Source organism: Microcoleus sp. S13_C5 (assembly GCF_036700845.1).
Lineage (GTDB): Bacteria > Cyanobacteriota > Cyanobacteriia > Cyanobacteriales > Microcoleaceae > Microcoleus.
In genome coordinates this window covers 57,672-115,342 of the sequence record NZ_JAUBPR010000003.1, presented here as the reverse complement: position 1 = coordinate 115,342, position 57,671 = coordinate 57,672, and the positions used below count along the sequence as shown (strand labels likewise).

Genomic DNA, 57,671 nt, shown 5'->3' with positions numbered 1-57,671 from the left:
GAGAGAGCGAAGTATTCTCCCTACTGGCAGCCTTCGATCGCGTAAGTGCAGGAAGCGCGGAAATGATGCTGGTGGCTGGCTTCTCAGGCATTGGCAAAACCGCCGTCGTCAACGAAGTTCACAAACCCATTGTCGCAGCTAGAGGCTACTTCATCAAAGGCAAATTCGACCAATTTGGGCGCAGTCAACCCTTCTCAGCTTTTGTACAAGCTTTTCGCGATTTAATGGAGCAATTGCTGAGCGAAACAGATGCTAAAGTTGAGCAGTGGAAGACTCAAATCCTGGCAGCATTGGGCGATAATGCTCAGGTAATCGTTGAGGTAATTCCCGAACTAGAGCGGATTATCGGAGAGCAACCCCCCGCACCCGAACTCGTTGCCAGTGCTGCCCAAAATCGCTTCAATCGGTTATTTGAGAAGTTCATTCAAGTCTTCACAACCAAAGAACATCCCCTCGTTATCTTCTTAGACGACTTGCAATGGGCCGACTCAGCCTCATTGAAGTTGATTCAACTTCTGACGAGCGAGCGCGATCGCCACTATCTCTTATTAATTGGAGCATATCGAGATAACGAAGTCAGTCCCCTACACCCTTTGGTGCTGACATTATCCGACATTCAACAAAGCGGAGCTACGGTAAACACCATTACCCTCGCGCCGCTCGATCGCTCGGAGTTGAATTGTCTGATTGCGGATACCTTAGCTTGTTCTACAGCATGGGCTCTGCCTTTGACAGAACTCGTTTATCAGAAAACCCAAGGCAATCCCTTTTTCAGCACACAATTCCTCAAATCTTTGCATGAAGATGGGATAATTGAATTTAATTTTGAATCTCGGTATTGGCAGTGCGATATCGTCATAGTGCGAACCTTGGCACTAACGAATGATGTAGTAGAATTCATGGCACTTCAGTTACGAAAGTTGCCAATCAGGACACAAGAAGTTTTAAAGTTAGCTGCTTGTATTGGCAATCAGTTCGATTTGGCGACGTTAGCAATTGTTGATGAAAATTCGCCAACAGAAACAGCAACAGCTTTGTGGAGAGCATTGCAAGAAGGGTTTATTTTGCCAGTTAGTGATGTTTATAAATTTTATCAACAATCTAGTAAAGACTTATCTGAACCAGCGGCCCGGGAAGACACCGCTGCCTTATTAACTAGCCATGAACAATTAGCCAAATACAAGTTTTTGCATGACCGTGTACAACAGGCTGCCTATTCTCTCATTCCCGAAGACCAAAAACGCTCGACCCACTTAAAGATAGGGCAACTGCTGTTGAGGGATACATCGGAAGTCGAGCGGGAAGAAAGAATTTTTGAAATGGTCAACCATTTGAATATGGCGATTAAGCTGGTTAGCGATCGCGTGCAACGGGAAGAATTTGCCCAGCTAAATCTAGTAGCTGGACGAAAAGCAAAAGCCGCAACAGCGTATGCGGCAGCCCTTGAGTGCTTGAGTAACGGAATTGAATTATTAGCAACGGATTGTTGGGACAGCCAGTACCAACTCACCTTAAACCTATATAAGGAAGCAGTTGAAGCGGCATTCCTGAGCGGTGAATTTGAACAGATGGATCAATGGGTGCAAATCGTGTTGCAGCAAGCCCGAACCTCTCTGGATACTGTGAAAGTTTATACAGTGCGAATTCAAAGTTACATCGCTCACAATAATTTACCCTTAGCAGAAAAGACTGCGCTGATTGTTCTCAAACAACTGGGCGTGGAATTTCCCGAGAATCCCAGCCCGGAAAAGGTTCAGCAAACCCAGGAAGAAACAAAACGCAAGTTCGCCAGCTACACGTTGGAAGAATTGATTAATCTTCCAGAGATGACCGACTCCTATTATCTGGCAGCGCTGCGAATTTTAGGCACGGTTGTATCGGCTTCTTATCAGTCTGCATCTAAATTATTCCCGCTGATTGTGTGCAAGCCAATAGAACTATCTCTCACCTATGGAAATGCCCCTACATCTGCTTTTAGTTATGCTTGGTACGGTTTAATTCATGCAGGAACAGGAGGTGATATTGATATCGGCTATCAATCAGGTGAGGTAGCTTTAGGTCTGCTAAATAATCTGAAAAGCAAAGAGCTAAAAACTAAAACCTACAATCTTGTTTATGGCTATGTCCGGCATTGGAAACGCTACCCCGAAGATTCTTTGCCATTTTTATTAGAAGCCCATCAAATTGCCCTAGAAGCAGGAGAATTAGAATATGCTGCCTATGGACTTTACAATTATACGGCGCTTTCTTTCTCTATGGGCAGAGACTTGGCGGAAATGGAGCGCGAGACAGAAACCTTTGATCGCGCTATTCATCAGATTCGTCAGGGAAATGCACTCAGTTTCGTGAAAATTTTTCGGCAGGCTGTTTTGAACTTGCGAGGTAAAACCGATAACCCCTGCCGTTTGGTTGGGGAAGCTTATGATGAAGACATCATGATACCGCAGCATCAAGCTAATAACGTGCAGTATGCGATTTGCAGCGTTTATCTCAACAAGTTGATTCTCGGTTATTTGTTTGAAAACTATCAACAAGCACTGGAAAATGCCGTGCTAGCAGAGAAATATTCGGATGCTCTAACCGCAGGGCTTCAGTATTCACTGATTTATTTCTATGGGTCTCTAACGTACTTAGCGGTGTATGCCGAGGCTGATGCGGAAAAACAAGCTGCACTCCTAGAAAAAGTAGCAGTAAATCAGGCAAAAAGCAAGCGATGGGCGGAGTATGCCCCTATGAATCACTTGCATAAGTTCTATTTGGTCGAGGCAGAGCGCTATCGCGTTTTAGGACAGCAAGTTGAGGCGATGGATTTTTACGATCGCGCGATCGCTTTAGCTAAAGAAAACAAATACCTCAATGAAGAAGCTTTAGCCAACGAGCTGGCTGCCCAATTTTATTTACAGTGGGGGAAAGAAAAACTGGCTCAACTTTATCTAATTGATGCCTACTATTCCTACTCTCGTTGGGGGGCTAAAGCGAAGATTGATGCCTTAGAACAATGCTATCCTCAATTGCTTTCTCCTATTCTGCAACAGAATAAAGGTCGTTTGTTCGAGGCAATGAACACTTTTAATGACACCTCATTTTCTACCAACAACCAAACAATTACTGGGAGTACGAGTATCACAGTAATAGATTTACCAACAGTTATCAAAGCTTATCAAGCCTTGTCGAGCGAAATTAAGCTTGAACAATTGCTCACTACCCTTATGGAAGTGGCGCTTCAGAATGCAGGCGCTCAAACAGGAGTATTGATGATTTTGAAAGAAGAGGACGACTGGACAATCGCCGTCCACTGTAGCGATCGCCAAGGCTGTCTCCTGCAAGAAACTATTGGGATCGAGGAGAGCGAATCAATTCCCCAGACTATCATTAATTACGTTAAACGTAGCAATAAAACCCTAGTTTTCGATGATGTCAAGACGGAATTAATATTTACTTCTGACCCCTATATCAAGCAGCACCAACCTAAGAGCATCCTATGTACTCCGATTATCCATCAAGGCAAAATGATGGCAATTCTGTATTTGGAAAATAATCTGACGACAGGGGCATTCACTGGCGATCGCGTCGCCCTCCTCAACATCCTCTGCTCCCAAGCTGCCATCTCGCTGGAAAACGCCCGCTTGTATCAGGAATCTCAACAGCTTTATCAGCAATCTCAGGATTATGCCCAAAAACTAGAGCAGTCTATCCAGGATCTCAAACAGATGCAACTGCAATTGGTGCAGGGTGAGAAGATGTCTGCTCTGGGAAATTTAGTCGCAGGGGTAGCCCACGAAATTAATAATCCCGTCGGCTTTATCGCCGGCAACTTGCAACCGGCTCAAGAATACGTAGGGGATTTATTCAACTTGATTGATTTGTATCAAGAAAAATTTCCCACTCCGGGAGTGGAAATTGAAACTGTAATTGAGGATATAGACTTGGAGTATTTGCGAGAAGATTTGCCCAAATTGATTGGCTCGATGAAGGAAGGAGTTGAGCGCATCCGGAATATCAGCACGAGTTTGAGAACGTTTTCCAGGGCAGATAGCGATCGACCAGTTTCTTTTAATATTCACGACGGACTCGAAAGCACTCTGCTAATTCTCAAGCACCGTTTAAAAGCCAGCGAGTTCCGCCCGGCCATTGAAGTTGTGAAAGAGTATGGTAACTTACCCCTAGTGAAATGCTTTCCCGGACAGTTAAACCAGGTATTTATGAATGTGCTGGCTAATGCCATTGACGCTCTGGAAGAGTCAAATAAGGGGCTCAGTTTTAGTGAAATTAAAGCCCTATCTAATCGAATCACGGTTCAAACCGCTCTGAGCGAATCCAAAAATCAGGTTTTGATTCGGATTAAGGATAATGGAGTGGGGATGTCGGCCCAAGTCCAGGAAAACATCTTTAACCACTTATTCACAACCAAGCCTGTGGGTCAAGGAACGGGATTAGGATTGTCTATAGCCCACCAAATTGTTGTGGAAAAACATGGAGGTACGTTACTCGTGAATTCTTCTTTGGGGCAGGGTTCTGAGTTTGTGATTTCTATTCCAGGGTGAGCCTTTTGTAGTAGGGCTTGATCGCAATTAGTGCGATAGCCAAAAATATCGGATTTAGTAGGAAAAAACATACGGATTTTCCGGCTTTCTAAATCCCCATGCGTTTAGAAGTGAAATTGTGAGTTGTAAGCTGTGAAACGTAATTTTTTCTATTGGCGCCCAATATTGTCAGTCTCGATTTTACCCGTACTGGCGATCGCCCCGTCTTTAGTCTGGAATCAGCCCGCAAGAGCACAACAGGGGGAGAGGGCTGGGCTGATTCATGCTTCGAGATCCCGCCAGGGAATGAATTCCCTGGCTGATAGCGAAAGTCGGTTAAAACCGACTGAAATATTCACCGATAGTTCTCTTGAGAGAACTTCAGCTATGAGACAGGGGTTGAAACCCCTGTCGGGCTATAGGCTTTTGGCTCAATCTGTACCGCCCTCTTCGATAATTAGACAAGGCCGCCAAGTGTCTCTAAACGGCCGCATTCTCCCTTTAAGTTGGACTCAGCAGCCGGCAAACAGCACTTCTGCGGATTTCCGAACTTGGATTGCTGATGTGGGATTGATGCAAAGTGCGGGAGTGGATTTGCTTAGCAGCGCCGACAGTACCAAACAACCAGTGCAGTGGTTTTCGGTATCTTTAACCGGCGCTCAAAGCTTAGCAACCTGGGCAACAGGCCCGTATCGTTACTTAGATGTTACCGATTTGGCTAGACTTGCGGGCTGGCAGATATCTGCTGATGGGAATATTCTAAAAATTACTTCTCAAACTGCAAGTGTTACCGGAATTCGGCAAGCAGAAATAGAATCGGGCGATCGCATTGTTTTAGATCTCGATCGACCGGCCCCTTGGGAAGTCAACTTTGTCAATAAACCAATCCCGTCGCCGACACGCACACCCAACCCCCCGGACGACCCCACAAAGCCCGCTATCCCACTGCAAAACCTCCGCGCAGCGCCCAACCTCGAAACACCAGACGACCCGACCAAACCCGCCCTGCCGCTGCAAATAACGCCCGCAGCGCCGATCGCCGGTCAAGAATGGTCGATCGCGATCGATGCCAAAGTCGCTCCCGCCTTACTTCAGCAGATTTTCTCAACCAGCAAACAATTGCTATCACTAAAAGTCGAACCTGACGGCGCTCAAACTAAAGTCAAAGTGACGATTCCTTTAGGTTGGCGGCCGCAAGTTTTCAGCCTGGGAAATCCCAATCGATTAGTTATCGACATTCGGCCAGATTCGTTAGTAGAAAAAAACATTATTTGGGCGCCCGGTGTGCAGTGGCGGCAGCAGTATCATAATTTAGGAACTGCTCGTTTTCCGGTAGTTTGGCTAGAAGTGAATCCCCGTCAAGCTGGTGTAAAAATTCGACCAATTCTCAGCAATCCCCCTGCCGATCAAGGGACTGCACCTTTATTGCAAACAGCAGAAGTGTCGGGTGCGGCTGCGGCGATTAATGCAGGGTTTTTCAATCGGATAAATCGATTAGCTTTAGGGGCAATTCGGCGGGACAATAAATGGCTTTCCGGGCCGATTTTGAACCGGGGGGCGATCGCCTGGAATGATCTGGGAGAATTTGCGATCGATCGTTTGACTTTGCAAGAAACTGTGATAACTTCGGCAAATCAATTTTTGCCTGTTTCTTATCTCAATAGTGCCTACGTGCAATCGGGAATCGGTCGGTACAATTCTGATTGGGGAACAACTTATACTCCGTTGTCTGACAATGAAATAGTGGTGACAGTTGCGGGCGATAGAGTTGTCAGCCAATCGCCCGGAGGTGCGCCGGGAACCACAACTTTTCCCATTCCAGCTAACGGTTATATTTTGGTTTTACGTTCCGATTTTTTCCCTGCATCTGAACTCTCCATCGGCACTTTATTGCGTTTAGAAACTAACACTATTCCTGCTGATTTCAACCGTTTTCCCTACATTCTCGGCGGCGGGCCGGTGTTGGTACAAAACAGTCAAGTTGTACTGGATGCTAAGGCGGAAGGGTTTAGCGATGCTTATGTTAGACAGACAGCAATTAGAAGTGCGATCGGGCGAACTGCTGCCGGGAATTTGCTGATTGTAGCGGTGCACAATCGCGCGGGCGGGGCGGGGCCAAATTTCGCAGAACTCGCGCAGATATTGCAGCAAATGGGTGCTGTGGAGGCTTTAAATTTGGATGGGGGAAGTTCGACGAGTTTGTATTTGGGAGGTAGTTTGCTCGATCGACCTCCGTCAACTGCTGCGAGAGTTCATAATGCGATCGGTATTTTCATTCAACCATAAGTAGTTAATCTTCGACATTGATTTTCGGCGGTTAGAAAGAGACTGTTGGCGAATTTAAAAGTGGTTTCACCCCTCACCCCCTAAAAATAGTGGCTCTGGACTAAATATTTAATTAAGCATATAGCTATTAACTACCAATAGCGAACCCAAATGCTGCATTCCAGATGTGAGAGGTAACGCCCTCGGCGAATTAGCCAACAGTCTCTTAGTAATTAAATGAGGTGCATCTCGATCGCAAGTTTCTGTAAGATGTACTGTATAACCTGTCCAATTAGTATCTCTTTTTGTCCGATTGCGAGCCTCGATATCGTAAGGAGATGTAATTAACTGTTTGTGGGGCGGTAAATCATCGGCTGATCCCCAATAAACTTTGCCTCCCCACCACCGATATTGCTGTATCCAGACACAGCGTAAAATTTCTACAGCTTTTAGCTGGCGCAACCATTCAGGACTTAACGGGTCATATAAAGCTGACAACAAGTGATGACCATCACAGCCAATTGTCAATGCCAAGCTTTCTTTTTCAGTTTGAGATTTTGGTAAGCGGTATTGCTCAAATCTTGTTGCATAACGCTCAGATCAATCCCGATAGACTACTGTTAATAACCATTCATCCGCCACGGTGGCTAGCTGAGCTAAGGCATGACGCAAAGTTTCTCCAACGCATTCGAGACGGTTCATTTTGCGGATGGCTCCGATGACATGAGTTGAGTCAGTTATGGCTTTACCTCTAGCTTTGAGCCATCCCCGAGCGATAAAATGTACAAGCATTTTTTCGAGCGCGACGCTTTGCATTTTACCACAAAACTCAGCGCGCGATGATTTCAGAAACCGGCAATAATTTTAGAGGGTATGACACAATGGAGAATTTTTTATGAAAGTTGCGATCGTCGGCTGTGGCTATGTGGGTACTGCGACAGCCAAACATTTACGCGGCAAATCTGATTGTACCGTGACGGCGACAACTACCACGGCGACGCGAGTAGTTGAGTTGGAGGGTGTCGCGCAGCGGGTAGCCGTGCTCAAAGGAAATGACAAAGATGCGATCGCCTCTGTACTGCAAGAACAAGATGCTGTTATGCTGTGCGTCGGTGCCCGAAATCCTCATACTTATCGGGAAAGTTATTTAGATACTGCGAAAACTTTAGTATCGGTTTTACAGCAGATACCGACAGTAAACCAGGTTATTTATACGGGTACTTATTCTGTGTATGGCGATCGCCAAAGTGAATTGGTAAATGAAGATTCTCCCGTTGCGCCTGCTAATCCAAATGGTGAAATTCTCGCCGAAACAGAACGGGTTTTATTAGCAGCATCGAGTCCAAATCTTCAAGTCTGCATTCTCCGTTTGGGAGGAATTTATGGGCCGGGGCGAGAATTAGTTAAAATCTTTGGAGGCTGGGCTGGGAGCACTCGTCCCGGTAGGGGGGAAGATGCTACTAATTGGGTGCATCGGGATGATGTGGTTGGGGGGTTAACTTTTGCTTTGGAAAATCGATTGCAGGGAATTTACAATTTAGTCGGGGATGTGTCGCTATCCAGTGGTGAATTGCTCGATCGCATTTTTGAAACTCACAATCTGCCTAAAGTTTCTTGGGATGGAAGTCCTAGCGTGCGGCCTTATAATGCTAGGGTGTCGAATCAAAAGATTAAGGCGGCTGGTTATGAGTTTATCCATCCTGAAATTAGGGAGTTTTAATAGTCCTAGGCGCAGCACCTAATTATGTAGGGTGTGCACGGCGCACCTTGCTAGAGAATATTATATTTTCCCTTTAACCCAAGTTCTAAAGGATTTCAGCAAAGCAATTTCTCCTATCGTTTGAGTGCGACTGAAAAACCCAGCCATTTCTGCTACCGATACAAAGGGAAAAGCAATACTAAAGTCGCGCTCAATATATTCAGTTTCTACCAACTGATAAAATTTCAAAACTCGCCCGTTATATAGCCAGAGTTCCGGGACCCGAAGTGCGGAGTAAATGGCAAACTTATCAACTGAACTGCTGGTAATATCTATTTCAATTGCTAAGTCGGGCGGTGGGGCAGTTTCTAAATCTAGTTCTTGCCTGCCTCTAACTGCTGCTTCATTTTGGATATAATAACAGTTATCTGGTTCTATGCCTTTTTTGGCATTTTTGAGTTTGAGAGTAGTTGAGCCAGCACTTTTAATTTCAATGTCGAGTTCTTCTGCTAAAGCAAGGATGAAATTACCGAAATTGCTCTTGTAGTTCTCATGTTCAAATAGTGGCGCCATAATTTCCAGTCTCCCTTCATCGTAAGCTATGCGATAACCTCGCTTATCGCCTATTTCTTTGAGCAACGTTTCAAAGGTTGACCAGCTAATGTTTTCTAGCAGTGTTCTCTGTTCGGCTAAATTTGAAGTAGTAGCAATCATCTCAAAATCTCCTTGAGCTGAGAAAACTCTAGTTTTATTTTACCACAGGCCCCGATACTATGAAATGGGCGATTTTTTACGGGATTGCTGCCCTTCCCGGTCTTTTTTTTACGGCAGATGCAGGCGGATAGATGCGGAGGAACGCCGATGAAGAAAGGGCGATCGCTAGATTAAATAATTATCTCGATAGCGTTCCTGTGCCATTTGTCGTGCTTCAAATTCATTCCATTGCTGGATAGGTCGTAAAGTTTCTACAGTTGTCAATTCCTCGGGAATTGGTGTACCTATTATTTGATTGATTACTTCGGCTATTACCCGACAACAGCTTTGTGGCCAACAGACTACTTGCTCCTCAGCAAATCTAATGATTATCCATCCTTTTTCTAAAAATAGTTGATGCCGCTGATTTTCTTGGACAAGCACTTCGTAATTTTTAGGCTCACCGCTTTCATAGTGATAAGGTTTATCAATTGTTATATCAATACGTAAATTTGTTAACTTATCAAAATAAGAAATTTCTATACAGTAAGGTTGATAGGAGTCAGATTTTTGGATGATTAAATTGTTATAAATTTTATCTTGAAATAATTGCTGTAAGTTCTTATAAAATTTACTTTCAAGCCACTGAGACTTGGTACTGACAATTCTACCTTCAGGAGGGACGGTTTTTATGATAATGTCTTTAATTATCTGATAGCGATACTGTTTTATTTTTTCAGGTTTTTGGGATTCTGCTATCTGCCGTTTATGCTGAATCTCACGCTTTTGCCATTCTGCTAACAAATCTTTATAATCGCGCATTTGTTGCTTGTATTGATTAAGTGTTCGTAAGTAATACATTTGTTGTTGCCAGAAGTTCAAGACAGTAACAAAGATTCCACCTACAGAAATATAGAAACTAATGATAATATTTCTACTGGCAATCAGACCAATAGTTGCAAAAGGAATAATTAATGGGAGAGATTTATAAAAAAACAAAAGTACATCAATGGGTTGGGGCTTATAACTAGGAGGTAAAGGTTTGGGTTCACTAAATTTCCATGTGAATGGAACTGCATTCATAGCTTGAATAACAGGGTCGGGCATGAGGATAATAGGATATTGAGTCATGTTTTTTAGTGGTTGTATTATTAAACGATAATATTCAACTATTTTCACGAGATATTCCGCTCGGCAAAGACAAACAATGTTCTAACAAGGTGGGCAAATGCCCACCCTACCAAATTACCCCATAATCCCACCAAAAAAGTCGATCGTCTCTTTCAACGCTTTCACAAACACATCAATCTCCTCGCGAGTATTGTAAAAATACAAACTCGCCCGCGCCGTAGATGAAACGTTCAAATAGCGGTGCAAAGCTTGCGTGCAGTGATGCCCGGAACGAATCGCGACTCCCTCCTGATCTAACATGGTAGACAAGTCTTGAGAGTGAATTTCTCCCGCAGTAAATGCCGCCAAAGCTGCCCTACCTTCGCCGTTGCTGTCTGGTTGTGGCCCGTAAATTTTGATCTCTGGAATTTGCCGCAATTGTTGGAACATATAAGCAGTCAATTCAGCTTCGCAAGCGTGAATCTTATCCATGCCAATGTTACTAAGATAATCGATTGCTGCACCAAGGGCGATCGCCTCTCCGATTGCAGGGGTGCCGGCCTCAAATTTGTGCGGCAAATCGGCATAAGTGGAATAATCGAGAAACACGTCAGCAATCATCTCGCCGCCGCCGAAAAACGGAGGCATTTCTCTCAGCAAGTCCAGTTTACCGTACAGAAAACCGATGCCAGTCGGAGCGCACATTTTGTGACCGGAAGCAACCAGCCAATCGCAATCTATTGCTTGCACGTCTACTATCATGTGCGGCACGCTTTGGCAAGCATCAATTAAAACTCTTGCACCGTAAGTGTGGGCAATTTTGCAGATTTCTTTGACTGGACTGATGCAGCCCAAAGTATTAGAAACGTGAACGGTTGACACCAATTTAGTTTTATGGGAAATCAGCGTTTTAAACTGTTCCAAATCAAACTCGTTAGTGTCCGTTAACTCGACAAACTTCAACACCGCACCGGTTCTTTGAGCCATCATTTGCCACGGAACGAGATTGCTGTGGTGTTCCATCACCGACAGGATAATTTCATCTCCGGCTTGCAGATTGCTCAAACCCCAAGAATAAGCAACCAAATTAATCGCTTCGGTAGCGTTGCGAGTGTAAACAATTTCTTGTCGCGACGCCGCATTTACAAACGCAGCCACTTTGTCTCTCGCACCTTCGTAAGCATCAGTCGCTTTGGCGCTGAGAGTGTGGGCGCCCCGGTGGACGTTTGCATTGTATTGTCCGTAGTAATCACGCCAAGCGTTGAGCACAGCTAGGGGTTTTTGAGAAGTAGCTGCATTGTCTAAATAAACTAGCGGTTTACCGTTAACTTTTTCATTCAAAATTGGAAAGTCGCCGCGAACTTTTGATGCGAGGGTTTTTTCTTGAATAAGTGTCATATTTTTTGAAGTTAATGATTTGTCGTTGGGTGGGGGCGGGTTTACGAAATTGTTGGTTTTAGGCAATTATTATTCGTGAAACCCGTCCCTACAGGCTGTTAAAAATGGTGCCGGATGTGGTATGGACACAGCAGTGCTGTGTCCTCTGTATCCTCATTTGTATGAGTTATCCTTGGATAGCCACGCAGGTAGAAAGCATTTTCGCCACGCCAATAATTGGCAACTGATTGAGAATTTCCGCCGCAAAAGCATCGATTAGCAAATAGCGGCTTCTTTCTAAATCCAAACCGCGACTTTGCAAGTAGAAAAGTTCATCATCTTCTAACTGGCTGACAGTTGCACCGTGGGAACATTTAACGTTGTCGGCGACAATTTCCAACTGCGGTTTGGTATCTACGCGAGCTCTCGGCGACAGCAACAAATTCCGGCTCAATTGTCCGGCATCTGTCAATTGTGCGGCTTTGCGAACGAAAACTTTGCCGTTAAATACAGCGCGAGCTTTGTTACCGATAATGCACTTGTGCAATTGGCGGCTTGTACCGTGGGGGTGATTAAAATCGATTAAACTGTGAGTGTCAGATAACTGTTCGCCAAAGGCTACGCTTAAGCCGTTTAAAGTTGTTTCAGTGGCTTCGCCACGCTGAAAAACTTCTAAATTGTGCCGCGATATTTTGCCTCCCAAGCTGATAGCATGACAAGTATAACGGCTGTTGCGAGATTGCTCGATCGCACTTTTGCCGATATGAAAAACCTCTCCACCTTCCCGCTGAAGGCGAACGTGATTCACAGTGGCGTTTTCGCCGACAATAACATCCGTTACAGCATTCGTAAATGCAGGGACATTACCGATAGTTGCGTAGTCCTCAACCAGCGTCACATTGCTTCCAGGCTCAGCTATGACCAAGCAGTGCGGCTGGGACATCGTGGGAGATGCACCGGGCGCTGTCAGGAACAGCAAGTGAATCGGAAGGTCGATCGACATCTTGGCCGGCACGAACACCACCGCAGAATCCGTCAAACCCGCAGTATTCAGCGCGGTAAACACCTCTGTTTGCTGTTTGTGCTTGCTCAAAACATCGGTGATGCGCCCTTGATATTTTTCGGGTACATTAGATAGATTACCTGCGTAAAAGTCGATCCTCTTCGAGGGCTCCGCTAACGGCAAATTGGGAAAAACTGACGACTCCACCGTTGACAAATCCGGCGCATAAAACCCGTTGACAAACACCAATCTTAATGGTAAATCTGCCTTGTTTTTCACTGGCATAATGATATCAGCCAGCTTAACTGTTGACTGATAGCTTTGGGGTATATGAAAAGGAATTTGCAACACCGCCGACAAATCAGTAAAGCGCCATTCTTCATCCTTCACCGTTGGAAAACTCGAAGAAAGCACGTATTGAGTCGCCGCATCCCGCAAATCCTGCAACCCGTAAGCAGAACTTTCGTTATTAGCTGCGCCCAACTTGCCGCACTGATTCACCAAATCAGTCAAAAACATTTCCCTACTAGCAACTTGCGTATTCATCATCGCGCGCCTACTCCTGCTGCTTCCTCTTCCACAACCCAGTCATAACCGCGCTCTTCCAATTCCAGCGCCAACTCTTTCGGGCCAGTCAAGATAATTCTGCCCGCTTCCATGACGTGAATAAAATCAGGAATAATGTAATTCAGCAACCGCTGATAGTGAGTAATTACCAACATCGAATTTTCAGCAGTTGACAACTGATTCACACCGCCGGCGACAATCTTGAGAGCATCGATATCCAAACCCGAATCAGTCTCGTCTAAAATAGCTAACCTCGGTTCCAACAGGGCCATTTGCAAAATTTCATTCCGCTTTTTCTCGCCGCCCGAAAAACCCTCATTTACGCTGCGGCCTAAAAAAGAATCATTCATCTTGACAATATCCAGCTTGTCCTCGATTAAATCTTGGAAATCAAAAGCATCCAATTCTTCCAAGCCGCGATGTTTGCGGTGAGAATTGTAAGCCACGCGCAAGAAATCCAGATTGCTAACGCCGGGAATTTCTAAAGGATATTGGAAAGCTAGGAACACGCCAGCCAAAGAACGTTCTTCCGGCGCTAATTCCAGCAAATTTTGACCCAAAAAAGTAACTTCTCCGCCCGTTACCGTATAAGCAGGATGGCCGGCTAATATCTTGGATAAAGTGCTTTTTCCCGAACCGTTCGGACCCATAATCGCGTGAATTTCACCCGATTTAATTTCCAGATTCAAACCCTTAAGGATTTGGGTATCTTCCACATTCGCAGTTAAATCGCGGACGGACAGCACCACTTGACTATTTTCTACAATCATCTATTTTTGTCCTTTTCCTCAATGCACTTTACAGTTTTTTCTTCTCGTTCCTAGGCTGTACCCATTGGTGACAATTTAACGTTAAACCGATAGTCCGCCCGGGAATGAATTCCCTGTCTCAAAGCTAAAGTCCTCTGAAGAGGACTGAGAAGAAAATTTTAAACTCATTAGTCCTGTTTAGAGGAGTTTAGCTATTAGCCAAGGAATTCATTTCCTGGCGGACGGGGAGCTTAAGTTGTCACCGATGGACTCGGCATGGAAGGGTTTGTCGGCCGCGAAAATTATCCGACACTTCCTTCCAGCTTCAGACTCAACAGCTTATCAGCTTCCGCTGCAAATTCCATCGGTAACTGATTAAAAACATCTTTACAGAAACCGCTAATCATCATGGAAATAGCATTTTCTGCGGAAATTCCCCGCTGTGCGAAGAAGAACAATTGCTCTTCCCCAATCTTAGAAGTAGAAGCTTCGTGTTCCACTTTAGCAGTGTGGTTCTGCACTTGAATATAAGGGAAAGTATTGGCTTGAGCGTTATCCCCTATCAGCATGGAATCGCACTGAGAGTAATTGCGAGAGCCTTTAGCATTCGGCCCCATTTTCACCAAACCGCGATAGCTGTTGGATGAATTTCCGGCAGAAATTCCCTTAGAAATAATCGTGCTGCGAGTATTTTTACCAACGTGGATCATTTTTGTGCCGGTGTCAGCTTGCTGCTTGTTATTTGTCAGCGCTACCGAGTAGAATTCGCCTACCGAGTTGTCGCCGACTAACACGCAACTGGGATATTTCCAAGTAATCGCGGAACCGGTTTCTACCTGCGTCCAAGAAATCTTAGAATTAACTCCCTGACACAAACCGCGTTTGGTCACGAAGTTGTAAATGCCACCTTTACCGTTGGCGTCGCCAGCGTACCAGTTTTGCACTGTGGAGTATTTGATGTCGGCATTGTCCATTGTTACCAATTCCACTACGGCGGCGTGCAGTTGATTGGTGTCAAACATCGGCGCGGTGCAGCCTTCTAGGTAAGACACAGAACTGTTTTCTTCGGCCACAATTAGTGTGCGCTCGAACTGGCCGGAATCTCCGTTGTTGATGCGGAAATAGGTTGACAGTTCCATCGGGCATTTGACGCCTTTGGGAATGTAAACAAAGGAACCGTCGCTGAATACGGCGGAGTTGAGGGCTGCGAAAAAGTTATCGCCGACTGGTACGACGCTGCCGAGATATTTTTCTATTAATTCGGGATAATCTTTGACGGCTTCTGAAATGGAACAGAAAATAACACCATCTTTGGCTAACTTTTCTCTAAATGTTGTGGCAATTGAAACGCTGTCGAAAACGGCATCGACGGCAACATTTCCCAGCCGTTTTTGTTCGGATAGGGGAATGCCGAGCTTCTCGAAGGTTTCTAGCAGTGTCGGGTCTACTTCGTCCAAACTGTTGAGCTTTTTGGGCTTTTGTTTGGGCGCGGAATAGTAGATAATTTGTTGGTAGTCGATCGCGGGATAGTTGACGTGGGGCCAGGTGGGCTCGGTCATTGTCAGCCACTTCCGGTATGCTTTGAGGCGGAATTGCAGCATGAATTCCGGTTCGTTTTTCTTGGCGGAAATCAGGCGGACTACATCTTCGCTTAAGCCGCGGGGGATGGTGTCTGACTCGATGTCGGTGACGAAACCGTATTTATAGGGCTGGTTGACTAGGGTTGTGACTGTAGAGCTCATTAATTTTGCGCTTTCGAGTGTTCTGGATATGTCTCTCAAAGATGGCAGACGTAGAACTGTCGGGGGCCCGGCGAGTTCTGGGGGCTGCTCTGGGAAGTTAAACAACAGATTTGTTGCTTTAGTATATTTTAAGCTACATTAACAACAGTGATATTGTCAAAGTCAAATTAATAATTTTTTGTGAAGATGATGGAGACTACTCAGCAGACTTCCACGAAACAAGACATCCTGCAATATTTGCTCAAGGGGGGGCAGGGGACGGCTCTTGAGTTGGCGGAGTCTTTGGATATCAGTCCGCAGGCGATTCGCCGTCACTTGAAGGATTTGGAAGCGGAGGGGCTGATTCAGTATCAGTCGGTTCAGGCTGGGATGGGGCGGCCACAGCACATTTATGAGCTTACCAGTCAGGGGCGCGATCGATTTCCGAATCGTTACGGCGATTTTGCAGTCTCTTTCCTGGATACGTTGGCGGAAACTGTCGGCCGCGAGCAAGTGATTACTATCTTGCGAAAACAGTGGCAGCGCAAGGCTATGGACTACCGGCGGCTAGTGGGTGCAGGTTCGCTGCAAGAACGGGTGACTAAGTTGGTGGAACTCCGGAGGGCTGAGGGTTACATGGCTGAGTGTTATCCTGTAGAATCTGTAGAGGTTGGGATGTGCGATCGCGACGTTAAGGGCGATCGATTTGTGTTGATGGAACACAACTGCGCGATTTCTAATGTTGCTGAAACTTTTCCGAGTGTGTGTGGCAATGAGTTGGAAATGTTTGCAGCGGTTTTGCCGGATTGTATTGTGGAGCGGACTCACTCGATTATTAATGGGGAACACCGTTGCGGTTATTTGATAGCAAGGAAGAAGGAAGAAGGAAGAAGGAAGAAGGAAGAAGGATGAGAATTTCAAATTCCCAATTACCAATCCTAAATTCCAATTACTAATTACCAATTACTAATTACCAATTACCAATTTTTAATATATGGAACCGCTAGCAGATTTTTTAAAGCCGGAAGAGTGCGCCGAAGTTGATATGGCGCTGCTGTCGTCGAAGGAAAAGTTTTCGGCGCGGGTGGCAATTTATGCTTTGAGGGTGCTCAAGCAAATTGCTGGGGAGACAGGTTTGCCGGTGGCTGAGGTGACTAATGGGCAGGTGATGGATTGGATTAAGAATGATGAGAGTATTAAAGGGTCGATCGAACTTGATGCGAGTTTTGAAAACTTTTTTACGAATTTGGTGGTGGCGTCTTTGCGGCCTTTGAGGCAAATTGCGACAGAAGCCGAGATCCCGATCGAACAATTAACAGTTAAGCAGGTCGTGGCGTGGTTTGTGAAGGACGGGAAGATTCGCAGAGAACAGGGAACTGAGGCGGCTTTTTTGGACTTGTGAGTTAAAGGTCGATCGACCCCACTGGCAAATAATACGTCAAACTCGGCTATTGGGGGCGGTTTCGGGCGATCGAAAAAAAGTTTTGACTTTGGGGTTGACAGACAAAGGAAAACTTGATAAGGTAATTAAGTCGAGCGAAAGAGATGCAGCGCATCAAACTGAACGCAGACACAGGATTAAAAGTTTTCAAAGCTTTCCTGGTGCTTATGATGTAATGGAACCACTCCGATCCATCCCGAACTCGGTTGTTAAACGTTGCTATGGCGAAGATACTCGGCGGGTCACTGCCCGGTAAAATAGCTCAGTGCCAGGTTAATAATAAATTAAAGCTCTTTTCCCGCAACAACGGAAAAGAGCTTTAGTTTTTTGGGGAGTTATTAGGCATCTACACCACAGCAAGTCTTGCGCCCTTTGTAGAAATCTCAATATTCTGGGCCAGCAGCAGATTTGTGGTCGATCGAACTTGATGCGAGTTTTGAAAACTTTTTTACGAATTTGGTAATTGCGTCTTTGCGGCATGAGAGGCAAATTGCGACAGAAGCTCGGCTATTGGAGGCTGTTTCGGGCGATCGAAAAAAAGTTTTGACCAAGGGGTTGACAGACAGGGGAAAACTTGATAAGGTAATTAAGTCGAGCAAAAGAGATGCAGGGCATCAAGCTTAATAAAGACACAAGATTAAAAGTTTTCAAAGCTTTCCTGGTGCTTATGATGTAATGGAACCACTCCGATCCATCCCGAACTCGGTTGTTAAACGTTGCTATGGCGAAGATACTCGGCGGGTCACTGCCCGGTAAAATAGCTCAGTGCCAGGTTAATAATAAATTAAAGCTCTTTTCCCGCAACAACGGAAAAGGGCTTTAGTTTTTTGTGGAGTTATTACTCATCTACACAACAGCAAGTCTTCGACCCTTTGTAGAAATCTCAATATTCTCGCCCAGCAGCAGATTTGTGGTCGATCGAACTTGATGCGAGTTTTGAAAACTTTTTTACGAATTTGGTGGTGGCGTCTTTGCTGCCGTTGAGGCAAATGGCGACAGAAGCCGAAAGGGCGATCGAACAATTAACAGTTCAGCAGGTTGTGGCGTGGCTTGTGAAGGACGGGAAGATTCGCACAGAACAGGGAAACGATGGGGCGTTTTTGGATTTGTGAGTTAAAGGTCGATCAGCAACACCGGCAAATAATACGTCGAACTCGGCTATTGGGGGCGGTTTCGGGCGATCAAAAAAAACTTTTGACTTTGGGGTTGACAGACAGGGGAAAACTTGATACAGTAATTAAGTCGAGCGAAAGAGATGCAGCGCATCAAGCTTAGCATTAAGCGGAACGCCGACACAGGATTAAAAGTTTTCAAAGCTTTCCTGGTGCTTATGATGTAATGGAACCACTCCGATCCATCCCGAACTCGGTTGTTAAACGTTGCTATGGCGAAGATACTCGGCGGGTCACTGCCCGGTAAAATAGCTCAGTGCCAGGTTAATAATAAACTAAAGCTCTTTTCCCGCAACAACGGAAAAGGGCTTTAGTTTTTGCGGACTTACAGATGTTTATAATATGACAAGCGCGTAAGTCCAGAACAAAATCTGGTGTAGTTTGGAAAACAAGGGTGAAATGCGTGTTATCAGCCGAAAAATCCTGCGAGATTTCTGTGAAAGCCATGCCGATTCCTGCGATGCACTTTATGACTGGTATAGAGTTTCAAGTAAAGCGGAATGGCAGAACCTAATTGATGTTCAGCAGATTTATCCAAAAGCTGAGTCAGTCGGAAATTTTACCGTATTTAATATTAAGGGAAATCGCTATCGGCTGATTGTTGATTTGGTTTATGTTTCTCAAAGAATCTACATCAAATATGTTCTGACTCACGCTGAGTATGATAAGGATGAGTGGAAAAATGATCCGTACTTTTGATGCCAAATCTTATACAGATTTACTTGTTCGGTATCAACCAAAACCGATCGCCAATGAAGCAGAAAACGAGGCCGCGATCGCTCTCGCTTGCGAACTGGAACACCGCCCTATGCGATCGCTGGAGGAAGAGCTATTTCTGGAGCTTTTGATAACGCTGATTGAAAAATTTGAATCTGAAAATTATCCGATTCCTGCAGGAAATGCTGCTTCAATGTTGCAACATTTAATGGATGCGAGAAATTTAGACAAATCTGATTTAATTCCTGTTTTGGGAACAGAAACAGAGGTTGATAAAGTTTTTGTTAGCGGAAGGGCGATCGAAATAGATGAAGCCAGGAAGTTAGCTGATTTTTTCCAAGTTGATATGAGTTTGTTTCTTTAAGTGCGATCGGCTACTTATTGAGTAGGAGTTGCTGATATTCACTCTCAGGCTGATTAGTCATTAGTTTTAAGCGATCGACCTCCTAGAACCTTTTTGCCCAAGCTTTAGCAATATCGTCTGGGATTTTGACATCAGTTATTCTATGTTGGTACTTGTGCATCACAAAGTCTATGCAGTCACTGACTTCTGGCAAAATGATTCGGGAAGTTGCTGCAATCTGGCGATCGCAATATCACGAATAGTCATAATAATTGCCTCTTTGAGTCGTCATTTATTTTAACACAATCATAAAAACATCGTGCTTATGATGTAATGGAACCACTCCGATCCATCCCGAACTCGGTTGTTAAACGTTGCTAGGGCGAAGATACTCGGCGGGTCACTGCCCGGTAAAATAGCTCAGTGCCAGGTTAATAATAAACTAAAGCTCTTTTCCCGCAACAACGGAAAAGGGCTTTAGTTTTTTGGTGAGTTAGGCGAAAAGAGAAAGTGAATATTACAACTCAAACCTCATAGCAGATAACCTCAAAAGTCTCACAGAAAACCTTTCGGCGGTGGGGCGGATTTTGTTAGACCGCATGAGGGATTTCCTGTTGGACAAGGATTTGAATCACAAACTCGGTTCCCTTACCAGGAATTGAGAAGCAATCTAACTTACCGCGATGTTTCTCAGTGACAATCTGATAGCTAATCGGCAGCCCCATGCCCGTTCCCTTACCGACAGACTTTGTGGTGAAAAATGGATCGAAGAGGCGTTTCTGAACAGATTCAGGCATTCCCATTCCGTTATCAGAAATTGCAATTTTTACCCACTTTGAATCAATCATCGCAGTCCGAATGGTAATCAGGTTGGGATTTTCCTTGAGTTCCTGATAGGTTCGTTTGACGTTGGCTTCTTCCAGCGCATCAATGGCATTGGCCAGGATGTTCATAAAGGCCTGATTGATTTGACCAGGATAGCATTCTATTAGCGGTAGATTACCATAATCACGAATTACTTGAATCGCTGGACGCTCTGGTTTATCTTTCAAGCGATGCTGCAAAATCAACAACGTACTATCAATGCCCTCATGAATATCAACGGCTTTGAAATCAGCTTCATCCATTCGTGAAAAGTTGCGGAGTGACAATACAATCTGGCGAATGCGATCGGTGCCGAGTTTCATGGAGTCGAGGATTTTAGGTAGATCGGCTTGGATAAACTCCATATCTATATCTTCCGCCTCAGCTTGGATTTCGGGCACTGGGTCGGGATAGTAATTCTCGTAGAGTTGCACCAAACCTAATAAATTGTGGGCGTATTCCTGCACATGAGTCAAGTTGCCGTGAATGAAGTTGACTGGATTGTTGATTTCGTGTGCCACCCCTGCCACCATTTGCCCCAAAGCAGACATCTTTTCGCTTTGCACCATTTGAACCTGAGTGCGTTGCAGTTGCTCTAAGAGTTGTTGCAACTGCGAATTTTTATGGCTGAGTTCTTGGGTTCTTACCTCGACTTGAGATTCAAGGGTTTGGCTGTAGTTTTCCAGTTGTTCGTTGGCTGTTTTCTGTTGCTGTAACAGTTGTTGAACAGCGCGAATTAATTGGTTAAAAGCATTGGCAAGCATTCCAATCTCATCATCTTGCTCAACAGTCGCTTGTAATTCAAAATTAGATTCTTCAGTAGTTCGTCTGGCAACGCTGGTCAGAGCTTGAATGGGTTGGGCAATTGCTCGGCTGGTCAAAAATGCCAAAAGAATGGCGATCGCAACAGACAATCCGATACTTGCAATCACCACTTTTTCAGCAAGTTCACTAGCCTGTTGATCAGACCTTGTTGCTACATAAAGCTCTTGGTAAGCTTGGTCAATTAAACCCACCAAATCATCCGAGATGCCATCGTATTTAAGCGCCAAATCGCTGTTGGTAAATTCCAACATCAGCGCTTGGGCTTGCTCAACATCAGTGGGTGACGCAAGATTCAGACTGCGAATTCGTTCAACTCGGCGTTCTAATTCCTGTGAGTAGAGTTGTGGGATACCCTCATAGGTTTGGAACAAGTCTGTAATCGTTGCTTGACGCACACCAGCTTGTAGGGTCGGAGACTTTGCCACAAATGCCTTAAGTTCAGCCCAAATTTCTTGAATTTCAGTTTCATGCTTCAGCAGGTGAGCATATTCATGCTGAAATTTTTTTGGGTATCGCACTAGAGGGATGAGTTGTTGTTGATGGGTTCGGGCTTGGAGAACACGAGATTGCAGACGATGCAGAAGTTCCACTTCGTTACGCGCGTGTTGTTCTCCCTCTTCAGTCTGTTGTTGATAACGATCGCCAACTCCAAAACCAGCAATTGTTCCACACACAGCAATGCTGAGAGCAAGGGTGTATCCTAAACCGATCTTTTGCCCAACTCTGAGACTGGATAACCGTTGTCCTAAACTCTGGCGCACCATATAACCTTCTCTACCCCTACAGGAGATTTGCTTGACCGAGTGCTCCCTATTTGCTCATTTTAAGCCTTTAAGTTTGAAAACGGAAAACTCCTATGTTTACGATAGGTTTTCCCTTACAGGGTGTACGTCTTGAATTTACGCTTTTCTAAAGGTTCTACCTAAATCGTGCAGAACCCCGAAGTAGTTTGCACCCCACCACTTCCAAAGTTACCCGCAAACGCCGAATATCTTTTTTGCATTCTAAATTACCACAACTGTCAGAATTCCACCCGATCGAATTTCGTGCAAACTTCCCCTCAGCGCTACTTGCCGACCGTAAAGTCTCCGGCTAGTCTTGAGTGAGATGAACTGGTATAGCAATCCTAAATCATTATCAAGACTATGATACAATTATATGCAATACTTGATTGTGACAATAAAAAATGAATAACTTACAACTGCCACAAAAAGATATGGAAAAAGAAATAGCTTTGTTAGAATTTTTCATTAAAAGCGATATCGATGCCAGAGAACTAAAACGAGCACTAGCTGTAAAAATGGCGCTTTCAGGTAATATTAACCATGAAATTAGCCAGATTTTAGGTGTAAGTATTTTTGGTTCTACCGAACCTAGTATGTAAAACTAACTAGCAAAATGCCAATGTAAGAAGCTCCTAAGAATAAAGTTGTCAAAATTTCTAAACCCATAGGCTTTTCTTTTGATGAGCTTTAATTTGTTATTAATTCCTTCCACAACTCCTTGAGTTGTCCTCCGATCAAAATACGCAATAATTTCTCCAATCCACCTAATAATTGTCCCACAGCTTTTTGGGAAAACGGAAATTGCATCTTTTAACCAATCACTTAAACTAAATAATCCTTCTAGCCAATCTTTTGGGGCTTCAAAAATTCGTCTAAACTCTTCTTTCATTTGATGCATTTTTTGTCATGTAGTAGCAACTTTTTTGACTGATTCTAACTGCTCTTTTTCGATGTCAGTGAGATCCTCTTCATTTTTTAGTAAGATATATTTACTTTTTTTTATTCCGGAGAGTAGTCGCGATTTTTCCGAGTTATTTTTTAAGGCCACGGCTGCTTTCTTAATCTTTTTTCTAGCTCCATCTAATTCTTCATTTACTTGCTTCATAACATGAAATCTATCGGCCACAACTTCTGCTTGTGGCATTAAAGCTTCTGAGACATTTTTATAAGGCTTCCACATATCTATACTGACTTCTTCTCTTTGATCTAAAACCTCTTCTCCCCAGGCTTCTAGGTATTTTTGTATTTCCACTTGAGTTCGATTTTTGACCATTCCTACTATAATTTTTTTATCGATATCTACTAAAACTACACAATAATTTTTCTGTCCTTTTACTAGAGCAATTTCATCAATTCCTAGCCTTTTTAATCCTGATGGTTTTTGTCCGGTCAATTCCTTTCCCCATTCTTTTAACATGGTTTCTATTTCTTGTTCGCTGACTCCATTCCTTTGAGCCACATTTTTGATATCGCTTTCTAATAATTCTGACAAAATCTTTTTTTTCAACCTCTCTGTATAGGTTCTAGTTTTTTTAACGAATTCTAAGTCTTCACTAAATTTTTTGGGGCAACCTTCACACCTCATCTGACGGCGATTTACTTGTAAATATACTTTTTGCTCTCCAAACGGCAAATCCCTCACTACATAATAATGATTTTGATGGAGTTTATCAGTTTTCTTCCCACAGTCTGGACAAATGGCTTTTTTGTTGTTATTATCTAAGTAAATCGTGATTCCTATATTTTCAATAATCTGATAACTTTTGACTGTCACTCCCTCAATATTAAGGAGTTTAGTCATTAGATGAAGTTGAGGATTGGAAGCCATAGGTATAATTTTTATTTTATTTTTTCTAAAATCTAACTTTATTAGACTACAAAAAGCCCTGTAAGTCTATATATAACTGCTTTGCCAGCGCCTAATGTTTATATTTTATAGTTAATTTTTATAAAAATTATTAACTTTTTTACATACTAGGTTCGGTAGAGCCGTATTTTTTTTGTTGGTTATTGGAAAAAACAATTTAAAACCAAAGGCATTGCCGGAATCAAACTAGGACATAAAGGGTCAAAAGGGTATTTAACAGCTCGACAAAATAATGAAGTAATCGAGTGGTTAAAGAATAAAGAATCTTGGAATTTAGATGAGTGGATTACTTATTTAGCTCAAGAATTTGGTGTGATATATAAATCAAAACAGAGTTACTATGAACTTTTCTACCGGGCTAAAATAAGTATCGGCTCAATAAGTAGGGGTAGCAGAGAAAAAAAAGTAAGCAGAGTACACAAAGTGTCATAAAATAGGGAACATGACGCAAAAGATTATTTCACGCATACAAGTCATCCTCAAAGATACTGCAAACCATCGACCCCCCAGGTATTGCAGACGAATCCATGCGTCACACAGTAGAGATATTACTGAACCTCATAGAGCAATTAGAATTAAAAGTCAAAGACTTAGAGTCAGAGAATCAACGGTTAAAAGATGAAAATAACCGATTGAAGGGAGAACAAGGAAAACCAGACATCAAAGCCAAGTCCAAAGGATTCAGAAGCAAGCACTCATCAGAGAAAGAGCGAAAAACGCCAAAAAAGCATAGCAAAGGCAGTAAGAACGCGACAATTAAAATAGATCGAGAAGAAATACTAGAATACCCCAAAGACGAACTGCCAGCAGATGCAGAATTTAAAGGATACGAACAAGTAATCATTCAAGATATCAGCTTGGCAACCGACAATAGACCTCTTGCAAAAGTCCCCAATAAGGGCAATAGTGAGGTGATTGAGAGGAAAAACTGATGACTTACGAACAAGTGCAAAGCTTAAAGCCAGAAGCCTTCAAGAGATTATGTGGCGTTGGGTCTACAACTTTTGCAGAAATGGTGTCAGTTCTAAAACACCAGCAACTTCAGAAACGGAAACCCGGTCGTCCGCCTAAACTTAGCTTAGAAGATCAGGTACTACTGGCATTACAATATTGGCGAGAGTATCGTACCTACTTTCACATTGCTCAAAGCTGGAACATCAATGAATCTACTGCGTTCCGGATCGTGAGACACGTAGAAGACACATTGATTCGTTCAGGTCAGTTTAGCTTACCCGGAAAAAAAGCACTGCTGCAACCGGACTCAGTTTTAGAAGTGGTTGTGGTCGATGTGACCGAAAGTCCAGTCGAGCGTCCAAAAAAAAACAACGACAAGTGTTTTCGGGTAAAAAAAAGTATCATACCTTGAAGTCGCAATTAGTCGTTAATCAAAAGACGGGAGCAATTATCTGCAGAGCTCCGTGGTAAAGGTAGAAGGCATTCCTGGTGCCTATTCAAGAGCAGTAAAGTTAGGCTAGCCAATAGAATTAAGCTTTGGCGTGACAAGGGTTATCAAGGAATTGCCAAACTTCATGCCAATAGTCAGATACCTACTAAAAAGCCCAAAAGCTCTAATTTATCTCAGGTTCAACGGCAGGAAAACCGTACTCTGGCAAGCGAACGTATTATTATTGAACACGTTAATAGGAGGCTGAAAATTTTTCGTATTCTGTCGGAACGTTACCGAAATCGCCGACGCAGATTTGGTTTACGCTTCAACCTGATTGCAGGCATCTATAACTATGAACTTAACCTTTCATCATGACTTTTGCAAGAGGTCTAATATATTATTCCGGAAACAGAAATATTACTCACCCTCAATTGGGAAAACTTATGTAGCAGAATTACCAGTGGGCTACGAAGGAGAATTTGGACCAGGAATAAAAGCCCTAATGATCGGTTTGTACGCTAGGTGGCAATATGACGCAAGGCAAACTACTAGATTTTTTAGCCGATTTAGGGATTTCCATGTCAGCCGGTTATTTATCCAACCTATTAATCAAAAACCACTCAGGTTTTGAAACCGAGAAAAAAGAAGTTTATGATTCAGGACTAGCGAGTAGTCCTTGGCAACACTTCGACCAAACTGGTGCGCGTGTAGGTGGAGTAAACTATACCACCAATGTCATCTGCAACCCTTTATATACAGTCTACTTTACGACAGCCAATAAAGACCGACTGACGGTACTGAAAGGATTACAGCCGGGACGAGAACTAAAATTTATTCTGAATCCACTGACATTCTCACTAATTGGGGACTTCAAAATCCCAACCAAATGGCAAAAAGCTCTGAAACTATTACCTCAAGAAACAGTGTTGAGTGAAGCACAGTTTAATCACCTACTAAATAATGATGTACCCAAACTGGGTTCTCAACAACTGACCAGGATTAAGGAATCAGCAGCTATTGCTTTCTATCATCAGCAAACCGATTGTCCCGTCGTACAAACTCTTTGTTGTGATGATGCTCCGCAATTCAAGTTAATCACTGCTGATAGAGCGTTATGTTGGGTGCATGAGGGAAGGCATTACAAGAAGTTAAGCCCGGTATTCCCTTGCCATCAAGTAATTTTAGGGAAATTTATCGAAGATTTTTGGGATTATTATCGGGAATTATTAGCTTACAAAGATGCTCCTCGTGCCGAATCTGCACACCAATTAAAGTCTAAATTTTGGCTAATTTTTACAACTCCAAGCGGTTATGAATTGTTAGATGAACGCAAACAATTAACTGCGACAAAAGTATCGGAGTTGCTCAGGGTTTTAGAGCATCCTGAATTACCCTTGCACAATAATCCGGCTGAGTTAGCTGCCAGAACTATGGTGCAGCGACGTAATATTAGCTATGCAACTCAGACGATTGAGGGTACTCAGGCATGGGATACTTTTATGTCTCTTGTTGCCACTACTCGTCAGTTGGGAATCAGTTTTTTTGATTATGTCCGTGACCGAATTTCTCAACTTGGAATCATTCCCTCTCTCTCCACTATTATTCGCGAAAAATCTTCTCTTCATCCCTTGGGCTTGTCTTGGCAACTAGAATAACTGCTACCCCTACTTATTGAGCCGATACTAAAATAAGTTAGAAAAACAACTCAAAAAACTCATCCTAAATTTGATAAAGAACTGGAAAAAAAAAGACGGAAGAAATTAAAGATATTTAATTTAAAAACAAGGCTGCTATAGAATTTGGGGAAATAATAGTATTGTTTTTAGATGAATGTCATCTACTTCATGGTGATCTAACTGGTTATGTTTGGAGTCAATCAAAAATTAGAATTGAAGTCCCAATTACCAATGAAAAAGATAGACAAACTTATTTTGGCACACTCAATTATCCAAGCAAAGAATTCCATATTCAGAGGCATTTATCTGGTGATGAAAAATCAACAGTTAAATTCATAAAATACTTACAAAATAAATATAAAAATTGCAAAATTATCTTGATTTGGGATGGAGCTAGTTATCATAAATATGGAGAATTTAGAGACTTTTTATTAGAACTCAATGGTGACAAAGAACCTGATAATTGGTCAATCACTTGTATTTTATTTGCTCCCAATGCTCCCCAACAGAATCCCGTTGAAGATATTTGGTTACAAGCTAAAAACTTTTTAAGAAAGTATTGGTATTTATGTAGATCTTTTAAGATTGTCAAATTTTTGGAGAGAGTTTTTTACTAACGAACATAAATTTGATTCCCCCAAAATACGTCAATATACTTACACACAGAAAATTATTTAAGATTGCTCTAGATATAGAAAATCATTTAGGATTGCTATAGGAGCATTAATTTTTGGCAACTCTTTCGCAAAACTCAAAGCAATCGCTTTTCTGTAATTAACTTTGACAGTATCAGCATCGAGATGCAGGTGAGACTTAGCAAAACCGAGAATATCTTCCCCTTGTTTTTCAAAATCCCATAAAATCCGGTTCCAATTTATCCCATCATAAAGATTGTAGCGACCAGGGGAAAAATGCTGCGATCGCTGACTGACACCCACAGGATTACAAACAGGAACTAGCCAAATTTCCCCGCTTAACTGGCTGCTGTCCAAAGACATTAAAAAATCAATTAATTGGTAAATCACAGCATTACCGCTAATCTCAGCGCCGTGCAGGTTAGATTGGAGATAAGCTTTTTTGCCGGGAATCGCACCTTGGAACTGATAAACTTTCAGTGACACCCGATCGCCCGAAGCAAGCTGCACCACAGGAATAGTCGAAATAACAGGAATCATAGAGAAGGAAGTTCGGCAACGGATTCTGTAACGGATGTAACGGATGTCAGGAAGAGGGAAGAGGAAGTGGGAAGTGGGAAGAAGTCAAGCGTGAAGAAGGCAAAATTTTTTTCTTTGTTCTGCCAACTGCCAACTGCCAACTGCCAACAGACTTATTCCTTCATAGCCGATTTGCTGACGAAGGTCTAAAATCAATACAGTCCTCTGCTGACTTGCTTTCAGCAAGATTTAAGCATACTTACCCTGCAACCTTATAATAATCCTTGTGCCAGACACTGCCCAGAACCGCCCAGAGCTGGATCTGAAGACCATATTTCCATTCGAGCTAGATAACTTTCAGAGAGAGGCGATCGCCGCCCTCGATGCAGGTAAATCCGTTGTCGTGTGCGCTCCCACAGGCTCTGGGAAAACGTTAATCGGGGAATACGCCATCCATCAAGCACTCTCCAGAGGGCGGCGCGTCTTCTATACCACTCCCCTCAAAGCTCTGTCTAACCAAAAGCTGCGCGACTTCCGCAGTCAATTTGGAGACGACAACGTAGGTTTGCTGACGGGCGACATCTCCGTCAATCGAGATGCGCCGATTTTGGTGATGACTACCGAAATATTTCGGAATATGCTCTACGGTACGCCGATCGGAGAAGTCGGTACTTCCCTCACCGGAGTCGAAACCGTGGTGCTCGACGAGTGTCACTACATGAACGATCGCCAGCGCGGTACCGTCTGGGAAGAATCGATCATCTACTGTTCGAGCGAAATTCAACTGCTCGCCCTCTCAGCAACCGTTGCCAATAGCGACCAACTCACAGACTGGATTAACAAAGTCCACGGGCCCACAGAGCTCGTCTACTCAGACTTTCGGCCAGTACCCCTGCAATTCCACTTCGCCAACCAAAAAGGGATATTTCCCCTGCTAGACGAGACCGGCAAAAGAGCGAATGTCCGGTTAGTCCCCAAAAAGAAGGGGCAAAAAGTAGAAAGAGGCAGCATCCCCACTCCGAGTTTGACCGATGTTTTGGCCCGGTTGGACGATCGAGATATGCTACCAGCAATTTACTTCATCTTCAGCCGTCGCGGGTGCGACCAAGCAGTCGCAGAAGTCGGCAATTTCTCCCTAGTTAACGAAGCCGAAACAGCCGAACTCAAACGCATCATTGACGATTTTTTACAGCGGAACCCAGAAGCAGAACGCTTCGGTCAAAAAGAAGCACTTTTAAAAGGCATCGCCGCCCACCACGCAGGCATTTTGCCCGCTTGGAAAGGCTTAGTAGAAGAACTCTTTGGCAGAGGTTTGATTAAAGTCGTATTTGCCACCGAAACCCTAGCAGCCGGGATTAATATGCCCGCCCGCACCACAGTCATTTCCACCCTGTCCAAGCGCACCGACAAGGGACACCGACTGCTAAACGCTTCAGAATTCCTGCAAATGGCCGGTCGGGCGGGTCGGCGGGGCATGGACAAGCTGGGGCACGTGGTCGCAGTTCAGACGCGCTTTGAAGGCGCAAAAGAAGCCTCGTATTTGGCAACAGCCAAAGCCGACCCCCTCGCCAGTCAGTTTACTCCCAGCTACGGCATGGTGCTGAATTTGCTGCAAACACACACTCTCGACGAAGCTCAAGAGTTAGTAGAGCGGAGTTTTGGTCAATACCTGTCTACCTTGTACTTGCAGCCGCAGCAAGAAGAATTAGACCGATTGCAAACAGAATTGGTGGTGCTTGAACAGTCCCTAGCGGCCGGAGGAAATGTCTCCACCCTGGAAAAAGAACTCGCCCATTACGAAAAATTGCAGGCAAGACTCAAAGAAGACAAACGTTTGCTGAAAATTCTATTGCAGCAAGCTGAAGAAGCCAGATTTAAGGAGATGTCCGTAGCTGTGGCTTTTGCAGTGCTCGGCACGGTTCTGAGTCTCAAAGGCAAGCACGTTCCGACAGCCAAACGATCGCACACAAATCCTGTACCCGCCGTATTGGTGGCCAAAATCGCAGGTTCCGGCCAAGCACCAAATTTGGTGTGCTTGGGCAAAGATAACCGCTGGTATGTCGTCGCCATTAGCGATGTCGCTAGTCTGCACGCCGAATTACCCCGCTTGAGCGTTGCAGATACCTTGAACCCGCCGTCGGAAATGCCCCTGAGACTCGGCCAGTGCCGCTTGGCAAATGAAGAAACTGCTTCAATTGCTGCATCGATCCCAGAATTGCCGACACCGGAACCGAGCCCAGAGGCGATCGAGCAACAGCGGAAAATCGCAGCCCTAGAAGCTAAGCTAGAAATTCACCCGGTTCTACAATGGGGCAATCCCGGTACTTTGCTCAAACGCCAGCGCCGCCGGGAAGAATTGAAAAAAGAAATCCGCAAAAGCGAACAAGAGTTAGAAAAGCAGCGAGCTCGCTACTGGGAGCAATTTCTCAACTTAATCGACATCTTGCTGAATTTCGGCTGCTTGGAAAGAGTAGTTTCGGCAACTGGAAACCGAGATGACTCCTCCGACAGGTTAGTGCCCACAATTTTGGGCCAAGCTTGCGCCGCCATTCGCGGCGATAACGAACTGTGGCTGGGTTTGTCCCTGATGTCTGCGGAATTTGACGAACTCGACCCCCACCACCTCGCTGCTGCTTGCGCGGCCTTAGTTACAGAAGTTTCCAGACCGGACAGTTGGACTCACTACTCGCTGTCGCCGGAAGTTTTGGCACCTTTGGACAATCTACAAAAAGGCCTCCGGCGCCGATTGTTTCAAGTGCAGTACCGTCATGAAGCTGCGATCCCGATTTGGCTGGAACGGGATTTAGTGACTTTGGTTGAGCAGTGGGCTTTGGGTGTTGAATGGCTGGAACTGATTAGCCATACGAGTTTGGATGAAGGGGATGTGGTGCGGATTTTGCGCCGGACTTTGGATTTCTTGTCTCAGATTCCTCATGTTCCTCATGTTTCGGATTCTTTGCGGAGAAATGCTTGTCGGGCGATGCAGTTAATCGATAGATTCCCGGTGAATGAAGCTGCAACGCCAGAAAATTCTTGACAGTTGACTGTTGACAGTTGGCCGTTGGCTGTAAGCTGTCCAGAATCAAAATTGTATTTTTGGTTTCTCAACCCAAATGCACGCAGATTTTAATCTAAAATCGTTTCCGGTTGCATCGGTATTGTTCCAATGTCCAAATCGCCAAACAGTCACCTGTCAACTGTCATCAGGAATAGACCCCGATTTAAATCTAAAATCCAAAATCCAAAATCTAAAATCCAAAATCTAAAATCTAAAATCGATTGGCTGTAAGCTGTCCGGCATCAAAATTGTATTTTTGGTTTTTCAACCCAAATGCACCCAGGTTTTAATCTAAAATCGTTTCCGGTTGCATCGGTATTGTTCAAATGCCAAAATGTCCAAACAGTCAACTGTCAACTGTCATGAGGAATAGATCCAGATTTAAATCCCAAATCCCAAATCCCAAATCTAAAATCTAAAATCTAAAATCTAAAATCGCTCGATCGCACTTTTTCCTGATTCAGGTTGCAGGGCAGGATAGAAAATTGTATGGTGCGGATTGATCGATCTTAATTGTTATTGAATTTTTATCTAGCGGTGCGCTGGGTAATTCTCCTATTTATCATGCAACAAATCAAAAAGCCTCATCAAATGCCTGATGCCTGCTCTCAGGCTAAAAAAATTCGCTTTTTCACTTTCGTGCAAAGAGTCTTAATTGGAACTCTAGCGAGTACATTACTCAATCTCTTCATCCTATTTCCCTCTCCGAGTTTCGCAGAAGTAGTTCTGGGCGTTGTTCGCAGTTCCGAGAATTCTCCCGACTGGGTAAAGATTACCACGCGCCTCTGGGAAAGTGGCATTGCTTACAAACCCATCAATCTCGAAGAAATCAAAAGTACGGCGGATTTAACAGGCGTTAACGTGCTGTTTTTGCCCAACATTGAAACTTTGAGTCCGACGCAAATTAAAGTTTTAGAAGCTTGGGCCTCCCAGGGCGGCCGCTTGATTGCTTCGGGCCCCGTCGGCCGCAGTTCCCCGGCCTTGGTGCGCCAATCTTTGCGATCGCTCCTCGGAGCCTATTGGGCTTTTCCGTTAACCCAACCTGCAACCCCGCAACCGCGCAGCCGCTGTCGGGATCTGGCTTGTACTACTTCTAGCAGTTGGATGCCACCCGAACAAAAAAATGCCTCAGTCCAAGGCGGTGTCTTGATTCCGGCTGATGCGAACAGTCAAACTATTGCTACTTGGAAAGATAGTTCCGGTTCCTCCGCAGCCATCGCCACGGATCGCGCTACCTATCTCGGCTGGCGCTGGGGTAGCGACGGTTCGGCAAATGTAGATAAGGCTTGGCTGCAAGCCTCGATCGCCCGCTGGGGAGGCACAATCGCTTCGGGGCCTGTAGCGCCGCCCACTGCGGGCGCGACCCCACTGCCAAGTCCCCCCTCCAGAGTCACTAGAAACAGCCCTAGTTCGCCGCGTAGTACCCCGCTGAGCCGAGTTTCTCCCTCGGGTGCGCTTCCCGACCCAGTACCTGCAACTTTTACAGACCCTTCCGATCAGTCGGCGTCGGCGGGTTTGGACGTGCAGCCAAATTCCAATAAGCCGATCGTCAGCATTGAAGCGTACTTGATGCGCCAAGAACTCACCAACCTCCTCGGCAGGTTTGAAAGCGCCCTGACAGCAGCTAATTCAGCTAATACCCCTGTTAATCTCAATGCTGCTACCCCCCCTCAACTGGTGGCCGCAAGCAACAGTGCCGGCGGCCCGGCAGCCAGTCGCCCGCCTGTTCTGCAATCGAGCAGGACGGGGGCGATCGCCCAAGCGCGGCAGGTTTTGCAAACTTTCGACCAACTCCTGCAACAGCAAAACTACGCGGAGGCTAGAAAGCAGTGGGTGGAAGCGCGACAGTTACTGTGGGAAAATTATCCGAAGGAAGGACAGCGGGTTGGGGCGGAAATTCGGGCTGTTTGGCTCGATCGGGGGACGATCGTCGCAGCACGATCTGAACAGGGTTTGGCCGCAGTGTTCGATCGGCTCGCCGCCGCCGGTATCAATACTGTTTTCTTTGAAACATTGAATGCCGGATATACGATTTATCCGAGTCAAGTTGCACCGCAACAAAATCCCCTGACTGTTGGCTGGGACCCGCTGGCATCTGCGGTGAGATTAGCTCACGAGCGAGGCATGGAACTGCACGCTTGGGTTTGGGTTTTTGCCACAGGAAATAAGCGCCACAATACTTTAATTGGGAAGCCTAGTTCTTATCCAGGTCCGGTGCTTTCCGCCCATCCAGATTGGGCAAATATTGACAATAAAGGACGCACCCAAAATCCTAACGATGGTAAATTTTATATCGATCCTGCGAACCCGGAAGCGCGTAATTATTTGCTACGAATTGTTGGCGAAATTGCTAATAACTACAAAGTAGATGGAGTGCAGTTAGACTATATTCGCTATCCTTTTCAAGATGACAATGCGAATTTTACTTACGGTTACGGTATTGCGGGGAGGCAGCAATTTAAGCAGTTGACTGGTGCAGATCCGGTGAATATTTCGCCTAGTTCTGGCAGTTTGTGGCGGCAGTGGGTTGAGTTTAAAACTAATCAAATCAATACTTTTGTAGCTGAAGTTTCTCAGCTTTTGCGGCAGAATTATCCGCGCACAATTCTGTCGGTGGCGGTGTTTCCGCACCCGGAAAGTCAGCGGATTTACAAAATTCAGCAAAATTGGGAAGTTTGGGCTCGTCAGGGCATTGTAGATTTGATTGTGCCAATGACTTATGCTTTGGATACGAACCGACTTCAGCGCATCACCGAACCTTTGGTAAAGGAACAAATGCTTGGTTCGGCTTTGATTTCTCCGGCGGTTAAGTTGTTGACTCTCCCGGAAGTTGTGGCGATCGACCAAATTCAAGCTTTGCGCGATTTGCCGACTGGGGGCTATGCTATTTTTGCGGTGGAAAGTATCAGCAGCGGGATGCAGGGGTTTTTTAACCGCACTCAAGGCCCACCAGTGCGTTCCACTTCTGCTGCAGAGCCGATTCCTTACCGACAGCCGTTTGCGGCGGCGGCTTCGCGGTATACTGCTCTCAAGCAGGAATGGAGTTTTTTGTTGGCTAACAATCAGTTGCGGGTGTCGGAATCTGAACTGAAAGTTTTGCAAAGTCGAGCGGATGAATTGGCGCAAGCTTTGAGCAAGTTGGCTGCAAATCCTTCTACGGAAAGTTTAGCAACTGCTAAAAGATTGTTGGGGAGTTTTGAATCTCAATTTCAATCTTCGATGCGCTTGCATTCTGCCGAAAATAGCTATCAGGTGCAAACTTGGCAAAATCGTTTGGAGAGTTTGGATATGCTTTTACGTTACGGCGAAAGGATGGAGTTGAATCGCAGATAAATACAGATTTTTGGGGTGTGTGCTGCTGTGGATAGTGCGATCGTGCTAACATTTGGGCGATCGTACTCTAATTAAGTTAGTTCGCGATGCCAGGGGTAATCCTCACCTTGGTTTTTTCACAGTAATACTTCGTTCGAGCCCGCAGATGCAGTAAAAAACCCGATGGTTGAGCGAAGCCGAAACCCGCTGTCTTGGGTCGGAGTGCGATCGCGAACTGTAAGGTTGTAAGTAGGTCATCGCAAAATAACCATAGTATCTTATCAGGGAGGGTTTAGTTAAGATCCATGCTCAAAGCGAGTAGATGAATCCTCTCACCCGCCCGAACCATGTAATGTTTATTTGCACCTACTTAGTGACGACAGAAGTCCTCAAAACTATTAAAGGTCGAGATCAAACAATTTGATAATGAGTGATCTCGTTTCCGGTTGCGGATAACAGTCAACCATTGAGTTTTTCGACACCGAGTCAACAGTCAACAGTCAACAATCATAAGGAGTACAACCGGAAGTGATATGATTAACCGGATTTGATATTACTCGATCGTTTCTCGCTCGAAAATTTTAACATCTACTAATTTCAACTGCCAATTTAAATTACTTTTACGAGGACTATGTTTCCTAAACCCCTCAATCGTTTGGCTACAAAAATTATCGGCAAAGTTCCATTACAAACGGTGCTCGTGGTTCCTTTTTTAGTGCAAATTGTCGGCACGGTTGGAGTTGTAGGTTGGCTATCTTTCCAAAACGGTCAGCGGGCAGTTAACGATGTTGCCGCTCAGTTGCGGGCAGAAATTAGCGATCGCATCAAAGACCGCATGGAACATTATATGTCAATTCCCCACATTGTCAATCACCTGAACGTTCAATCGATAAAATTGGGACAGTTGAACCTAGAAGACAAGCAAAAACTCGAACATCATTTCCTCGAACAAATTCAATATTTTGATTCTATCAGCATTATTTACACAGGCAAAGAAAATGGAGAACATTCGGGAGCAATCCGCACTAAAGATGGGACTTTGATATCGGCTGCTGACAGCTCTACTGGCAATAAATTAGCTCGATATACTGCGGACTCTCAGGGAAACCGCGTTCAATTAGTCCAAATTTCACCCAATATTTACGACCCGCGAACTCGCCCTTGGTACATAGCTGCAGCTGCGGCTAAAAAACCCATTTGGACTCCAATCTATACAGATTTTTTGACGAGGGAACTGGCAATTACTGCTGCTTTGCCTATCTACGACGACGCTGGCAAATTGTTAGGAGTAGCGGGCAGCGATTTGCTCTTTTCCCGAATCAAAGAATTTCTCGTCAGCCTCAAAATTGGCAAGTCAGGGCAAACTTTTGTGATGGAGCGCTCGGGGATGTTAATTGCCACTTCAACGGCTAGTCCAGAATTCGTGGTGGAAGGTAAAGAAACAAGACGGATTAAAGCTTCAGAAAGCGAGAATCCGGTAATTCGCCAAACTGCACAGCATTTAAATAAATCCTACGATAGCTTAGCTAAAATCAATAATTCTCAACAACTTACTTTTGATGTTGATGGCAAGCGAAATTTTATGCAGGTAGCTCCTTTTAAAGACGATCGAGGGTTGGATTGGCTGATTGTAGTAGTTGTACCAGAGTCTGACTTTATGGAGAAAATTAACCTCAACACGCGCACGACTTTTTTACTGTCGCTTGCAGCTTTGATGGGGGCGACAATTCTGGGGATTCTTACTGCTAAATGGGTAGTTCAGCCGATTTTAAGATTGAATGCGGCGGCGAAAGCTTTGGCACGGAATGAATGGGATACAAAGTTGACTCTAAATCGCGAAGATGAACTCGGAGAACTTGCGACTGCTTTTAACAGTATGGCTGAGCAATTGCAGCATTCATTTACTTCTCTGTCGGAAAGCGAAAACCGAGTAAAACAATTTTTCAATGCAGTACCACTAGGGATTTTTATTGCAGAACCCAACGGTCAACCTCACTACATTAATCCTACCGGAGAGCAACTTTTATCTCAAGGAATTGTACCAGCCGATTCCGAAAGTTTACGTCAATCCTACCGAGTTTATTTAGCAGGCACTCAGGAAATTTACCCAGCGGAACGCGACCCAATTTTAAATGCTTTGCAGGGTAAAAGTGTAACTGTTGATGACATTGAAATCTCCTCTACGGACAAAACAGTTCCCCTGCAAGTTTGGGGAACTCCTATTTATGACGCTCAAGGAAATATAATATTATCTTCGGGATGTGCGCTTTTCAAGATATTACAGAACGCAAACTAGCGGAGAAAGTATTAAATGAATACAACGACAATTTAGCAGTGCAAGTTGCAGAACGTACCGCCGATCTTGCCAAGGCAAAAGAAAAGTTTTCTAAAGCTTTCCGTTTAAGTCCTAATGCGATTACCCTGACTAGAATTAGCGATGGTCGCCACATAGAAGCCAATGAGAGCTTTTGTCGGATGATGGGGTACAGTCACGAAGAAATTATTGGAAAAACAGCGGTCGAACTCAATTTCTGGGCGAGTTTGGGAGAGCGCGATCGCATGATTCAAATGTTAAAAAATAAGACGGCTCTTCACAATTATGAGCTGAGGTTTCGCAATAAAAAGGGTACAGAAAGAACGGCACTGCTGTCGATAGAAACCATCGATATTGACGGAGAAGCTTGTTTTTTGTCGATTTCTAGCGATATTACTGAGCGGCAAAAAGCAGAAACTGCCCTCCGGGAAGCAGAAGAAAAGTACCGCAACATTTATGAAAATGCTTTGAATGGAATTTTTCAAACTGCTATTGACGGGAAATATATCAGCGCTAACCCCGCTTTAGCTCACATCTATGGTTACGACTCGCCTGCAGAATTAATAGCAGCACAGCCGAATTTCAATAATCAGCTTTACGTGAAATCCAACCGCCGCGACGAATTTGCAGCGCTGATGAACGAGTACGGGATACTATCAAACTTTGAATCGGAAATTTACCGCAAAGATGGCAGCATAATCTGGATTTCGGAAAATTGTCGCGCTGTCTGCGATGAAGCAGGAAATCTACTTTACTACGAAGGTTTTATTAAAGACATTACTGATAACAAACAAGCGGAAATCAAAATGCAACAGGCGAAAGAAGCGGCCGAAGCAGCAAACAAAGCGAAGAGTACCTTTCTCGCCAATATGAGCCACGAATTGCGATCGCCCCTGAACGCGGTCATCGGCTTTGCTCAAGTCATGCTCCGCAGTAAAACGTTGTCTCAGGAAAATCAAGAAGATGTCGGAATTATCCTGCGGAGTGGCGAACATTTACTAGCTTTAATTAACCAAGTTTTAGACTTATCAAAAATCGAAGCCGGACGCACGACTATTAATGAAAAAAGCTTTGACTTGTACCAACTAATCGACGATTTAGAAGATATGTTTGCTCTCAAAGCTGAGCAAAAGGGTTTGCAATTAATCTTCGACCGAGACGCTGAAGTTCCCCATTATATTTGTACTGATGAAGTTAAATTGCGGCAAGTCTTAATTAATTTGCTCAATAATGCAATTAAATTTACTTCAGAAGGGGGAGTGTCGGTGCAAGTCAAAGGAGGAAGGCGGAATATACATAAAAACAGCACTGACCAATTGCCCGGCCGCTACTGGCTGCATTTTGAAGTTCAAGATACTGGTGCAGGCATTGCTGCTGAGGAAATTCATCAGTTGTTTGAAGCATTCGTGCAGACGAAAACAGGTAAAGATTCTCAGGAAGGAACGGGTTTAGGTTTAGCTATTAGTCGCCAGTTCGTGCAATTAATGGGAGGTGAAATTACTGTTAGCAGCGAGATCGGAAAGGGTGCAGTATTTCAGTTTGACATCCAAGTTCATCTGGTTGAAGCTAGTGATATTGAGAGCAAAAAAACTCAACGCCGAGTTGTTGCCCTCGAACCGGATCAGCCGAGTTATCGCTTGCTAATTGTGGACGACAAACCTTTGAACCGCCAACTGTTAGTAAAACTTCTCAGTCCACTCGGATTTGAGTTGAGAGAAGCGAATAACGGTAAAGAAGCGGTTGATATTTTTATGGAGTGGGAACCGCATCTGATTTGGATGGACATGAGAATGCCTGTCATGGACGGCTATGAGGCAACGAAACAGATTAAAACTACAACTGGCGGGCAAGCAACAGCGATTGTGGCTCTAACTGCTAGCGTTTTGGAGGAAGAACGGGCGGTGATTCTTTCGGCGGGTTGCGATGATTTTATGCGGAAACCGTTCCGAGAGGAGGATATCTTTGTGGCAATGGGAAAACATTTAGGAGTACGCTATATTTATGAAGATCCAACCGCGGTCAGTGCCGCAGGTGTAGAGGAGTCAAGTCAGGAGGTGCTGACACCGGAGGCGATCGCCTCTCTTTCTCCAGACTGGATGGCCCAATTCAAGCAAAGTATTTTGAGTGTGGACATGGAGGCGATCGCAACTTCGATCGCACAAATCGGCACTGTCAATCCCTCTCTTGCGGGCAAGCTTCAAGATTGCATTAATAATTTTGAATATGACAGAATTTTGAACATAATCGATCTCAGCGAGAAACAGTAAATACCCGATGACTTCAACTTCACCTAAAACCAACCGAGCTAATATTTTAGTAGTGGACGATACGCCAGAAAACCTGCGGCTGCTGGCAGGAATTTTGAGCGAAAAAGGCTATCAAGTTCGCCCCGTACCCAATGGTAAGCTAGCATTGTCTGCAGCTCAAAAAATACCCCCGGATCTAGTGCTGCTGGATATTATGATGCCGGAGATGGACGGCTATCAAGTTTGCCAGCAACTCAAAGCTTCTGAAATTACCAAAGACATTCCTGTTATTTTTATTAGTGCGATAAATGACGTGCTGGATAAAGTTAAAGCTTTTGCAGTGGGCGGAGTTGACTTTATTTCTAAACCGTTTCAGGTTGAAGAAGTTTTAGCCCGGATAGAAACTCATTTAAAAATTTGTTCACTGCAACAAACTTTGCAAGAGAAAAATCAAGATTTAGCAACGGCGCTGCACCAACTGCAAGCCACCCAAGAGCATTTGATTCAATCTGAAAAAATGGCAGCCCTGGGACAACTTATTGCTGGCATTGCCCACGAAATCAATACCCCCCTGGGCATTATAGGTTCCTCTATTAATAATATAGCTAATTTTTCCGACGAGTTTTTAGAAAAGTTTCCTGAAATTTATCAACAACTTTCTGACGAAAGCAAAGCTTATTTTTTAGCTTTACTGTACAGAGCCACCCATCAAGAAGTTTTATTCACAAGCAGAGAGAAACGCAAATTTAAACAGCAGTTGGCGGCGGGTTTGATGGCAGAAGCTGTTGAAAACTCCGAGGAAATTGCGGATACTTTAGTTGACATGGAAATCTACGAAAAAATAGAAGAGTTCTTGCCGCTTTTTAAATCGCCGGATTGGGAAGTAGTTTTAAATAGTGCTTACCAGTTTGCGAGCTTTAAAAAAAGTATTAGCCTAATCCAAAGAGCAACAGCGAAGTCTGGAAAAGTAGTATTCGCCCTAAAAACCTACGCTCATTTTGATAGCAAACAAGAAAAAGTCCAGGCGAACTTGCACGATGGCATTGAAACGGTGTTAACCCTTTACCAAAATCAACTAAAACACGGTATAGAAGTAGTTAAAAACTATGGAGATTTACCCCAAATTATGTGCTATCCCGATGACTTAAATCAAGTTTGGACGAATCTCGTCCATAATGCCCTGCAAGCAATGGATTATAAAGGTATTTTGATCATTGAAACTCGGCAGCAAGAGGCCAATATTTTCCTCAAGTTTACGGATAACGGCAAAGGTATTCCCTCAGAAGTTATTCCGAAAATTTTTCAGCCATTTTTTACGACTAAATCTGCGGGCGAAGGTAGCGGTTTGGGATTGGATATTGTGAGAAAAATTGTGGAAAAACACGAAGGCACAATTGCTGTAGATTCTGTACCGGGGCAGACAACTTTTACAGTTTCGCTGCCAATTTATTAAACACAACTTACCTGCAGGGGGCTGATTGGCGGTGACACTCGTCGCTGTCTCGCTGACAAATACAAGATTTATTACACGAAACCGAGTTTATCTTCGGAAGTCCTATTAAAATAAGATAGGGGACAGATATCCTGCATCCTTACCCGAAATCAATAATCTAAAAGCAACTCATGTCGGTAAACCTACTAAAATTTAAGCAGAGAGGAAAAGATGAATAAGCCTGTAATTCTTTGCGTTGATGATGAACCGGATATCTTGAATACTCTCAAGATTCAGCTCAAAAAGGAATTTAAAAATGATTACTTTTATGAATTAGCTGAAAGTGGTGAGGAAGCTTTAGATTTACTGGAACACTTTCAAGAAAAAGCTCAGGTGATTGTGGTAGTTTCTGATTGGCTGATGCCGGGAATTAAAGGTGACGAACTTTTAATTAAAGTTCACCAAAAATATCCTAAAATTATTAAAGTTATGTTAACGGGACAAGCGGATGCAGCGGCTGTTCAGCGGGCAGTAGAAGAAGCAGATTTATACTGTTGTTTGTACAAACCCTGGCAAAGCAAAGACTTAATAGAAACTATAAAATCTGGGCTGGCTAAGTTATGAAAAAACCTGTAATTGTTTGTATTGATGATGAACCTGACGTTTTGAATAGTTTAAAGATTGAACTAAAAAAGGCGATCGGCGATCGATGTATAATTGAAACCGCTGAAGGGGGGGCTGATGCTTTAGAGTTGCTGGCTGATTTGCAGGCAGATGAATACGAGATTGCTTTGGTACTTTCCGATTATATCATGCCGGATATTAAAGGGGATGAACTGCTCAGAAGAATTCACGAAAGCTCGCCGGAGACGCTGACCATTATGCTAACGGGGCAAGCAGATTTGGAAGCCCTGAGTAATGCTATCAAGTATGCTAAATTGTACCGTTATATTCCTAAACCTTGGCAAAATGAAGACTTAAAATTAACGGTAGTAGAAGCAGTTCACAGTTATTTGCAAGATCAAAAGTTAACAGATGAAATTCATAAACGCCAAGAAGTAAACGAGGAGTTAAAGCTAGTAAATGAGGCGCTGTCTGCGAGTGAAAGCCGCCTGAGTCAATTTTTAGAAGCTTTGCCAGTGGGGGTATCTGTGTATCATCCCGACGGCTCGATCGCCTATTTCAACCAGGCAGCGCGGGATTTGCTGGGTGCAGACACTATCCCGGAAAGCACTGCGGAACAATTAGCTGCCACTTATCAACTTTATGTTGCCAATACTGATGAGCTGTACCCGCCGGATAATCTGCCAATTTTGCGGGCACTGAAAGGAGAATCTGTTAAGGTTGACGATGTAGAAATCCGTCAAGATGGCAAAAAAATTGCGATCGAGATCAATACCACGCCGATTTTTGACGCTAGCGGAAATATTGTTTATGCGATCGCAGCTTTTCAAGATATTAGCGATCGCAAACAAGCCGAAAAAATACTAGCAGATTACCACCACACCTTAGAAGCCCAAATTGACGAACGCACAGAACAACTGCAACAAGCCGCCTTAGCTGCTGAAGCAGCAAACAAAGCTAAAAGCACGTTTCTGGCCAATATGAGCCACGAGTTACGCACCCCTCTCAATTCTATACTCGGCTTTGCACAAATCATGGAACCCAGCCCGGATCTGACTGTCGAAAACCGAGAAAATATGAGAATTATTCGCCGTAGTGGCGAACACTTGCTAACCTTAATTAATGAAGTCTTAGACTTGTCAAAAATCGAAGCGGGGCGGATGACGCTCAACCCGAAAAATTTCGACCTCTACCGCTTGCTTGACGATTTGCAAGATATGTTTCAACTGCGGGTACATAATCAAGAATTACAGTTGCATTTCCAGCGCGATGCTGACGTTCCTCAGTACGTGCGAACCGATGATATTAAACTGCGACAAGTGCTGATTAATCTTCTGAGTAATGCGATTAAGTTTACCCAAACAGGCGAAATTATCTTAAGAGTGATAAAGTTAGAAAAATCGGGATTTCTGGATTTATTGGATAGTCCGACAGCGTGCTTTGATACCACAAGAAGTATTCGGGATTTTTCTCGAACTAGCAGTGATTTTGCAAAAGTTGAATGGAGCGATGAGGATGAGGATTCAACTGTGCCGGGTTTTTTCCTTCTATTTGAACTTGAAGATACAGGAGTTGGCATTGATCCAGAAGAATTGGGCAATATTTTTAAGGCGTTTGTCCAAACAGCTTCCGGTCAAAAAATTCAGAAAGGCACGGGTTTAGGATTGAAGATTAGCCGTCAATTTGTCCGTCTGATGGGAGGAGAAATTGTCGTAGAAAGTCAACTGGAACTCGGCACCACTTTTAAATTTGAAATTCCAGTCGGTGCAGTTAATGCTGCTGAGCTTCCAGATCCGCAACTTAACCGCGAAGTTACTGGGTTGGAACCCAATCAACCGCGCTACCGGATTTTAATTGTGGACGATCGCGAAGACAACCGCCAACTTTTAGTCAAAATGCTTTCTCCTTTGGGTTTCCGGGTGGAACAAGCCACCAACGGCCAGGAAGCAATAGAAATGTGGGAAAATTGGCATCCGCACTTAATTTTGATGGATGTGCGAATGCCAGTAATGGACGGCTACGAAGCTACTAAACAAATTAAGGCTACAATCAAGCAGAGAGAACAAGAGCAGCAAGGAAATGGGGAAATGAATATTTCCCATCCCGACTCCCCGATTCCCAAGATTATTGCTTTGACAGCTAGTACAATTGAAGGGAGGCAAGCGTTTGCTTTATTGGTCGGCTGCGACGATTTTATTAGCAAACCTTTCCGCAAAACAGATATATTTGATACCCTCACCAAACATTTGGGGGTGAAGTATGTCTACTCTAACTCAACGGACTTTACCTCAATAGGCGATCGAAATAATTTATCTGGCTCCCTCCCTAATGCTGCCCTTGCTTATTTACCTAAACTTCCCGCAGAATGGATAGACAACATGAAGCAGGTAATCCGCAGTGCTGATTTTGACTTGATTGTCAGGACAATCGACGAAATAAGGGAGCCTCATCCTGAATTTGCCGACATCCTCCAGGGTCATCTCGATAATTTTGATTACCAGAAAATACTCAATTTAATTGCCGAGGCGGAGGACTCAGATAATGCAGATCAAGGCGGAACAGACTGAAAACTATCAAGCAAATATTTTAGTAGTTGACGATACGCCAGACAATCTGCGTTTGTTGATTAGAATTTTGCAAAAAAATGGCTATAAAGTTCGACCTGTTACTAATGGTTTTTCTGCCTTAGATGCAATTCAATCTAGCGCACCCGATTTGATTTTGCTGGATATTATGATGCCGGATATTGACGGCTACGAACTATGTAAAAAATTAAAATCCCAATCGCAATTTAGGGAAATTCCCATTATTTTTCTCAGCGCGCTAGAAGAAGGGATAAATAAAGCAAAAGCTTTTGAAGTTGGCGGAGCAGATTATATCACCAAACCTTTTCAGGTGAAAGAAGTATTGGCGCGAGTGAGCAATCAACTTACTGTTCGTTCATTGCAAATGGAATTGCAAGAAAAAAATCAAAAATTGACCGCTCAAAATATCCAATTGCACCAGGAAATAGCTGAACGCCACCAGGTGGAAATGGAAACAAGATTGCTGCTGCAGGCTACTCAAGCTATTAGCAAATCGGAGGATTTTGAGTCTGCTATAGATGTGATTTTAGGTTTAATTTGTGAAACTATTGAATGGAATCTTGGCGAAGCTTGGATTCCTAGCAGTGAGGGGTTTTTAAAATGCGCTACAGGCAGGTACGTCAGCGACTCTAGTTTTGCCCAATTCCGAAAAACAAGTTGGCAGTTGATTTTTGCTCCCGGTGTGGGACTGCCGGGTAGGATTTGGCAGTCGCAGCAGTCTGAATGGATCGAGGATGTTTCTACTGCACCGGAACAAGTTTTTTTACGAGCGGAAATTGCGCTGACTGTGGGATTGAAAGCGGCTTTTGGGGTGCCAATTTTGGCGGAAAACCAAGTGTTAGCTATTTTGATTTTTTATCGGAAAAAAGTTTTGGAATGTCAGCCGCGCTTGTTGGAATTAGTGAGCGCCGTTGCTACGCAGCTAGGTTCATTGATTCAGCGGAAACAAGCTGAAGCAGCCCTGAAAGTGCAGCAAGGACAAACAGAGAAATTGCTGCTGAATATTTTACCGAAACCTATTGCGGATCGCTTGCAAAAAGAGCAAAAGTTGATAGCGGATCATTTTGATGAGGTGAGCGTTTTGTTTGCTGATTTGGTGGGTTTTACAGAGTTTTCGGCTCACAAAAGTCCGACGCAGTTGGTAGAAATTTTGAACGGAATTTTCTCGGAGTTCGATAGGTTGTCTGAATTGCACGGGTTGGAAAAGATTAAGACGATTGGGGATGCTTACATGGTGGTTGGGGGTTTGCCGACAGCGCGGGAGGATCACTCCTCGGCGATCGCACTTTTAGCTTTGGAGATGCAGGCAGCTTTGAGGAGGTTTAATGCCAAAATGGGAGAAAATTTTCAATTGCGGATCGGAATTCACAGCGGTTCGGTGGTGGCTGGAATTATTGGGATTAGTAAATTTAGCTATGATTTGTGGGGGGATACTGTTAATGTTGCTTCACGCATGGAATCTAACGGATTGCCTGGGAAAATTCAAGTAACGGCGGCGACTTACGAGCATTTGAAAGAGCACTTTGTTTTGGAAGAACGGGGTCATATCCCGATTAAAGGTAAAGGAAGAATGCTGACTTACTGGTTAATTGAAGAACAAAAGCACTCTTTTTAATTTTTTGATGTAAATTTCAATTAATATGAAAAGTATACCGCATTTATACTTTCAGGAGGGCTAATCCTTTGCAAACAGTTGAAACAAAATCGCCGACAGCATTGAAAAAAGTCCTGGTGATTTTAATATCACTGCTAGCAGTAGCGGTACTGTCGATCGCTACTTTTATCGTTATACCCGGAGAACAAACAATGTTTGCTGGAACAAGACCTGCCAATATCGGGATTCAGTCAGGAAAACTCGCAGCGTGTCCGAGTTCCCCCAACTGCGTCAGCAGCTTCAGTCAAGATGCCGAACACAAAATTGAGCCTTTGGCATACACTTCGTCCCAGAGTGAAGCGATGGTAAAGCTCAAAGGGGCGATCGAGTCCTATGGAAAAACTAAAATTATCACGGCAACTGATAATTACCTGTATGCGGAGTTCACCAGTGCTTTGATGGGGTTTGTTGATGACGTTGAATTTTTGGTAGATGATGAAGCAAAAGTCATCCATGTGCGATCGGCTTCGCGTCTGGGACAGTCGGATTTGGGGGTTAACCGCAGTCGGATAGAAGCTATCAGAACTCAATTCAATCAACTCTGAACTTAAAAGTTCTAGCTTTCGGAAAGCCCCTCTCCTGCAAAATGAGGGGCTTTGATATTTGGGTATTACTATGTAATTTTGATTTTTCACCATTTAGTTAACAATTATTAACAGTACGCACACCGCAAAGGAAAAGGAGTATCCAGCAGGGGGAGTAGGACATAGCAATGCCGTGTCCCTACGGTTGGCTTTGAGTTTTAATACTTGTTATAAAATTGACGATGGTAAAGTTTTACAATCTTTAAAATAGCTGAGCGCGCTAGCACAGAAAAAGAGATGCCGTAGTATTCCTATAGTATTAAACACCCTAAATTATACACTTCTGACTTTAGGGAGAGGGAACTGAACGAATTAATTTCTACTATTAATTTAAGTAGAGCAAAGAGGAAAAAACACATGGCACTTCAAAGATTAGCAGAATTTTATCCTAACTATCAGGAAGAAATCTTTGCTGGAGACGACATCAAGGGATTTGATGTTTATGCTGGCGACTCTGATGAAAAAGTAGGCACGGTTTATGACGCTTTGGTTGATGACACGGGTCGTTTCCGCTATCTGGTAATTGACACCGGTATTTGGATTTTTGGCAAAAAAGTATTGTTGCCGATCGGCTCGGCTCGCTTCGACTACGGAGCCCGTCGCGTCCACGCCACAGGCCTTCGCAACAAAGCTCAAGCAGAACAATTGCCGGCTTACAATGAATTAGAAGCAGTAGATTACGATCGCGAAGAACAGGTAAGAGGCGTCTACCGCAATCAAGGAACTGGCGCTGCCAGCACTGCAACTCCTGCTAGCTACGATCGCAGCAGCTACAACTACGATATCGACCGCCCCCTCTACGAAACCAACGAACAGCAGCACCAAAATCTCAAGCTTTATGAAGAACGCTTGATTGCCAACAAACACCGCGCAAAGACAGGCGAAGTAGCAGTTGGCAAGCGCGTGGAAACTGAAACAGCGCGAGCTTCAGTACCCATTGAAAAAGAACGAGTCGTAATCGATCGAGTAACCCCGGTAGAAGCGGGTCGAGTAGTTTCAGTCGGTGAGGCTGACTTCCAATCAGGGGAAGTTGCACGCATGGAAGTCTACGAAGAAACGGCCGACATTCACAAGGAAGCTTTCGTCCGGGAAGAAGTCAACGTCAGAAAAGAAGTTGTTCGCAGCACGGTTGAGGGCGAAGAAACCTTGCGTCGTGAAGAATTAGACGTTAAGACTGATGGAACTGCGGTTGTAGATAATAAAAATCCAAAGATCTAAACCAACCGCAACAGGTATTGCAGAGGAATTGCGCCTTAATGACATAATTCTGTCACCGCGCAGGTTTGATTGAATTGGTAGCGATCGCGCAATTCCTATGTGAGCGAGGGCGGGGGTACAACACTTGTCTAGTTTTGGCAAAGTTGATGCACTTGCCCCGCCTTTACCAATTTCCCCTTACCACTTCATAATAAAAATCCCTAAGCAGGAAAGTTTAAAAAATGAACGGTCAAGCATCAGCAGAAAAGATAGCAACTGCAAAATCAATAACCCGTCTCAACCGGGTGCCTGAAAAAGTCAGAACTAAGCTAAAAAGTTTTACCGTCAAAGACAACAAAGGTCACTTGGTAGGCAAAATTAAAGATGTCTATTTTGATCCTAAAGGTCAGTTAAACTTTGTGGTGGCCGGGTTAGGGAGTGAAAACCCCCGCACTTTTTTATTAAGTGTTAAGCTGCTAAAAAAAGCCGATTATCACCAAAAAGCGCTGTTTGTAACTATTAATTCGGATCAAGTCGATCTGCTGCCGATAGTTTCGGCAAATGGGGGTCATCCGTATTTAGAAAATGCCTCTGAAACGCATAGTGAATTTAGCAACAGTGAGTTAACCAATCCCTCAACAGATATGTCAAATCTAACAGATGCCGAGCTCACAGATCCAAATTTCGAGACAGATGAGGATGAGGAAAACTTCGATATAGTCGATCAAGAAGTAATTCGCCTGCTAGAAGAACGATTGGTGATCAATCGCAGCAAGCGGAAAGTCGGCGAAGTAATAGTGCGTAAAGAAATTGAAACTCGGATGGTACAAGTACCCATCCAGTGGGAAAAACTGATTGTCGAACAAGTCGGCGACGATCCGAAGGTGTTGGCAGAAATAGATTTAGGTGAGGGAAACATCACCGGTATAGATTTGACGGAGATTAAGAGCGATCGCCAAGAACCGACAGTTAAGGCTGAATTTACCTCTGTGCAGAAAGCTAGCAAGATCTTAAATTCGATCGCCTCTCAACCCCGTCACGGTTGCGTCAAAGTCCGCCTAGAACTCGTCCTCGAAGACAAGCAACTTGAGGATACTTACCAAAAATGGATGACGGAACACCACTCAGAGAGTTAAAATATTCGTCTTTTTTCGTGTAGATTTTAGCTATTAGCGAGAAACTTAAATCAAAGAGCGGACTGTGGCGAGTCGTGCTGGGGAGAAAGTTCACCGCCATCTACTAAGATCAGGTTCGGTAAATTAACCCTAATTTTGGTAGAGGCGGGTTCACCAATATCTATAATATAAACGTGAGATCCCTAAACCCGCCCCGACCGGGATATTTCAATTTTTAGCGATCGACCTCTAGACAAAATTTTACCGACTTGCGGTAAAATTGTGGTGGTCTAATTTAAAAGTATTTGAAAATGCCCAGCACAATCTCCGACATTAAAGTAAAAACGATCGCAGGCGAAGACAAGCAGCTAGGAGAGTACGCTGGCCAGGTACTCTTGATAGTTAATGTAGCTTCCAAATGTGGCTATACACCTCAATACAAAGGACTCGAAGAATTGAGCCAGAAGTACAGCGCGGCTGGACTCCGTGTTTTAGGATTTCCCTGCAACGACTTCGGAGGTCAAGAACCCGGAAGTAATCCAGAAATCGTCAATTTCTGTACTACAAAATACGGTGTCACCTTTGAATTATTTGACAAAGTACGCGCTAAAGGCACTCAGCAGCACCCGCTGTACGCGAAGCTTACGAGTGCAGTAGATCCCAAGGGTGAGGTTTCCTGGAATTTTGAGAAATTCTTAGTTAGCAAACAGGGTGAAGTGGTTGCCCGATTCCGCAGCAGTGTTGGCCCCGATTCACCAGAACTAATCGCTGCTATTGATCGAGAATTGGCAAAATAAGCAGTTCGGCAACTAAGCAGTGTACAGGAGTTAACGGATTTAACGGATGGATGTTTAGGGAAGAGGGAAGAAATTAATAGGCTTTTTTTCTAATAAGTTGAGAGCTAATTTTTTTCTTCGGATCTTCCCCATTGTGTGCAAGCACTCAACCCTGAACAAATACCGATGAATGTATTTAATTGGAGAACAGTTTAATTTAATGGAAAATACATCGGGATTAGATTTAGTGGTAGGTTTACTTGCCTTCGCAATTCTGGCAGGTGGTCTGGCCATGCTATTTGTAGGCATGGCATCGTTTCCTAAAGAAAAATAATACTAATCGATATGATGTGCGATCGCACAACTCGAATAAAAGTTTTGGTAGTGAGGACTGAAGTCTTCCTAGAAATCGGATGGCAGCAGTCCTCACTACCAACTTAAAATGATTATTTTACAGGACACCCTCTGAATAAATCAAACTACATTCAATTCGAACATTCGCAATTGACAATCATGCAAACTACCGAAAACAACGTCAAAATTGCCCTCGCGCCAGGGAATTTGCGCCGCGTTCACCATATCGCTTTAAACGTGCGCGACATGGAAGCTTCCCGCCACTTCTACGGTACAATTCTCGGCCTGCACGAACTAACAGGTGCAGAAATTCCGGCAACTTTAACAGAAATGGTAGCCTCTGGTAAAGTCGCTAATTTCGTTACCCCAGACGGTACTGTTATTGACTTATTTTGGCAGCCCGACTTGGAACCGCCAAACCCAGATCCGGAGAAAGCTTTTACCCGCGCCAACCACTTAGCCTTCGATATTGAGCCGGATTTGTTCGATCGCGCTCTGGAAGTGCTAAAGTCAAATCAAATTGCGATCGATAGCGGCCCCGTCACTCGCGCTACAGGACGCGGCATTTACTTTTACGATCCTGATGGATTTATCATCGAAATCCGTTGTGATGCTGTTTAAACAGCCGCTATCGGGTTCTCGGTAGTCCGGGTGCACCCTACATTTACTCTTGGGATCGCGGTGATTTTTAAACATCCTACCTTTAAAGTTGTTTTATTTTCCGTCTTTGCTAATAGATTGCTTCGGCCAAGTAAACCGAAAAGTTGCTCCCTCACCTTCGGCAGATTCTAGGGAAATACTGCCCCCTTGACCTTCGACAATTTTTTTCACCAGCGACAAACCAATCCCAGTATTTTCAACTTTATCGCGAGCTTCCAAGGTCTGAAAAATCACAAAAACTTTATCGTGATATTGAGGATCAATCCCCGGCCCGTCATCCTCTACAAAAAACTCGTAAAAATCATCTAACTCTTTAACCGATATTTTTACATGACCGGATTCAGCTCGGTTGTGCTTAATTGCGTTGCTAATTAAATTAGAAAAAACCTGCTGTAGCGGCAATTTTTCGGTCACAAAAGTTGGCATTCCTGGTTTAACTTTCACCTCAAATCCAGACGGCGGCGCCAACGAATCAATAATTTCTGCTAATAACTTCTCAACTTTTACCATTTCCGAAGGCACTTCAATGCGTCCGACGCGGGAATATTGCAGCAGTCCTTCAATCAAACCTTCCATCCTGTGAACTCTGCCACGCAGCAGGTTCATTTGGTGCAGAGTATCCTCTGTCATCGAGTCGCTGAGGTCTTCTTCTATCCAACTGCTGAGATTTGCGATCGCCCTCAGCGGCGCTTTCAAATCGTGAGAAACTACATAAGCAAACTGGTCTAATTCTTGATTCCGCTTTTTCAAAACATTCGTCGTTTGAGCCAGATTTTGCGCCGTCAACCTCAATTCTTGAGCGCGCAACCGCAGCGATTCCTCAGCTTGTTTCCGATCTCTAATATCTTCTACCACACCCATCAAAAATTGGCTGCCATCTTGTTCTCGCAGCAGCGAAACCGTCAAGTTTGCCCACACCAACTCTCCGTCTTTGCGGATGTAGCGCTTTTCCAGAGAGAAATTTTCAATTTCTGCTGCTAACAATTGGCGCAAAAGTTCCAGTTCGCTTGCCAAATCTCCAGGCCAAGTAATATCCTGAAATCTTTTCTCCAGCAATTCTTGGCGACTGTAGCCCAAAATTTCGCAAAGTTTTTGATTGACTAACAGAAATTTGCCTTCCACACTCGCTTGAACCATGCCGACTGCCGCCTGCTCAAAAGTAGCGCGAAACCGCTGCGCGCTTTGGGCTAAAGCAATTTCTGAGCGCTTGCGATCGCTAATATCGTTGCTGATTTCCAAAATAGCCACCGGTTGATCTTGCTCGTCATGCTGCAAAGTCCATCGGCTTGCCACCGTTATTTTTGTGCCGTCTTTCTTGGTTCGCACCAATTCTCCTTGCCAAGAACCCTTCTCGAAAAATACTTTTTGTATTACCTCAAAAGGTTGAGTCCATTCTGTTTGTAAAAGCTGGTGAATATTTTTTCCTATTGCTTGCGACTTCCGCCAGCCGTAGAGCCACTTTGCCCCCGAATTCCAATAAGAAATCGCCCCGTTCAAGTCTAGTACCGCGATCGTATCGTTTGCCAAATCCAGAATTTGTGCTTGCTTTCGCAGAGTTTCCTCGGCTTGTTTTCGTCCTCTGGCATCACGGCAAATCGCAATAAACAAGTGTTGATTTGCCAGACGCATTTCGCTGACAGCCAACTCCATCGGAAACTTAGTCCCGTCGTGGCGAAGTCCAACTGTTTCTTGCTGGTAAGTCTTCAGCGTAGTATCTGGATGTAACACAAAATATTCGATCGAATAATCCCCCACGCTGCTGTGCGGTAGCGGTTGAGCTATCAGCCGCCGCAGGTTAGAGCCAATTATTCGATCGGCTTTCTGGCCAAAAATCTTTTCTGCTGCCCTATTAAAAGACTCAATATTTCCCTGTGCGTCCAAAGTAATAATACCGTCAGCCGCATTGTCAACCACAGCTTGAATGCGACTTTTACTTTCTTCCAAGCCAGCTTCCCGCTTCCTCAATTCCTTCTCTAAACTATCAAATAAATACCAGGAAGCCGCTGCCCCCAAACAGCCGGAAAGCAAACCCGCAACTTGCACAAAATTAATGAAATCTACCAACTCCTCTAGTTGCTGATCTACACTTTTCTGGTAGGCTTCGCCGGCATCAGAAAAGGCATTAATTTGTGTACGCAGCTTATCCATGTTCAATTTGCCTTGAGCAAACACCTGAATTCTTTCCTGCGGCTGCATCCTTGTTGCCGAACTGTCCAGCTTATTCAAAGTCTTTTGCAAGAAATTTATTTGCTGTTCGGTACTTTTTTTTATTTCTTCAAATCGCTGAGGTTCCAGTTTGTTTTCTTGAACCAATACCTTAAGTTTAGCCAGCAGCGGAGGCAAACTCTTCTTTGCTTCTAAGTAGGGTGATAAAAATTCGCGGCGCTGCGTCAACCCATAACCCGTAACGCTCGTTTCCGCATCCACCACCATGGTTATCAAGCGGTTAGTTTCCTGAAGTATTGCCTTATTAGTATCTGCTCGCTTTCTTATCTTTATGGCACTATCCCGGAGGCCGGCAATTGCTAGCAGCGAAGCAAACAGAAAAATCATGGGAATAGCAATGATGACTGTTCCCCGCTGGCGAATTGGTCGGTCTGTCCATACAAAGTGGAGGCAGCGATCGAGCAAATACTTCACGGATATTGAAGGAGAAAGTTTGCTGCCAGTATATCGCTTTTTGGCAGTTTAGGCTATGGATAAGTTCGTTTTTTTTATTTGGCGATCGTCGGGGACTAACCGTGGAAACTAGATTAGACCCCTGCGATAGCTACCTGCTGACACTAACAGCAGATTTTTTGGCACGGTGTTTAAACTGAGGCAGGGAGAAAGAAAGGACTTTTTTCGACACCGAGACAGCAGGCGAAGGAGAAAGGATCGTTTCTGCTTTACCTTCGTTTGCGCCTTCGGCTTCTGCTTTTAAACTAGAGTCTGTTTCGCAAGTGTTTGGAACACTTGTAACTACAGTAGTCCACCTGCCTGTAGCCGGATCGCGATAACAAGTAAAAGGATTTATTTTTAGTGGTTGACTGCAAGGTTTAATCATGTAGATGCACTCCTTTGATTCTGAGAAATTGTGCATTGCTTTCAGCAGCAGTGCTATCTCGCCAGTAGAAGCAGTATGAAGGCAAAAAGCAGAATTGTGTTTCTGCGTCCAGAGACTTTTGAAACTTCCTGATTTCCTGTTAACTTTTCCCTTCTACTGCTTCGCGACCATAGCATTACTTTTACCAAATTGCCTTTCTGGAAGCAACCCCCCACCGCCTTAATTAGGTTGAGGTGGGATTTGTAAATGCAGCGAGGCGCCCGATCGTGCCTGCAGGACAATTTTGGGATAATATAGCTATTCTAGGCTGAAAAAAAATGCTACTGTGTGATCGACAACAGAGGTTGATCGCGATCGGTGTCACAATTAAAAACGGAATGGGTAATTGGTAAGGGGGGAATTGGTAATTGGGGAATTATTCCATCTTTTGGCCTACGTTAAATCCGTTAAATCCGGTACACAATTCCTGGCAAAACCCCCACCCGTTAAATCCCTTAAATCCCCTACATTGCTAGTTGCCAAATTTGCTTCTAACTAATATCAACTTCTGCCTTTAAATGAACAGTAAAAGTAGAGCCAACATCCAACTGACTCTCAACAGTGATATCGCCTCCCATCATCTGGCAAAACAAGCGACTAATGGCCAATCCTAAACCGGTGCCGCCGTACTTGCGAGTAGTGGAAGCGTCCCCTTGAATAAAAGGTTCAAACAAACCCTGCTGCTGTTCTGCCGACATTCCAATCCCCGTATCAGATACCTGCAAATAAACCGAATCGCTGCAGCCTGCTGGTTCGCGACTCGCGCTCAACAGCACCGTTCCACCTTCGGTAAACTTCAGGGCATTGGATAGCAAATTAAACAGAATTTGCCGGACTTTAGTCAAATCTGCATACATCACTCCCAAGTTTTCAGAGCAAGAAACCTGCAATTGATTGTGATTTTTTTCTACCAAAGGGTGCAAAGTCGCAACGACTTCTTCTATTAAATTACTGAGGTCAAATTTTTCTAAATAAAGCTCCATCCGACCAGCTTCTATCTTAGAAAGGTCTAGAATATCGTTAATTAAAGTCAGCAAGTGTTTGCCGGCGTTATAAATTTTTTGGGTATCGGGAATGATCTCTTCGAGTCCCGATTCCCGTGCTTCTTCTTGTAGCATTTCGCTGTAACCGATAATTGCGTTGAGCGGCGTCCGCAGCTCGTGGCTCATATTGGCTAAAAAAGTGCTTTTAGCTCTCGAAGCTGCTTCAGCTTTGTGTAAGGCTTCTTGCAAAGCTATTTCGGCTCTTTTGCGCTCGGCAATTTCGATGCGGAGCAGTTTATTGGCGGCGGTGAGTTGAGCGGTGCGCTGATCGACGGTCATTTCTAGCTGCGCTTTGGCTTTGGAGAGTGCTTCCTGAGCCCGCTGGCGCTCAAATCCCTCGATCGCCAGCGCTACCAAATTTGCCAAAGAATCAGCGAAGGTGCGCTCCTCTAGAGCCCACTGGCGGGGCGCGCCGATATGTTCGAGAGAGAGGATGCCCACGATCTGGCCGCCGAGCCTAATTGCTACATTTAATATGGATGAATTAGGCTTGCTGGCATTTGGCAGCACAGCGGAATGTTCGGCTACCGAAGATGAGTGGGACAAATCTGTTTGTAGAGATTTTTGAGTCTTTGTCGTAGGTTCTAAAGCATTGTCCGATCGCAAATTTTCGCCCGGTGCGTCGCCTTCAACATCTAAAATTGATAAATTTAAATCGCTTGCCGATATGGACTCCCGGCTCAAATGATTCTCCTGGGTGCGATCGTACACGTCGAGACAAACTAATTTGAGGTTGGGGATTTTCAACTTAGAATGATTCACCCCCTCGTCTTGCTCTGAGGCAGCGGCCTCTGTATCGAGTGGCTCTGTTTGGTTCTTGGCGAGCACTCTCTCAGTAAAATTTAGCTGGGGCTCGCTGGGGTAGCGAGTTCCAAATCTTCCATGGTTGTAAAGCCAGACGCTCACTTTTTCCACATCCAAAGTGCGGGCTGCAGCTTCGGTAATTTCGCGAATTCCCACATTTAGCGCACCGCTGTTGAGAGTCCTCTGTCTACCTAGCTGCAACAAAGCCAAACTCTGGCGGCGGAGACGCTTTTCGCTCTCTTGAAGGGTTTGTTCTGCTTCCTTGCGCTGGGTGAGGTCGTACAAGGCGCACAATGCCGTCTGCTGGCCGTTAAACACCAGCGACTGAACCGAGATCATCGCCCAGAAAGGGGTGCCGTCTGATTTTTTGCAGTGGAGTTCGTAATTTTGGAGGTATCCGTCTTTAGCAAGTGCCTCCAGTACCTTTGGGCGATCGGCGGGGTTTAAGTAAAAGTCTGGAGTGCTGCAGCCGATCAATTTTTCTAGGGGTATGTTCAGGAGAGAAGCCAATTGAGCGTTCGCATACATAATTAAGCCGTCACAGAGGCGAGAAACTAATATCGGCACGGGAGTTGCCGAGGCGATCGCCCGAAACTGCTCTTCGCTTGAACGCAGCGCCAACTCAGCTTTGCTCAGCAAGTGAGCTTCCATCGTATCTGAATGTTCGGTGGTAGTCTCCAGCAAAAGTTCTAGGTCAACCTTTTCGCGCTTCAAGTTTTCAAGTTCCGCACTCAGCCGCTGAACGTCGAAAAGTAGCTGTTCTGTCGATGGTTCTTCCTGCATAGCAATTGAAAATTGGTAATTTTTAGTCGGTTCTGAAGTTTTTTAGGGTTTTGTGCTAGTTTAACTATGACTTATTCCGATTAACTTCAGCCACCCTCATCCTGGTTCCCGGACTTAGCCGGGATTGATCTTTACCTTTTTCGCTATTATTCCAATTCTAAGTGCAAGGAAGGCATCAGCCTCTGCAAGTTTTTCAGGGATTTTATCTGCCAGGGGATCTGTTTAGAACCTTTGATGGCGATTTGAATATTTTTTTGCTGGCGCACTTTGATCACAAATTTTGAGAAAATATTAATTCCAGAACTATTTAAAAATTCTAGCTTTCGCAAGTCTAGAGTCACCGTGTTTAGGCAGGAGTCAGCCACTTCGTTGAGCAGATCGACGATCGGTGCGTATTCTTCCACCTGGCTGAGTCGGAACGAGCCGCTACAGGTGACTGTTTGCGTAGCCTGATCGTACTCGATCGTGTAATCTTTGGTCTGAATCTCCATACTTTTGTCAGTTGCCGGTTTTGAGTGGTAAAGGGGCTTTGCCTGCGTGAGCGAGGATTGAGCTTCAGGGTAGCACGATCAAAATTCAGCCGTTTGCCGAATGCCGAAGGCCTTTGCGTGTGTAACTTTTATTACATATACTGCCAACTGTACCATTGCCGCAGGGCAGTTAGGAGTTATTTTAGGATTTACCAGTTGTGATACCAGTTGGAAAAAAGAATGCAACTGTTGACTAGCTCCAAACCCTGATAGTCATCAGTCATTGCCAATCTAACATTTCAAATCTTAAATCTCAACTTGTATGAGTTGTGGGGGTTGACGAGACCAACTTTGGCTGAAGTTCAGAGCTATCAAGTCGATTTATTTTCTCAAGTTAGCCTTGACAAAATTCGCAATATGTGAGACATATTTCACATCTGACACTGAAGAGAAGCGGAGAATATTTAATGGCAATTTCAGGAATTACAGAAAAGCTTTTGGCGGCTAAAAAAGCTAAGGGAATTAGTTTTGCAGATTTGGAAAAAGTTTTGGGGCGCGACGAAGTTTGGATTGCCGCGGTTATTTACCGTCAAGCTACCGCATCAGAAGATGAATCCGAGAAAATTGTCTCGGCTTTGGGACTAGATAGCGAGACGGCTGCGGTTCTCTGTGAACCTCCGTTAAAAGGTTCTTTGGAAGCCTCGGTTCCGGTTGACCCTCTGATTTATCGTTTTTATGAAATTCTGCAGGTTTACGGGATGCCAATCAAAGCAGTGATTCACGAAAAATTTGGTGACGGGATTATGAGCGCGATCGACTTTACTTTGGATGTCGAGAAAGAAGCAGACCCAAAAGGCGATCGAGTGAAAATAATTATGTCGGGAAAATTTTTGGAATACAAAAAATGGTAAGCCCGTGCGGCTTTACTTTTAAGTGAGAATTAAAAATTCAAATTTGCTCGAATGACTCATGACTAATGACTAAAGCCTCAAAAGTGTTAACTTAGAAACAGAGATCGCGAAGCTTGACTGGCTTGGGTGTCCGATCGGGAAACCCTTCTAGGGCACAGCTAAGGTCACTCCCGCGGCAACTTCCCCAGTCGAAACAAGCAACCGCAACCGTAAATTAAGAGGCAAATATGTCAAAATATGACTCCCATCTCAGATGCTCCTTTTGCGGCAAGTCGCAAGAGTACGTCCGCAAGTTAATAGCTGGGCCCGGCGTCTACATTTGCGATGAATGCGTGGAACTGTGCAATGAAATTTTAGAGGAGGAGTTCTTTGACTCCAGTAAAACAATTGGTCAACAGATTCCCCAATCAGAGGTGCGAGAGTCTCAGGGACAAGGAACGCGGCGGCCGGGTCGATCGAACAAATCGAAAATTGTTTTAGCTCAAATTCCGAAACCAACAGAGATTAAGCAGCATTTAGACAACCACGTTATCGGCCAGCATTCAGCAAAAAAAGTCCTTTCTGTAGCAGTTTATAACCACTACAAGCGCTTGAGCGTTGACCAAGCTAAAGATAGCGACAAGTCTTCCCCTGACAGCGATGTAGAATTGCAAAAATCCAACATCCTCCTAGTGGGCCCCACAGGTTGTGGCAAAACTTTGTTAGCGCAAAGTTTGGCGCAAATGC

43 protein-coding genes, 4 rRNA genes and 3 pseudogenes (2 of these 50 cut by a window edge) are annotated in these 57,671 nt (G+C 44.3%); 34 read left to right on the top strand and 16 right to left on the bottom strand.

The genetic code is table 11. The annotated features are described in order from the left end of the window. A protein-coding gene (locus QUA04_RS02000; RefSeq protein WP_333253272.1) for an AAA family ATPase crosses the window boundary here: on the top strand, positions 1-4,544 show its 3' portion. Its footprint begins 943 nt before the window's first position; the window shows 4,544 of its 5,487 coding nt (coding positions 944-5,487); its start codon lies off the left edge, out of view; its stop codon occupies positions 4,542-4,544. A 165-nt stretch (positions 4,545-4,709) separates the two neighbouring features. Continuing rightward, positions 4,710-6,809: a phosphodiester glycosidase family protein gene (locus tag QUA04_RS01995; protein WP_333253270.1), complete on the top strand. Its 2,100-nt coding sequence runs from the start codon at positions 4,710-4,712 to the stop codon at positions 6,807-6,809. Between the two features lie 108 nt (positions 6,810-6,917). Here QUA04_RS01995 and QUA04_RS01990 read toward each other — a convergent pair whose 3' ends face one another. Further along, a complete protein-coding gene (locus tag QUA04_RS01990) occupies positions 6,918-7,322 on the bottom strand; it encodes a hypothetical protein (RefSeq protein ID WP_333253268.1) in 405 nt (134 codons plus the stop codon). 66 nt (positions 7,323-7,388) lie between these two features. Beyond that, on the bottom strand, positions 7,389-7,580 hold the full coding sequence (locus tag QUA04_RS01985; protein WP_333253266.1) for a hypothetical protein: 192 nt from the start codon (positions 7,578-7,580) through the stop codon (positions 7,389-7,391). A gap of 103 nt (positions 7,581-7,683) precedes the next feature. Between QUA04_RS01985 and QUA04_RS01980 the strand changes: the two genes are divergently transcribed. Further along, complete coding sequence (locus QUA04_RS01980; protein WP_333253264.1) at positions 7,684-8,508, top strand: NAD-dependent epimerase/dehydratase family protein; 825 nt, start codon at positions 7,684-7,686, stop codon at positions 8,506-8,508. A gap of 60 nt (positions 8,509-8,568) precedes the next feature. On the opposite strand, the gene QUA04_RS01975 is transcribed toward QUA04_RS01980, so the two are convergent. From QUA04_RS01975 to sufB, 6 genes are all read right to left on the bottom strand, one after another. Continuing rightward, complete coding sequence (locus QUA04_RS01975; protein WP_333253262.1) at positions 8,569-9,201, bottom strand: Uma2 family endonuclease; 633 nt, start codon at positions 9,199-9,201, stop codon at positions 8,569-8,571. Between the two features lie 165 nt (positions 9,202-9,366). After that, positions 9,367-10,359 (bottom strand): hypothetical protein, encoded by a 993-nt coding sequence (locus QUA04_RS01970; RefSeq protein WP_333253260.1) that lies wholly within the window; start codon positions 10,357-10,359, stop codon positions 9,367-9,369. Between the two features lie 66 nt (positions 10,360-10,425). Next, complete coding sequence (locus tag QUA04_RS01965; RefSeq protein WP_333253258.1) at positions 10,426-11,688, bottom strand: SufS family cysteine desulfurase; 1,263 nt, start codon at positions 11,686-11,688, stop codon at positions 10,426-10,428. 166 nt (positions 11,689-11,854) lie between these two features. After that, positions 11,855-13,219: a Fe-S cluster assembly protein SufD gene (sufD, locus tag QUA04_RS01960; RefSeq protein ID WP_333253256.1), complete on the bottom strand. Its 1,365-nt coding sequence runs from the start codon at positions 13,217-13,219 to the stop codon at positions 11,855-11,857. Beyond that, positions 13,216-14,007, bottom strand: a complete 792-nt coding sequence (sufC, locus tag QUA04_RS01955) for a Fe-S cluster assembly ATPase SufC (protein ID WP_333160843.1) — start codon at positions 14,005-14,007, stop codon at positions 13,216-13,218. Before sufC ends, sufD begins: the two co-directional genes overlap by 4 nt. Before the next feature lie 281 nt (positions 14,008-14,288). Next, positions 14,289-15,728: a Fe-S cluster assembly protein SufB gene (sufB, locus tag QUA04_RS01950; protein ID WP_333051992.1), complete on the bottom strand. Its 1,440-nt coding sequence runs from the start codon at positions 15,726-15,728 to the stop codon at positions 14,289-14,291. A 186-nt stretch (positions 15,729-15,914) separates the two neighbouring features. Between sufB and sufR the strand changes: the two genes are divergently transcribed. The 10 genes from sufR (at position 15,915) to rrf (QUA04_RS01900) (ending at position 19,812) form a co-directional block, all read left to right on the top strand. Continuing rightward, positions 15,915-16,619, top strand: coding sequence for an iron-sulfur cluster biosynthesis transcriptional regulator SufR (sufR, locus tag QUA04_RS01945; protein ID WP_333253254.1), 705 nt, complete (start codon positions 15,915-15,917; stop codon positions 16,617-16,619). An 82-nt stretch (positions 16,620-16,701) separates the two neighbouring features. Further along, a complete protein-coding gene (locus tag QUA04_RS01940; RefSeq protein WP_190734918.1) occupies positions 16,702-17,109 on the top strand; it encodes a hypothetical protein in 408 nt (135 codons plus the stop codon). Between the two features lie 196 nt (positions 17,110-17,305). Further along, positions 17,306-17,422, top strand: a 5S ribosomal RNA gene (gene rrf, locus QUA04_RS01935). A 134-nt stretch (positions 17,423-17,556) separates the two neighbouring features. Further along, positions 17,557-17,772 carry a hypothetical protein gene (locus QUA04_RS01930; RefSeq protein WP_333253251.1) on the top strand — a complete coding sequence of 72 codons (216 nt, stop codon included), beginning with the start codon at positions 17,557-17,559 and terminating at the stop codon, positions 17,770-17,772. A 33-nt stretch (positions 17,773-17,805) separates the two neighbouring features. Next, positions 17,806-17,922 (top strand): 5S ribosomal RNA (gene rrf, locus QUA04_RS01925). Positions 17,923-18,056: 134 nt separating this feature from the next. Then, positions 18,057-18,260 carry a hypothetical protein gene (locus QUA04_RS01920; protein WP_333253249.1) on the top strand — a complete coding sequence of 68 codons (204 nt, stop codon included), beginning with the start codon at positions 18,057-18,059 and terminating at the stop codon, positions 18,258-18,260. 208 nt (positions 18,261-18,468) lie between these two features. Further along, positions 18,469-18,585 (top strand): 5S ribosomal RNA (rrf, locus tag QUA04_RS01915). Positions 18,586-18,719: 134 nt separating this feature from the next. Further along, on the top strand, positions 18,720-19,019 hold the full coding sequence (locus QUA04_RS01910; protein WP_333207050.1) for a type II toxin-antitoxin system HigB family toxin: 300 nt from the start codon (positions 18,720-18,722) through the stop codon (positions 19,017-19,019). Further along, positions 19,003-19,401, top strand: a complete 399-nt coding sequence (locus QUA04_RS01905; RefSeq protein ID WP_333253247.1) for a transcriptional regulator — start codon at positions 19,003-19,005, stop codon at positions 19,399-19,401. Before QUA04_RS01910 ends, QUA04_RS01905 begins: the two co-directional genes overlap by 17 nt. Before the next feature lie 294 nt (positions 19,402-19,695). Next, positions 19,696-19,812, top strand: a 5S ribosomal RNA gene (rrf, locus tag QUA04_RS01900). 158 nt (positions 19,813-19,970) lie between these two features. Here rrf (QUA04_RS01900) and QUA04_RS01895 read toward each other — a convergent pair. Beyond that, the gene (locus tag QUA04_RS01895; protein ID WP_333253245.1) at positions 19,971-21,833 is read right to left on the bottom strand and encodes an ATP-binding protein; all 1,863 of its coding nucleotides are present in this window, start codon (positions 21,831-21,833) and stop codon (positions 19,971-19,973) included. A gap of 154 nt (positions 21,834-21,987) precedes the next feature. Beyond that, entirely contained in the window at positions 21,988-22,107 is a 120-nt protein-coding gene (locus QUA04_RS29850; protein WP_445242274.1) for a hypothetical protein, read from the bottom strand. A 148-nt stretch (positions 22,108-22,255) separates the two neighbouring features. On the opposite strand from QUA04_RS29850, the gene QUA04_RS01890 reads away from it, so the two are divergent. Further along, positions 22,256-22,453, top strand: coding sequence for a hypothetical protein (locus QUA04_RS01890; protein WP_333253243.1), 198 nt, complete (start codon positions 22,256-22,258; stop codon positions 22,451-22,453). 2 nt (positions 22,454-22,455) lie between these two features. Here QUA04_RS01890 and QUA04_RS01885 read toward each other — a convergent pair. Next, positions 22,456-23,682: pseudogene (locus QUA04_RS01885) on the bottom strand (ISL3 family transposase). Between the two features lie 566 nt (positions 23,683-24,248). Between QUA04_RS01885 and QUA04_RS01880 the strand changes: the two are divergent. The 4 genes and pseudogenes from QUA04_RS01880 to QUA04_RS01865 all read left to right on the top strand — a co-directional run bounded on the left by QUA04_RS01880 (position 24,249) and on the right by QUA04_RS01865 (position 27,401). After that, positions 24,249-24,653 carry a hypothetical protein gene (locus QUA04_RS01880; protein WP_333253241.1) on the top strand — a complete coding sequence of 135 codons (405 nt, stop codon included), beginning with the start codon at positions 24,249-24,251 and terminating at the stop codon, positions 24,651-24,653. Next, positions 24,653-25,483 (top strand): annotated as a pseudogene (locus QUA04_RS01875) (IS5 family transposase). Before QUA04_RS01880 ends, QUA04_RS01875 begins: the two are co-directional and overlap by 1 nt. 155 nt (positions 25,484-25,638) lie before the next feature. After that, positions 25,639-26,763, top strand: a complete 1,125-nt coding sequence (locus QUA04_RS01870; protein WP_333253239.1) for an IS66 family transposase — start codon at positions 25,639-25,641, stop codon at positions 26,761-26,763. A 161-nt stretch (positions 26,764-26,924) separates the two neighbouring features. Beyond that, positions 26,925-27,401 carry a transposase gene (locus tag QUA04_RS01865; RefSeq protein WP_333253236.1) on the top strand — a complete coding sequence of 159 codons (477 nt, stop codon included), beginning with the start codon at positions 26,925-26,927 and terminating at the stop codon, positions 27,399-27,401. 99 nt (positions 27,402-27,500) lie between these two features. Here QUA04_RS01865 and QUA04_RS01860 read toward each other — a convergent pair. Continuing rightward, positions 27,501-27,959, bottom strand: a pseudogene (locus QUA04_RS01860) (succinylglutamate desuccinylase); the annotation flags it as partial. A 265-nt stretch (positions 27,960-28,224) separates the two neighbouring features. On the opposite strand from QUA04_RS01860, the gene QUA04_RS01855 reads away from it, so the two are divergent. From QUA04_RS01855 to QUA04_RS01790, 14 genes are all read left to right on the top strand, one after another. Then, a complete protein-coding gene (locus tag QUA04_RS01855; RefSeq protein ID WP_333253235.1) occupies positions 28,225-30,975 on the top strand; it encodes a DEAD/DEAH box helicase in 2,751 nt (916 codons plus the stop codon). 612 nt (positions 30,976-31,587) lie between these two features. Continuing rightward, positions 31,588-34,329: a family 10 glycosylhydrolase gene (locus QUA04_RS01850; RefSeq protein ID WP_445242273.1), complete on the top strand. Its 2,742-nt coding sequence runs from the start codon at positions 31,588-31,590 to the stop codon at positions 34,327-34,329. Between the two features lie 610 nt (positions 34,330-34,939). After that, entirely contained in the window at positions 34,940-36,604 is a 1,665-nt protein-coding gene (locus QUA04_RS01845; protein ID WP_333253231.1) for a cache domain-containing protein, read from the top strand. Continuing rightward, a complete protein-coding gene (locus QUA04_RS01840) occupies positions 36,568-38,889 on the top strand; it encodes a PAS domain S-box protein (protein ID WP_333253229.1) in 2,322 nt (773 codons plus the stop codon). The genes QUA04_RS01845 and QUA04_RS01840 overlap by 37 nt, the downstream gene beginning before the upstream one ends. A gap of 7 nt (positions 38,890-38,896) precedes the next feature. Then, the gene (locus tag QUA04_RS01835; protein ID WP_333253227.1) at positions 38,897-40,321 is read left to right on the top strand and encodes a response regulator; all 1,425 of its coding nucleotides are present in this window, start codon (positions 38,897-38,899) and stop codon (positions 40,319-40,321) included. 210 nt (positions 40,322-40,531) lie between these two features. Continuing rightward, on the top strand, positions 40,532-40,924 hold the full coding sequence (locus tag QUA04_RS01830; protein WP_333253225.1) for a response regulator: 393 nt from the start codon (positions 40,532-40,534) through the stop codon (positions 40,922-40,924). Then, on the top strand, positions 40,921-43,491 hold the full coding sequence (locus tag QUA04_RS01825; protein ID WP_333253223.1) for a response regulator: 2,571 nt from the start codon (positions 40,921-40,923) through the stop codon (positions 43,489-43,491). Before QUA04_RS01830 ends, QUA04_RS01825 begins: the two co-directional genes overlap by 4 nt. Beyond that, a complete protein-coding gene (locus QUA04_RS01820; protein ID WP_333253221.1) occupies positions 43,466-45,124 on the top strand; it encodes an adenylate/guanylate cyclase domain-containing protein in 1,659 nt (552 codons plus the stop codon). The genes QUA04_RS01825 and QUA04_RS01820 overlap by 26 nt, the downstream gene beginning before the upstream one ends. Positions 45,125-45,192: 68 nt before the next feature. After that, positions 45,193-45,708: a DUF1499 domain-containing protein gene (locus QUA04_RS01815; RefSeq protein WP_333253219.1), complete on the top strand. Its 516-nt coding sequence runs from the start codon at positions 45,193-45,195 to the stop codon at positions 45,706-45,708. Between the two features lie 396 nt (positions 45,709-46,104). Next, positions 46,105-46,965 (top strand): DUF2382 domain-containing protein, encoded by an 861-nt coding sequence (locus QUA04_RS01810; RefSeq protein ID WP_333253217.1) that lies wholly within the window; start codon positions 46,105-46,107, stop codon positions 46,963-46,965. Positions 46,966-47,186: 221 nt separating this feature from the next. After that, positions 47,187-48,080: a DUF2382 domain-containing protein gene (locus tag QUA04_RS01805; RefSeq protein ID WP_333253215.1), complete on the top strand. Its 894-nt coding sequence runs from the start codon at positions 47,187-47,189 to the stop codon at positions 48,078-48,080. Between the two features lie 290 nt (positions 48,081-48,370). Further along, positions 48,371-48,856, top strand: coding sequence for a glutathione peroxidase (locus tag QUA04_RS01800; protein ID WP_333246317.1), 486 nt, complete (start codon positions 48,371-48,373; stop codon positions 48,854-48,856). 169 nt (positions 48,857-49,025) lie between these two features. Continuing rightward, the gene (locus QUA04_RS01795; protein WP_333253213.1) at positions 49,026-49,169 is read left to right on the top strand and encodes a hypothetical protein; all 144 of its coding nucleotides are present in this window, start codon (positions 49,026-49,028) and stop codon (positions 49,167-49,169) included. Between the two features lie 179 nt (positions 49,170-49,348). Further along, positions 49,349-49,810 carry a VOC family protein gene (locus QUA04_RS01790; protein WP_333253211.1) on the top strand — a complete coding sequence of 154 codons (462 nt, stop codon included), beginning with the start codon at positions 49,349-49,351 and terminating at the stop codon, positions 49,808-49,810. Positions 49,811-49,903: 93 nt separating this feature from the next. Here the strand turns inward: QUA04_RS01790 and QUA04_RS01785 are convergent, their stop codons facing one another. The 4 genes from QUA04_RS01785 to QUA04_RS01770 form a co-directional block, all read right to left on the bottom strand. Next, on the bottom strand, positions 49,904-52,489 hold the full coding sequence (locus QUA04_RS01785) for a PAS domain S-box protein (protein WP_333253209.1): 2,586 nt from the start codon (positions 52,487-52,489) through the stop codon (positions 49,904-49,906). 130 nt (positions 52,490-52,619) lie between these two features. Further along, positions 52,620-52,895, bottom strand: coding sequence for a hypothetical protein (locus tag QUA04_RS01780; protein WP_333160461.1), 276 nt, complete (start codon positions 52,893-52,895; stop codon positions 52,620-52,622). Between the two features lie 530 nt (positions 52,896-53,425). Then, positions 53,426-55,564, bottom strand: a complete 2,139-nt coding sequence (locus tag QUA04_RS01775) for an ATP-binding protein (protein WP_333253207.1) — start codon at positions 55,562-55,564, stop codon at positions 53,426-53,428. 146 nt (positions 55,565-55,710) lie between these two features. Then, positions 55,711-56,055, bottom strand: a complete 345-nt coding sequence (locus tag QUA04_RS01770) for a slr1659 superfamily regulator (protein ID WP_333253205.1) — start codon at positions 56,053-56,055, stop codon at positions 55,711-55,713. 446 nt (positions 56,056-56,501) lie between these two features. Here QUA04_RS01770 and cynS point away from each other — a divergent pair, with 446 nt between their 5' ends. Further along, a complete protein-coding gene (gene cynS, locus QUA04_RS01765) occupies positions 56,502-56,945 on the top strand; it encodes a cyanase (RefSeq protein ID WP_333253202.1) in 444 nt (147 codons plus the stop codon). 227 nt (positions 56,946-57,172) lie between these two features. Continuing rightward, positions 57,173-57,671, top strand: the start of a protein-coding gene (gene clpX / locus QUA04_RS01760) for an ATP-dependent protease ATP-binding subunit ClpX (RefSeq protein WP_333105768.1). Its footprint extends 884 nt past the window's final position; 499 of the gene's 1,383 nt are visible here — the first part of the coding sequence; its start codon is at positions 57,173-57,175; its stop codon lies off the right edge, out of view.

Excerpts from the sequence above, each read along its gene's own strand:
- QUA04_RS01985 (WP_333253266.1), bottom strand. The coding sequence starts at position 7,580 with ATGCTTGTACATTTTATCGCTCGGGGATGGCTCAAAGCTAGAGGTAAA.
- QUA04_RS01980 (WP_333253264.1), top strand. The coding sequence starts at position 7,684 with ATGAAAGTTGCGATCGTCGGCTGTGGCTATGTGGGTACTGCGACAGCC.
- QUA04_RS01975 (WP_333253262.1), bottom strand. The coding sequence starts at position 9,201 with ATGATTGCTACTACTTCAAATTTAGCCGAACAGAGAACACTGCTAGAA.
- QUA04_RS01965 (WP_333253258.1), bottom strand. The coding sequence starts at position 11,688 with ATGACACTTATTCAAGAAAAAACCCTCGCATCAAAAGTTCGCGGCGAC.
- sufD (WP_333253256.1), bottom strand. The coding sequence starts at position 13,219 with ATGATGAATACGCAAGTTGCTAGTAGGGAAATGTTTTTGACTGATTTG.
- sufC (WP_333160843.1), bottom strand. The coding sequence starts at position 14,007 with ATGATTGTAGAAAATAGTCAAGTGGTGCTGTCCGTCCGCGATTTAACT.
- sufB (WP_333051992.1), bottom strand. The coding sequence starts at position 15,728 with ATGAGCTCTACAGTCACAACCCTAGTCAACCAGCCCTATAAATACGGT.
- sufR (WP_333253254.1), top strand. The coding sequence starts at position 15,915 with ATGATGGAGACTACTCAGCAGACTTCCACGAAACAAGACATCCTGCAA.
- QUA04_RS01940 (WP_190734918.1), top strand. The coding sequence starts at position 16,702 with ATGGAACCGCTAGCAGATTTTTTAAAGCCGGAAGAGTGCGCCGAAGTT.
- QUA04_RS01910 (WP_333207050.1), top strand. The coding sequence starts at position 18,720 with ATGCGTGTTATCAGCCGAAAAATCCTGCGAGATTTCTGTGAAAGCCAT.
- QUA04_RS01905 (WP_333253247.1), top strand. The coding sequence starts at position 19,003 with ATGATCCGTACTTTTGATGCCAAATCTTATACAGATTTACTTGTTCGG.
- QUA04_RS01895 (WP_333253245.1), bottom strand. The coding sequence starts at position 21,833 with ATGGTGCGCCAGAGTTTAGGACAACGGTTATCCAGTCTCAGAGTTGGG.
- QUA04_RS01890 (WP_333253243.1), top strand. The coding sequence starts at position 22,256 with ATGAATAACTTACAACTGCCACAAAAAGATATGGAAAAAGAAATAGCT.
- QUA04_RS01880 (WP_333253241.1), top strand. The coding sequence starts at position 24,249 with ATGCGTCACACAGTAGAGATATTACTGAACCTCATAGAGCAATTAGAA.
- QUA04_RS01870 (WP_333253239.1), top strand. The coding sequence starts at position 25,639 with ATGACGCAAGGCAAACTACTAGATTTTTTAGCCGATTTAGGGATTTCC.
- QUA04_RS01850 (WP_445242273.1), top strand. The coding sequence starts at position 31,588 with ATGCCTGATGCCTGCTCTCAGGCTAAAAAAATTCGCTTTTTCACTTTC.
- QUA04_RS01845 (WP_333253231.1), top strand. The coding sequence starts at position 34,940 with ATGTTTCCTAAACCCCTCAATCGTTTGGCTACAAAAATTATCGGCAAA.
- QUA04_RS01840 (WP_333253229.1), top strand. The coding sequence starts at position 36,568 with ATGTGCGCTTTTCAAGATATTACAGAACGCAAACTAGCGGAGAAAGTA.
- QUA04_RS01835 (WP_333253227.1), top strand. The coding sequence starts at position 38,897 with ATGACTTCAACTTCACCTAAAACCAACCGAGCTAATATTTTAGTAGTG.
- QUA04_RS01830 (WP_333253225.1), top strand. The coding sequence starts at position 40,532 with ATGAATAAGCCTGTAATTCTTTGCGTTGATGATGAACCGGATATCTTG.
- QUA04_RS01825 (WP_333253223.1), top strand. The coding sequence starts at position 40,921 with ATGAAAAAACCTGTAATTGTTTGTATTGATGATGAACCTGACGTTTTG.
- QUA04_RS01820 (WP_333253221.1), top strand. The coding sequence starts at position 43,466 with ATGCAGATCAAGGCGGAACAGACTGAAAACTATCAAGCAAATATTTTA.
- QUA04_RS01810 (WP_333253217.1), top strand. The coding sequence starts at position 46,105 with ATGGCACTTCAAAGATTAGCAGAATTTTATCCTAACTATCAGGAAGAA.
- QUA04_RS01805 (WP_333253215.1), top strand. The coding sequence starts at position 47,187 with ATGAACGGTCAAGCATCAGCAGAAAAGATAGCAACTGCAAAATCAATA.
- QUA04_RS01800 (WP_333246317.1), top strand. The coding sequence starts at position 48,371 with ATGCCCAGCACAATCTCCGACATTAAAGTAAAAACGATCGCAGGCGAA.
- QUA04_RS01795 (WP_333253213.1), top strand. The coding sequence starts at position 49,026 with ATGTATTTAATTGGAGAACAGTTTAATTTAATGGAAAATACATCGGGA.
- QUA04_RS01790 (WP_333253211.1), top strand. The coding sequence starts at position 49,349 with ATGCAAACTACCGAAAACAACGTCAAAATTGCCCTCGCGCCAGGGAAT.
- QUA04_RS01780 (WP_333160461.1), bottom strand. The coding sequence starts at position 52,895 with ATGATTAAACCTTGCAGTCAACCACTAAAAATAAATCCTTTTACTTGT.
- QUA04_RS01775 (WP_333253207.1), bottom strand. The coding sequence starts at position 55,564 with ATGCAGGAAGAACCATCGACAGAACAGCTACTTTTCGACGTTCAGCGG.
- QUA04_RS01770 (WP_333253205.1), bottom strand. The coding sequence starts at position 56,055 with ATGGAGATTCAGACCAAAGATTACACGATCGAGTACGATCAGGCTACG.
- cynS (WP_333253202.1), top strand. The coding sequence starts at position 56,502 with ATGGCAATTTCAGGAATTACAGAAAAGCTTTTGGCGGCTAAAAAAGCT.